Raw genomic sequence first — 57,336 nt, 5'->3', positions numbered from 1 at the left:
AACACCTGGTTATTAATCTCATGCCATTCATCACGCAGTAATGAAAGCTGAGTATCAATGGATTTAATGTTTTCATCATTATGACGCTTACTTGAAGTGATATTACTGACTTTAGATTGCAGTATAGATAGGTTGGATTTCTCTTCTTGAATGCGGGCTCTCAATTGGTAGATCGTATCTTTTGCTCCAGCATCATGATCACGCTTGATTTCTAAGAGCGCTATTTCAATTTGTTGAATTTCCTTCTGTTTATCAGAAATGGCTTTTCCGTTCTTAATGCTGCTAATCTGCGTCATGAGATCATCTATCTCTGCATTCAGTTTCTTAACCTCTGCTTCAAGTGAAATTTTATCTACATCACTTAGATCTGGTATCCCGCGTTGAACCTCGCTGATGCGGACCGGAATTCGATCCAGTTCCTTATTAATCTCAGCTCTCCTTGCTGCGATGATCTTTCTGTGATCTTCAAGTTTTCGAGCTTGCAAGATTGTTGGAAGTGCAGCTAATTCAGGATTGCTGTCAATTACGTCTTCATCTGAAATATCACCGCATATTTCAAGCAATGTTTTACGTCGATCCTGCCATTTAAGCTGATCATTAAAGAAAGAAGGACTGGTAAGGAGTTTGAATACATCTTCTTGAACGATTGAATCAACAAGCGCCTTATACTCCTTCAACTTCGACGGAACACCATCGATGAAGTAATCTGTAGTGTGGCCCGAAAACTCTGCAGTTGCAGAACCGCGCTTCTTTGTCCACTTCTCGGAATAGACCTTTTTAAGTGAGAGCTGCTTCCCATCCAGAAAAAACTGACCTTCCACTTCATGATCAAGGCCATGCAATTCTTTGCCGTCGGCTAAAGTTTTTAATGAAAAGTCCTTTTTGTTTTGGCTATCTTTATCGAATAGCAACCAAACAAAGGCATCGAATAAAGTAGTCTTTCCAGTGGCATTATCACCAAAAACTTTTACATTTCCACCTGCAGCCATTAACGAAAATTCCTTAACTCCTTTAAAATTTCTAAGCGTGAGGGTAAGTAAAGTTAAGCGCTTTGACATTTCATTTCCTCCTTTAAGTCCTGATCGAGAGTTTCATATGCTTCAACCAAATCTTCAAAAACTCGACTGCCGTCTAAAACAGGGGCATTTTTCTTCAACGTATTGAATAGACTAGTTAATATAGGATTTACAGGCTCGTACACCGTTCCATTTTTAGTTTCAAAAGACACAGTTTTATCCTCCCTTTACCGCCAAAAGGCAGTATGATAAAATGACGATAATAATATTTTTTCAAGCCGACTCCTGTTGCAGCAGGGGTCTTTTTTGTGTAGCAACATATGCACGTCGAATGGACATGTAGCGATCAACTTGACTTAAACTAAGCCAATCCTTTACTTTTACTCGCATGACCTGCCTCCTCTCTATCTAGTTTTCATGGATCAATTGGCGCTTCGTTCCGCACCGTTCAGACTAGGAAGGTAAAAGGGGGATATGGGAGAAAACCCTTCCTAGCCTCAACGACGAGAACAAAGGTTCTTGTCGTGCCATCTTATTTATGTTAAAATGACATTAATTCGATTATTCTGCGTCGTTGACGCTGATTGGGCAGTGAGCTGGGCAAAGCTTACTGCTTTTTCTTTTCTTCTGCTTTGAAATCTCCGTAAACCACTCCAACAAAAAATGTGAACATCGGGATTAACAACATTGCTGCTATGTACCCTGCCTCCATCTACGTTCCTCCTTTAAAAAAACCTTAATTTGATAGCTTCCATTGCTAACTTCTTGTTATGATCATCCAATAAATCCATATCTGATAGATTTAATTTGTTGTTTTGATTGAATAAGTGAAGAGCTAAATTAAGCATGAACTTTTCCGAACTTGACCAAGGCGCTGCGTTTCTTTTTAATGCAGTTATCTTGATTGTGCCTGCTTCTAAATCAAAATATTTTGTGGTAAAAACACTTTGTAGTTTTGCGTTATTCTTAAATAGATAAATAACAGCTCTCCAATAACGATCGTTACTCATATACGAAGGAATCACTTCCCCAATTTTGTTCACTTCCTTATAAAAATTTGATAACCCCACCAACTAACGGCATCATCTGTTGCATCATCATGACTGGATCAACTCCAGAGACAATTGCACAAGCAATGTCTGTTGCAGATGTTTCATTCATCCATCTGATAAATGTTCCTAAATCTAATGTTTTCTTATCGCTCTCTATTTTTGATATGCAGCTCCGGGACCTATGTAATTTTTCTGCTAGTTGTTCTTGTGAGAATCCGGCTTTTTCTCTGCAAATCTTCAAAATTCCACCGACTTGCATCTTTCTATCTCCCCTCCTCTTGTGTTCCAGTTTGGAACAGTGCCAGCGCGGAACAGATTTTTAACTAGATTGCTAATAAAATATATATATGAAGGAAAGCGCACCGTTTCTTTAGCCTGGCAGCTTCACGGTGCTGCTTTGCTCATGCTGTTTTCCTTGGCACCCAGCTTTCTATGTAGCGCAGGGCCGTCTGCAGCTCCTTCTTCTTGAGATCTTTATAGCTTGCAACACCGAAACGATCTTTGATTTCTCGATGCAATTCTCTGAAAAGGGTTGGACGAACTTTGGGATCATTACTGATCTCATAAACTTTTATTGCAATTTCTCTTTGCAGTCTGCGTTGTTCACCAGATGTAAGAGTGATCTGTTCATCTACTTTCTGTTCAAGAGATATTATTTTGTTTTCGATCTGATCTACTTTTTCAGAAGTTTCTAGCGTAATTTTCATTGAAGCTAGCAATTGCTCCCTTTCAGATAAAACTCTTGGTCCTTTAAGATGCTGCTCCATTTTTTCGAATTGGGTTACATATGCTGCAGTAAACAAAATTCCTTTTTCGCCAGTCATTTTATTTGCTACCATGTCACAACCTTTGCGAGTGAGAAGGTAACAGCTTCTTTGTTCTCCCTTCGAGTCTCTATAAGCACTTGGTATATAGAAATCTAACGAACGCAATTTTGCGTTGGTTAAAATGTCGACATATAAATCAATACTTCTTAATAAATCAGAGTGTCTTTTTTCAACCAATTCTGCAACGTCTCTACTATCAACCAGCAATCGACCGTTTTGATTAAGTATTGTTAGTTCATTCATTACATGGCCTCCAAACTTTTAGATTCTTGATCGCGCATCCAAGCGTCAATGGTTTCCCTATTAAAAAGGATGCGCCGCCTAACTTTTAAATGAGGGATCTGCTTTTGCCTAACCATGGTGTAAATGGTGTCAACATGGACTCCAATATAATTAGCAATTTCTTTCGCCGTCTGAGTTTTCCGTTGTACTGATTCTACTTCTGGCAACTTGATTCACCCCTTTCGGTTCAGTGTTATCTAACAAGTCAACAATCTCCATGAGTTTTTCTGTGACGTCAGCATTTGAGTAATCATAGTTAAGCATCATGGCTGATTCTAGGACTTTGAGTTTGATTTCAGCCCAGATGACTTTCTGGGTGATATCCATTTGCTTCCTCCCTTTAAGGAATACGAATAAACTGTTGCTGGCTGAGTTCTTTCAGCTCCTTGGATAAGCTCTCTAGTATTTCTGGTACATCAGCGTAAGTAACAGGATGGTTGCTTAACACCTGGATCAACTCTTGCTGGATTCTTTCCTTTTGTTTTTGTGTCATAAGTCTTCTCCTTAAGCTGAGTTTATATCTTGATCCATTTTGTCGCATTTATCTACAAAAAAATTTGCGTTTGGTGCTACATTTAAAGCTTTTGCTATTGAAACCATTTGAGATAAATTAGGTTCACTTCTACCTCTTTCGATATGTGAATAATTTGCTCGCGTTAACCCAGATTTAGCTGCTACTTCAAGTTGTGATAAGCCTAATTCAATTCTTCGGTTACGCATTTTTATTCTCATTTATATAATCACCTTCCTTTTTTGCGACATCTTGTATCAATCTTTAAGTAGATTATATGATACATAAAGTCGCAAGTCAACAATAAAATGCGACTTTTTGTAACTTATATTTTTTTGATACATTTTGTATAGTATATTGGAGGAAACAGAGTAAATGGTGGTAACTAAAATGAGTATAGGAACAAGAATTACTAAGCTTAGAAAACAAGCTAACTTAACTCAACAAGGACTCGCTGATAAATTAGGTATTACTAGAGCTGCGCTTTCGCATTATGAGAAAGATCGAAGAGATATGGATTCCTCCTTATTAATAAAATTGTCTGATTTCTTTGAGGTATCAACAGATTTTCTACTTAAAGGTGAAGATTTTCATCAGCAAGCAAAAAAGGCACTTGAAGATCCAGATACACAAATCGCAGCTAGAGATGGAGATATTAGTGACGAAGATGCAGTTGAATTATTAGAATGGTTATTAAAGAGAGAAAAAGGTCGTAAGCCAGGAGATAAACAAAATTAATCATGATTTAAATCTTCTTACGTGGGGGCGAAGTTGTTGAAGATTTTGGATAAGGAAAAGTTAACACTGAAGTTTAAAGAAAACAAACGGCTAATTATTTATTCTCTAATCGCTGGAATCGTTATCTTCATTGCAGGTTTTGGTTTTGGAGAGAATTCAGCTAGCGTGAAAGTTAACGAGCAAAAGTTAAATTACGATGAACTGAGTGATGAGATCACTTCCGGGCAAATTACATTAAAGAAAACAGAAGATAAAATTGTAGAATTAGAAAAAGAATTAATAGAAGTAACTGGTGAGGTAACTAAGAAAGAAACACTAATTAAAGAAGCATCAGATTACGAGAGTAATAGAACAGTATTACAAGATGAAGCCAATAAATTAGGAGAAGATATCACCAGTAAAAAGGCAGAGGTAAAGACTCTCGAAACACAATTAGCAAGTATCTCAGGGCAAATTAAAGAAAAAGAAGCTGCCCCTATAGATTTACCTGCTGGAACATTAATTGTAGGTCAAGATATTCCTGCTGATCGGTACAAAGTAACACCTATTGGAAGAGGAAGTAATTTTAAAGTTTACGATTCCGCTGGAAATATAGTCGACAATACTATTATTAGTTCAATTGAGGGACATGGAGTTACGGAATATTTGGTATATCTTATTGATGGTTATATTCTAGAAAATAGTTCACCATTTAAATTTACTCCAATTGAGTAAAAAAATATTAAGTCCAATTTTGGGCTTTTCTTTTACAACTAAAACAGAACATACGTTTGTTGGAGGTCTTATAATGTTTTATCAATTGACACCTTTAGAAAGTAGAATAAAAGGTTTATACGAACAGTTTGATATTAAATATCCAGAGCAAATCGATATGAACTTAATCGCAAATAAACTCGACATCTGGATCCACTACTGGGATAAAGAAAGCCGAATGAATTGCATAAACGGTTTGTATAGCATCATTTTAAGCAATAGGAAACCCAATGTGGAACAATGGGAGGATTTTTGCCATGAATTGGGCCATGTAATAAGACATCATGGCAATCAAAGCAAAATGTTTCATTCATTTAAGAACCTACAAGAAACACAAGCGAGTAATTTCATGTATCACTTTGCTGTACCCACATTCATGCTGCTAGATCTCAAACTTCATGAATCCATGCATTTAAAGGATTGTGTGAAATTTGTTAGTGAGACCTTTAATGTAACTTATGAGTTTGCTAGAGTCCGTCTAAATCACTTTAAAAATCAATGGCTACTGGCAAAGTCGGATGCTGAGCACCGAGCAATAATGGCAGCTCGATATCCAAAGGCCGGTCCGTATATGCCAGAAACAATTGACACACTTAAACAGCTTGAATTAATACTCAATAAGAAAAAAGGAGCCGCAAATAATGCCTAACCAACAGATTTACTATGAATATATTAATGGGGATTTAATGCCTTACATCTATGTTCTTACCTTTGAATCCAATGAAATTAATTGGGACAAGCCTGTTCTTGAGTACGAAGTAATTAAGCCGTTCAGATATGACGATCTATACGAGTACGATGAATCCATTTTAACAGCTCAGATTTTTATTGATGACTTCATTTTCAATGTAAATCGCATGGGATTTTTCAAGTTAAATCTAAGCCGTATTAGTAAACGTATCGAACGCGTAGGTGTAGATCCTGCTGTTATTACTCGTTTTGTTATAGGTACCTATGATTTACAAGAATTGATTACGCTGCTGCCAGAGGAAAGAAAAATGACACTGTTAATTAGGTAGGAGGAGAACGATGGCTAGTTTCCAAAAAAGAGGAGAAAATTCTTTTTTACTTGTAGTTGAGGCTGGGTATGATGCAAAGGGAAAAAGAAAAAAACGTACCAGAACTATACGAATTGAAGATACAGCTTTATTAAAAACAAAGAAGAAGCTTAATGATTATTTGCAATCAGAACTTATAAAGTTTAAAACAGAAGTTGAATCTGGGGAGTATATTTCACCAGAGAAAACCGTATTAGCTAATTTCATTGATGATTGGCAACTAAAATATGCTGAAAAAGGTGGTCTAAGTGATCAAACACTGGACGTATACCTTACCCACATAAAAAATCATATTATTCCTGCTCTAGGTCATATGCGACTAGATCAAATAAAACCTATCCATGTTGTAAATTTTTTGGCTCAATTAAAAAAAGTTGATGGCAGTGAAATGTCGGTTAACACCGCTCAATATGTTTATCGTGTTCTAAGAAATATTCTACAACGTGCTGTCGATTGGAAAATCATTAAAAGTAACCCTGCTGCTAGTGTAAGTAAACCAAGTGAACGAGGCATATTAGAAAAGGAAATCAATGTCTATGATGAAAATGAAATTGCTGTTTTATTTGATGCCGTACAAGCCGAGCTTCATCATTGGCGTATATTTACTTCATTAGCATTAGCAGCAGGTTTACGGCGAGGGGAATTACTTGGCTTAGAATGGTCCCATATTGACTTGGAAAAAGGAATCATTCAAATAAAGCAAATAATCACCAGAGGCATTGGAGGAAAAGCAAATTTAAAAGGACCTAAATCTAAAAAATCAAAAAGAGTTATATCCCTCCCCCCTTTGATGACTGAAGAGTTAAAAAAATTCTATATACATTGGAAAAAGGAAAAAATGAAGATGAGAGATCTTTGGATTGAAAGTGAACATGAATTTGTTTTTTGCAACGAAAACGGCCAGCACTTCTACCCCACTACTCCAACTACCTGGTGGAGAAGGTTCACTCATCGGGCAGGAGTTCGATTTATAAGATTACACGATCTACGACATACCTCAGCAACTCTTTTAATCAATCAAGGTGTTCACGCTAAAATCATTTCTGAAAGGTTAGGCCACTCAAATATTCGTATCACAATGGACACATATGGTCACGCTCTACAAAGTGCTGATCAGGAAGCAGCCAACAAATTAGATTCCATCTTTACACGCAAGAAAAATAGTGGATAATAAATTTCGTCAACAATTCGTCAACAACTAGGTAATACCCTAAAAATCACGCAATATAGAAAAAGCCTAGAACCGTTGTGGCTCTTGGCTTTTTTATGATGATTCCGACTGGGTTCGAACCAGCGACCTCTACCCTGTCAAGGTAGCGCTCTCCCAGCTGAGCTACGGAATCGAATATGTAAGGACAATAATTAATATAGTATTTTTATGCATAAAAGTCAATAGTTTCTGCCTATTTTAACGGTAAAAATAAGTGTCCGCCACTGAAAATAAAATTTGTAAAAAAGATACCAAAACACTTGAAACAAGAACAAGTGTTCTGTATACTATAATTAAAAGTATAAGGCGGGATGAAAAGTGAAAGGAATTTTGTTTCGTTCTATGGAAGAAAGAAAACCAGTTGAGATCATTTATATGTCTAAAAACAATACATTTTCACAAAGAACAATATTTATCAAGGAATTAAGGGGCAGCAGTATTCTTGCTTATTGCTTAACCAGAAAACAGCTCCGCATTTTCAATCTCAATAATATTATGTCTATTTTACCTGAAAAGCCGTCACGTCAGATTAGCTGAAAGACTCATATTCTTCAGCATGAGTCTTTCAGCTTTATAATATTAAAAGAATTTCCCCGTTCACCCCTCTTTTTTCCTAACTGCTCCAAAAGATTATTACCTCTAAACAAGATTATCCCTCTACTGTTCGGGTATAGTTTGTATAATTACATCGAACTAGAGAGAGAGGGAACCATATGAAAAAACCATTGTTACTTTTATTTTCGGCATCCTTATTATTTATAGCTGGCTGTGGTGGCGACGACGGTGACGAAGTTATAAACTCAGCAGAAGAACATGAAAATACTCCTTCATTGGAGGAGCAAAAAGCAGAGTCTGATCTTGGTGAAGAACCAGGAGAACAAATCACAGAAAATGTTGGTTTGGGAGATCCACGAGAGTCTTTTAATGAAGCATACGGTGAAAATGAAAATAATGAAGAAATTGCCCGCTATCAAGGTGACTTTATGATCGTCAACTTCGAAAATGAGAGAGCGATAAGCCTTGAACTGCAGTTTTCTGATTTTGACGAGGAAATGAGCGACGATGAAAAGATGACATTTATCGAAGGCAGAATTCCCATTGATGCAAAGGAAATGTCTCGCAATACAAATGATCAAAACATTAATGAAGAAATCATTGAATATCAAAGCGACTTGCTTGTTGAGCATATAAGTGAGGAATCATTTGAAGGAAATGATCCTGGCACATTTACTGTGGTACTCACCTCAGATGAACACGAAATCATTAATGCGACCATGACGATTGGCACTGATGATTAATGTGAACTCCAATATGCTTTAACTAATCAAAAAAGGAAAGCCATCACGGCCTTCCTTTTTTATTTTATGCAGGTTCTGCTTTCGTTTTATTTCCTTTTTTGAAAACTAGCTGAAGTACAATCAGAACAATAAAGATACCCAATCCAATAATATCTGAAATACCTTCAGGATAGATCAGCAAGAGACCGCCAGCAATTCCTAAAATTCTCTCCATCCAATTTAATTTACGGATCCAATAGCCAATAACTCCAGCGCCAATGGCCATCATTCCTGCTAAGGCTGTGAATACTACCCAAATTAGGTAATACCAAGTTGTATCAATCATTAAGAGTTCCGGTGAGAGAACAAACATATATGGGATAATAAATGCACCGATCGCTAGTTTGGAAGCAGTGACACCCGTTTTTATTGGATCTCCTCCAGAAACACCGGCTGCTGCAAAGGCTGCTAAGGCAACTGGCGGTGTTATATCTGCAACTATACCAAAATAAAATACAAATAAATGTGCAGCTAAATCAGGAACACCCAAAAGGATTATCGCCGGTGCAGCAATAGTCGATGTGATTACATAGTTTGCTGTTGTCGGTGAACCCATTCCAAGAATAATCGCTGCTACCATTGTCAGTATTAAAGTCGGGATTAATAATCCGCCAGCGAAATCCAGAATTCCATTTGCCATTTTAAGTCCAAGTCCTGTTTTTACAACTACACCTACAATGATACCAGCCGAGGCGGTTGCAGCTGCTACTCCCAATGCTGTACGGGCACCATCCACAAGTGCATCAATAAATCCTCTAAACGTAATGCGTGTATCTTTCCTAATGGCACTTACAGCGATTGTGATGACAATTGACCACAAAGCCGCTCGGATCACACTCATACCTGACATTAATAAAACAATAACCGCTAAGATTGGAAGAAGTAAATAAATCTTCTTGAAAACTTCCTTGCGATTAGGCATTTCTTCATCTTTTAAACCACGCAGACCCAGTCGTTTTGCTTCGAAATGAGTCATGATCCATACACCGGCAAAATAGAGCAATGCAGGTATTGCCGCCGCTTTTGCGATATCCCAGTATGTAATTCCGCCACCGATAAATTCAACCATCAAAAAGGCAGCAGCGCCCATAATAGGAGGCATAATTTGTCCGCCTGTAGAAGCTGTTGCTTCTACTGCTCCAGCAAATTCTTTTTTATAACCCAGCTTTTTCATCATCGGGATTGTAAAAGATCCAGACGTTACAACATTTGCAACAGAACTTCCGCTGATGGTTCCTTGGAGGGCACTTGAGAAAATTGCTACCTTCGCTGGACCACCAGTGCTTTTTCCTGCGATGGATACAGCTAAATCATTGAAATATTGACCAACTCCTGTTTTAACCAGAAAAGAACCAAAAAGTAAAAACAGGAATATGAAGGTGGCCGATACGCCAAGAGGTGTACCAAGAATCCCTTCAGTTGTAAAAAACATTGTCTGTACCAGTCTGTCTAAATCCAAACCGCGGTGCGCGAGGAAGCCAGGCATATAAGGCCCATATATTGCATATCCGATAAATACAATGGCAATAATCATAATTGGCAGCCCAACTGCACGTCTAGTCGCTTCTAAAACTAGTACAATGGCCAACAAACCAATATAGAAATCAGTATCTGTTAACCGTCCAGCTCTGCCTACAATTTCTTCAATATTTAACGGCCAATATGCACAAACAACTACCGCCAAAATTGATAAAATAATATCATACCAAGCTACCTTATTTTTCTTTAAGTTTTTTTTCCTAGCTGGGAAAAGCAGAAAAATAAGTGCTAATGCAAAACCAAGGTGAATCGATCGCTGCAGCTGTGCTGTCAGCATGCCAAATACTCCAGTATACAAATGGAATAATGAGAAAGCTAAGAGTCCAAAGAAGACGATCCAGCCAATCACACCGCCAAGATTTCTTGTACCGGCTTCCGGATCATATTTCTCAAGTAATTGCTGCTGTTCTTCCTGTGATAATGTTTCTACCTTATCCGCCAAGCATATTCACTCCTTTCAGTACTTGAAACAGATTTAATTTTTCTGCTCCAATGCGTATCCACGTGCCTGGTTCAACAAACTGAGACAACGGATACTCGTTATTTTTAAAAATAATCGTATGATTCGCCCGAACCTTTCCTACTCTCAGATCAAAATAGGGAAAAACTCTATTCATATTTTTAATATAATATTTCCCATTTTTTTGTTCAAATACTTCTCCATCAGCTGCATTCTCAGGCATACCAATCGCAAAATCTTCATACATAAGTTCATATTGTTTAATTTCATGATTCTCATTGATTGTATAGCTTTCAACTACTTCTGACAAATGAATGGAATGGGTGTACTTCATCTTAAATTTGCCTTGCTCCGGTAATGGAATAAAGGCCAGAACATCTCCAGTATTCTGGTATTCGAATACGAGTGCCTGCCTATAGGGAATGAATAAAATGATCATGATGGATGTAATGACGAGGAATACCAGGAGAATACTCCATATGCCTGGTTTTTTTACTTTCATAACAGCCCCACCTAATCAAAGGTTTATTTGGGCTTTCACCAAGCTGTGAAAACCTCTTCTTTAAACGGGTTTGACCGCCAGTTTGCCTGCCTGCGGGCAATCCTGACGGCCAAAAGACCTGATAACGTTATTTATTATTCTGCTTCAATACCTTGTTCGTCATAATATTTCTGTGCACCAGGGTGAATATCAATTCCAACACCATTGACTGCATTTTCAGCGCTAATTAACTTTCCTTTGTCGTGAGCTACTTTATCAAGATTCTCAAAAATAGCCTTTGTTACATCATAAACAACATCTTCAGAAAGATCATTAGATACAACAAGCATCGCTTGTACGGCTACAGTTGGAACAGCCTCAGTCAATTTATAAGTGCCTGATGGAACTTCATCCTGAATATAGAATGGATAAGCCTCAATTAATGCATCAATTTTGTCTTGTTCGATTGGAACAATGACAATATCTTCAGTTGCAGATAAACCTTCAACAGCTCCTGTAGGACTTCCAGCTGTTACGAATGCTGCATCAATTGTACCATCTTGGATACCTGCAGTTGATTCATCAAAGGATAAATCCTGCTTTTCAATATCCTCTAGTGTCATGTCATGAACTTCTAGAATTTGCTCCGCATTTAGAGCCGTACCAGAACCAGGTGCTCCAATTGAAACTTTTTTGCCTGCAAGGTCTTCAACTGATTCAATGCCTGAACCAGCAGTTGTTACGATTTGAATCGTTTCTGGATATAAAGTTCCAATAGCACTTACATTTTCAACTGCTTCTCCTTCAAACATTTGCTCGCCATTTTTTGCGTAAGAAGCAATATCTGTTTGTGAGAAAGCAATTTCAGCATTGCCATCACGAATCGTGTTCATGTTTTCAGCAGATGCACCAGATACCTCTGCATTTGTTTGAATGTCTGTAGCATCTGTAATGATCTCAGCAAATGCTCCGCCAAGCGGATAATATGTACCGCCCGTTCCACCTGTAACTAGGCTCATGAAATCTGGAGTGTCTCCGCCATCTCCGCCATTTCCTTCATCACTTCCGCCGCCGCATGCAGCAAGGAGCATTGAAAGAGCGATTAGCAATACAAAAGGAAACATAATCTTTTTCTTTTTCATATACAAACCCCCTCAATTTTAGATTATATCCTAAATAATAGTACAATTAAATTTATTGAATTGTCAAATAATACTTTATTTCAAAACAGTTAAACAAAACTGCTTTCTCTTGTAAAAAAATGAAGCTATCACAGCAAGTGACGTTCTAAGCGTTTTGGCTGTATATATGATAAAATACCGTGAAAGGCTTTACATATTATAACGGAGGGGAAAGTTATCATGGAATACCCAAAAGGAACAATCAAAGACCTTACTTTTTCCAGTAAAGAATTAAACGAGGATATGGAGCTGCTCGTTTATCTGCCCAGCTCCTACTCGCCTCTTTATAAGTATTCGGTGTTAATCGCTTCAGATGGAAAAGATTTCTTTCAATTTGGCAGAATCGGGCGAATTGCTGACGAACTCATAAGCAAATCTGAAATTGAAAATGTCATCATTGTTGGCATCCCATATAAAAGCGTTGAGGATCGGCGCAGAAAATATCATCCAGAGGGCGATCAGCACGAAGCTTATATTCGTTTCCTGGCTCATGAGCTTGTTCCATTTATTGATAAAGAGTTTTCCACTTTTCAAATGGGAGCAGGACGCGCACTTGCTGGAGATTCTCTAGCAGCAACTGTGTCACTTCTGGCGGCATTACAGTATCCAAATACGTTCGGAAAGCTGATTCTCCAATCACCTTTAGTCAATAAAACAGTTTTAGATGCAGTTGAATCCTTTGATCAGCCTCATTTGCTGGAAATTTACCATGTAATTGGCACAGAAGAAACGGAGGTGAAAACAACATCCGGAAAAGTAGAAGATTTCATTACACCTAACAGGGAATTAGAAAAAGTGATTAAAGCAAAAGGCTTTCCTTATTTTTATGAGGAATTCAATGGAAATCATACATGGAAGTATTGGCAGCCTGATCTCAAAAGAGCACTTATTCACATGTTCTCCTGATTTACGTTAGTCTGTTAGTCCTGTATTAAACCGTTTTATAACGGCTTGTTGTTTCTGGTCAGTTTCTTAATTATAATGAATTTAGAAAATTTGTTATAATAGTGAAAACACTATTTACATTCTAAGTATAATGGAGGTTACATTATGACTACTAAATTCGGAATCGTAATCTTTCCGTCAAAAAAACTGCAAGATCTTGCTAACTCATATCGTAAGCGGTATGATCCGCATTATGCATTAATTCCTCCACATTTAACATTAAAAGCCTTTTCAGCAGAAGACGAGCAAATGAAGGCTGTATCTGAGACACTGCATAATATAGCAGCGGAAACAAATCCATTTCAGCTTTCCATTAGAAAAGTCAGCTCATTTCAGCCTGTAAATAATGTTATATACTTAAAAGTAAATCCTACTGAAGAATTGAATCTTCTTCATGAAAAAGTGAATGATAACATCTTAGGGGACAAGCCTGAATATGCCTTTGTCCCACATATCACAATTGGCCAAAAGCTTTCAAATGATGAACATTCAGACGTGTTCGGCTCCTTAAAAATGGACCGGGTTGAACACGAAGAGATTGTTGACCGTTTCCATCTGTTATATCAGCTTGAAAATGGATCCTGGAGTGTTTATGAAACTTTTCGTCTCAGAAAGGAATAATAGTAATGGAAGTCAAAATCGCTCAATCTGAGGAGCAGTTTCAAGATGCTCTTTATGTACGGAAAAAAGTGTTCGTAGAAGAACAGAATGTATCTGTAGAAGAAGAAATTGATCAGTATGAAAACGAAAGTACACACTTTGTCCTTTACGACAATAATCAGCCTGTTGGTGCTGGAAGATTTCGAACCCTCGATGGCTATGGGAAAGTTGAAAGAATATGCGTGATGAAAGAAGCACGCAAAGGCGGATCAGGGAAACAAATCATGATGAGCATTGAACAATATGCTGCTGATCAAGGTGTAACCAAATTAAAGCTGAACGCCCAGACACATGCGATCCCATTTTACGAGAAATTGGGATATGAGGCAGTTTCAGAGGAATTTCTTGATGCAGGCATTCCCCACCGTACAATGGTGAAGCCCATTTAACAGAAGAGCCTTCAGTCTTTTAGATTGAAGGCTTTTATTTATTACTGTCCATTTTCACAATGTGCAGCAGATTATTTTATAATATACATTGCTTATTTTAGATTTACAAGGAGTTCACAATGAATAATAAAAAGCCCCTCACCCTTCTTAAACGAGATTTTTTACATTAAATTCCTCATTTTATCCAAGGCTTACTTCTGCATCAATATTATGTAATTCTCCTGTTCCCTCTTCCTTCCTCCTGTGCCTTTTTCGAAATCTATTTGGCGGCAGACCAGCATACTCTTTAAAGGTCTTTGAATAATAGTTTGGATCTTCAAATCCATTTGCATGAGCTACTTCACTTATTGATAGTTCTGTGTGAATTAACGTTTTTTTCGATTGCTCAAGACGATAGTGCTGCAAATAACGTTTAAATGGAATTTCATGATACTTGCTAAAAACGCTGCTTAAATAATTGGGTGTTATTCCTAATTGATCAGCTGCACTGCTTAAAGAAAAAGCCGTGTTCGTATACTGATCATTGATTAAATCAGCTGTCAGCTTTCCGTAATTTGCTTTTTCTTTTTCATTCTTTGCATGCTTCATGAGCAATTGGGTGAAAAGGATCATTTCTTGAATAATCGTATATAAAATCGGATGCTCCAAAATAATGCGAAATAATTTAAGATATTTTTCTTCAAGATCTTGTTTCAGCTGAAAATCATACTTCTTCATAAATCGGCGTATTTGCGCTAAAACACTCGTCAAGTAGATCCGTATTAAATCCTCCTCATAATAGCTGGCTTGAGCAGATAATGTATAAAGAAAGTTTTTAATACTTGAGATATCATGGTTTTCAAGGCTGGTGATCCATAGCTGTTGATCTTCTGGAGTTAATAAAGGGTCTAAATGCTTAACAACAAGGTGCTTGCTTACGTAAAATATGTGCTCAAATCCTTTATAAAATCGCTGGTTCAACGATTTCTTCATTTTTGAATAGAGTTGATTTAAGGTTACAGGCACACCATCATAGACAGCTATATTGATATAAGTCCCATTGATAAAGCTCCATTCCCTCATAATGGTTCTTGCTCTGTGTTCAAACTCTGCTATTTCCACAAAATCTGATACACATATAATTCGTTTTGATAACGGATACATTTTTAAGTTCTCAAAACCGGCAATTTCATTTAACCATTTATATAAAGAAATGTTATCTTTTCTATTGTCTGACTCAATCAAAAAAAATAACTGATTCTTTTTCGGAAAAAGGTCTTTACTGCTAGAAAATAGCTGCATGTAAAAATGATCTGAATTCTCAATTTCGCTGATACCCAGCTCATCCGAAACACGTTCCGATCTTGAAGTATTTATTATTTCTTTTAAAAGTTCTAAATCAACCGGTTTTACAAATAATTGATTCACTTGCATTTGGATTGCTTTTAATCCGTGTTTAAATAGGGGTTCAGCTGTTAAAGCATATAAATCTGCTCCCTTTTCCCTCAAATATCCTAAAAGAGAAAAATCATTGGGCTGCTGAATTAATTCCATCTCAAATATGATGATGTCTGGTATCATTTCTTCTTTCTTCTTATTTAATTGAAGCATTGATTCTAATATAATCACTTCTACCCTATTCAATAAGTAAGATTTCAAATACCACTGCAGACCTCTCGCTTCATTCTCATCCCGATCAATAATGAAGATCTTCATTATTAATCACCCACCTTATAAAATTTATAAAACACATATTATTCCAGTTATACATATTCATTTTAATAAAAAACCGGAACAACTACCAATTGTTTTTATTAAATTCTATATTTTCATAAAATTTTCATCACTAAAATAAATAATAAGAGCATTTACTTAATAAAGATTCTTTCACGATATATTTATAAATTCAAAGGAGAGATGATGAAATGATCATTAATAAAAACATACACGCTCCAAGAGGAAATCAATTAACATGTAAGGGCTGGGAGCAAGAGGCTGCTATAAGGATGCTTATGAATAATCTGGACCCTGAAGTAGCCGAGAATCCAGATGAACTGGTGGTATATGGAGGAATCGGAAAAGCTGCCCGCAACTGGGAGTGCTATGAGCAGATTATTGCATCTTTAAAGGCATTAGAAAATGATGAAACGCTGCTTGTACAATCAGGAAAGCCTGTTGGTGTTTTCCGCACACATGAAAATGCCCCCCGCGTATTAATCGCAAACTCAAATTTAGTTCCAGGATGGGCCAATTGGGAGCATTTCTATCAGTTAGAAGAGAGAAATTTGATGATGTATGGTCAAATGACTGCCGGAAGCTGGATTTATATTGGAGCACAAGGGATTTTACAAGGCACTTATTTAAGCTTTGTGGAAGCTGGAAAAAAGGTGTTTGGAACATCTGACTTAAGAGGAAAATTTATTTTAACTGGCGGTATGGGCGGCATGAGCGGAGCACAGCCCCTGGCAGGAAAAATGGCTGGTGCTGTTATTTTAGTAGTTGAAGTCGATCGCAAACGGATTGAACGAAAAATAGCAGAAGGATATTGTGATTATTTAACAGATTCTGTGGACGAGGCTCTTACATTAGTAAAAGAACATTGTGAAAGACAACAGCCTGTTTCCATTGGATTAGTTGGCAACTGTGTAGATGTGCATAGAGAATTGCTCAACCGCAAGTTCATTCCCGATATTGTGACTGACCAAACCTCGGCACATGACCCGCTCAATGGATATGTCCCTAATGGAATGAGCTTAGAAGAAGCATTCGATCTGCGCCAAAAGCATCCAAAAGTATATGAACTGAAGGCAAAACAAGCAATGGCTGAGCATGTTCAAGCGATGCTTGAGTTTCAAGAAGCAGGTGCCGAAGTCTTTGACTATGGAAATAATATCCGAGCCTATGCTAAAGAGATGGGTGTTAAAAATGCATTTGATTTTCCTGGATTCGTCCCTGCCTATATTCGTCCGTTATTTTGTGAAGGAAAAGGACCTTTTCGCTGGGCTGCATTGTCTGGTGATCCAGAGGATATTTATAAAACAGATGCATTAGCCAAAAAAATGTTTGCCGATGATGAAGGCTTAACAAACTGGATTGATATGGCTCAAAAAATGGTGAAATGGCAAGGACTTCCTGCCCGGATTTGCTGGCTTGGTTATGGCGATCGCCATCGCTTTGCCTTAAAGGTGAATGAAATGGTGGCAAATGGCGAACTCAGTGCACCAATTGTATTTGGTCGCGATCACTTGGATTCAGGTTCTGTTGCATCTCCTAACCGAGAAACAGAAGGAATGAAAGATGGATCAGATGCTGTCTCTGACTGGCCCATTCTTAATGCTCTTATTAATACGGCCGGTGGAGCAAGCTGGGTCAGTGTACACCATGGCGGCGGAGTTGGCATGGGTTATTCGCAGCATGCAGGTCAGGTTTTAGTTGCAGATGGAACCCAATTAGCTTCCGATAAAATAAACCGTGTTCTTGTATCTGATCCGGGTATTGGCGTCATTCGCCACGCCGATGCAGGTTATGATCTTGCTATTCAAACGGCCAAAGAGAAAAATATTCAAATACCAATGCTGAACAAAAAGGATGATCACAATGGCTAAACTCATTATAAATGCGAACGAGATTATTACTCTAAGAGGATCTGACAAGGGCCCGCGTACAAAGGAAGCTATGAGCGAACTTGCCATTCTTGAAAACAGCTGTGTTCTAATTGATCAAGATCATATAGCAGCAGTTGGAACTTTAGAAGAGTTACAACAAGACTATTCACACCTTTTAGAACAGGCAGAAGTAATTGATGCAGCAGGAAAGATTGTCATGCCAGGCCTTGTTGACTGCCACACTCATTTAGTGCATGGAGGCACCCGTGAAAATGAATTTAACATGAGATTAAATGGTGCATCTTATATGGAAATTATGAATGCTGGCGGCGGTATTCACTCAACAGCAAAAAGCACCCGTAATGCTAGTTTTGAAGAATTATACGATAAAGCCTATCGTCATCTGAACGAATTCCTAAAGTATGGTGTAACTACCGTTGAAGCCAAAAGCGGCTATGGCTTAGATTGGGAACATGAAAAAAAGCAGCTTGAAGTCGCAAAAAAACTTCAGGATACCCATGCTGTTGATGTGATCAGTACGTTTATGGGTGCCCATGCTGTTCCAAGAGAATTTAAAGGGCGTGAAGATGAGTTCGTAGATATTATTATTCATGAAATGCTTCCTAAAGTAGCAGAAGAAAAACTGGCCGAATTCAATGATGTTTTCTGTGAAAAAGGAGTGTTTACGCCAGAACAATCGCGCAAAATTTTAGAAGCTGGAAAGCAATATGGATTAACACCGAAGATTCATGCTGATGAAATTGAGCCTTATGAAGGTTCTGAGCTTGCTGCAGAAGTTGGTGCCATCTCGGCTGAGCATCTTCTCGTTGCATCGGATGAAGGCATTAGGAGAATGGCAGAAGCAGGTACAATTGGCGTTTTGCTTCCTGGTACCGCCTTCTTCCTCCGTGCTCCTTTCGCACGCGGGCGGCTGATGATTGATTGTGGTGTACCAATTGCCATTTCGACTGACTTTAATCCTGGCTCCTCCCCTACCATCAGTTTGCCATTTATTATGAATCTGGCTTGTATGAACATGGGTTTAACACTGGAAGAAGTACTGACAGCTTCGACGATCAATGCTGCTTATGCAATTAATAGAGGGCATCTCATCGGATCTCTGGAGCCTGGAAAAAAAGCAGATATTTTAATCTTAAATGTTTCCAACTACAAGCAGCTGCAATACTATTACGGCATGAATCATACTCATATGGTTTTAAAAAATGGTGAAATTGTTGTAAAGGATGCTGTATTGCAATGACAAATCTATATGAACATATTCAAAAGTCTTCAATCGTTTGGATGCGAGAGCAAGGCAAAGACATCAAAGTTAAGGATTGGATCATACCAGCCTGGGAGGAAGATCGGCAAGACTGGGATGCCGTTATACTTGGTGTCCCCCTCTCCCGCTCCTCGATCAGCGCTTCGGCAGCTTCTGAATTTCCTAAAGCATTCCGAAGTGCTTGGGAGCTTTTTACTACCTATTATTTTGACGAGCATGTTGATTTTCGCGGGCTTAAGGTTGCCGACATCGGGGATGCCAGAATGCACTATACAGATATTTTGCAGTGCCACAAGAACATAGAAGCTGCAATGGATAGTATTCAGCACCATTTCCCTAATTCTTTTTATACATCAATCGGTGGTGATCATTCTATTACAGCGCCTATTGTGCGTTCATTGAAACATAAGAATCCTGATAAATCCATTGGCATTGTTCAACTGGATACGCATCTGGATTTAAGAGATTTAAGCCAGGGACCAACAAATGGAACGCCTATTCGGCAGCTTGTTGAAGACAATATCGTAAAAGGTGAAAATATTTATAATATTGGTCTTCATGGTTTTTACAATGCTCCTTCTTTAATAGAAGCAGCACAGAAACATAAAATTAATATAATTTCGCTTAAACAGCTGCGCAAACAGGGAATTCCAGCACTTATACAGGTTGTCATGGAACAGCTGCAGAAAAAAGTGGATTTCGTTTACCTTACAGTTGATATGGATGTTTTAGACATTTCTTATGCACCAGGAGTGCCCGCTTCAACACCAGGCGGAATGCGTACAGATGAACTTTTTGACCTTCTTTTTGAACTGGGCAAATATCCAAGCATCACAGCAATGGATTTTGTATGCATCGACCCTCACCGAGATAATAAGGTCCTCTCCACCGTAAAGGCAACAACTTATGCCGTATTAACAGCACTCGTATCCAGGTATATACATATTAAAACAAACTAGTTATATAAATCATAAGAGCATGTGCACCAAGTGTCCATGCTTCTTTCCATTTCCAATTTAATAAAAGAATGCTAGAATTATTTAAATTATCTATTTTCTCAGAAAGGAAAAGAACATGACTCTACAGCAGCTTAAATATGTAATAGAAGTAGCAAGAAGCCGTTCGATCAACAAGGCAGCACAGCGACTCTTTATTAGCCAGCCTAGTCTTTCAAATGCATTAAAAGAGCTTGAGGAAGAATTAGGGATTACCATTTTTCACAGATCAAATAAGGGCATTTTGCCAACCCCTGAAGGATCCGAATTTTTAGGATATGCAAGGCAGGTTGTTGAACAGACAGAACTCCTTGAAAATCGATATACGAATACTCGCTCTCCGCAGCAGCATTTCTCTGTATCTGCTCAGCATTATGCTTTCGCTGTAAGTGCTTTTGTTCGACTGCTGACAGATTATGAACGGGAAGAATATGAGTTTAGCTTCCGTGAAACGAAAACATATGAAATTATTGATGATGTCAAAAATCTGCAAAGTGAAATTGGTATTTTATATTTAAATGATTTTAATAAAAAAGTCATCCAGAAGTTTTTAAGAGAAGGTAATTTGATTTTTCAGGAACTATTTGAAGCAAAGCCGCATATCTTCATCAGTTCCAAAAATCCGCTTGCGCAAAAAGAATATGTGACCTTAACTGACTTGCCTCCCTATCCATATCTCTCCTATGAACAGGGCGATTTTAACTCTTTCTATTTTTCCGAAGAAATTCTGAGCACCCTATCAAGACCAAAAAACATTCGAGTTACAGACCGGGCCACATTATTTAATCTCCTGATCGGTTTGAACGGCTATACGATTTCAACTGGAGTCATCAGCCATAAATTAAATAGCAAAGACATTGTTGCAGTTCCATTACTAGTAGATGAAGTCATCAATGTTGGCTATATTACCCGAAAAGATGTGACCAAAAGTACTTTAGCCAATATTTATATTCAGTATTTAAAAGAAACCATCGAAGAAGAACTAAAACCGTTATAGTTTAAGACTATAGCAAGAAATAGATTTATTGTGTTACTTTATAATAATTTCTCCTGCTATACTTACTTCAATACCAAAATATTGAAAGAAAGAGGGAGATCACAAATGTTGAAAACACGCGTCCAAGCTCCATTCAGAGCAGATCATGTAGGAAGTTTATTGCGTCCGGAAAAAATCCATATTGCAAGAAAGGATTATCAAAATGGAAGCATTTCAGCGCAGGAATTGCATGCAATCGAAACAGAAGAAATTAAAAAAGTCGTAGATAAACAAATCGAAGTCGGACTGCAGGCTGTTACTGATGGAGAATTTCGCCGCCGGTTTTGGCATACTGATTTTCTCGAGCATTTAAATGGAGTCGAAGGCTATGTTCCAGATAGCGGGTTTGCATTTAAAGGAGAAGAAACGGAAAGATATGATGTTCGTGTCATTGGAAAAATCTCTTTTAACGAGAATCACCCTCACCTTAAAGATTTTGTTGAATTTAAAGAAATCGTTGGGGATCGTGCTGTTGCAAAGCAAACAATTCCTAGCCCCAATCAGTTATTTAACGCTGGTATTCGCAACCTTGAAATCTATCCGGACGTTGAAGAATATGCAAATGACATCATCATTACCTACCGTGATGCCATTAAAGCCTTTTATGATGCAGGCTGCCGTTATTTGCAGCTGGATGATGTCTATATTGCAGGCTTAAATGCAGAGAATATTCCATTCAATGATAGCGGTTATTCTCGTGAAGAATTAATCAGCCTAGCATTGCGTGTTGTAAATGGAGTATTAGAGGATAAACCAGAGGACCTTATTGTAACTACTCACCTTTGCCGCGGTAATTATCGCTCGAAATGGGCTTTTGAAGGCAGTTATGCTAAAATTGCTCCAACCCTTTTTGCAAAAGAAAAAGTAAACGGATTTTTCTTAGAGTATGACGATGATCGTTCTGGCGACTTTGCTCCTTTAGACTATATTCCGAATGATGGGCCAAAAGTGGTTTTAGGTGTTTTCACTTCAAAGCATGGAACTTTAGAAGATAAAGAAAACATTAAAGCTCGAATTGAAGAGGCAACAAACTATGTGCCTCTGGAGCAGTTGTGCATTAGCCCTCAATGCGGATTTGCTTCCACACATCACGGCAATATTTTAACTGAAGAAGAACAATGGGCAAAACTAAAATATATAGTTGACATTTCTAAAGAAATTTGGGGATAAATAATAAAAAAGCGGACAACATTTATGGTTGTTCGCTTTTTTATTTTAGTTCATTCTCTGCCTGCCTTCTAATGAGCCGTGATGATACTACACTTGTATCCCTCATAAAACTTCTAAACATTTCACATAATAACTGTAAACGGAATAAGGCGGTTATCATCAATGGAATATGTACATATATTGTTTGTTCTCTTAGTTGGATTTATTGCCCTTTTCGGCATGGCCAAAATACTCGGAAAGACACAAATTACGCAAATAACCCCCTTTGATTTTATTTCTGCGATTGTTTTAGGGGAACTTGTTGGAAATGCGCTATATGACGAAAATACAAGTATATGGCAAATGCTCTATTCTGTAGTCATATGGACCGTTCTCATTTTTACAACAGAATTAATAACACAGAAATATAAAAGCACTCGAAAATTGCTTGAAGGTGAACCATCTATTGTTATTAAAAAAGGAAAAATAAATTTCGACGTATTAAAGAAAAATCATCTTGATTTAAATCAATTGCAGCATTTGCTGCGTACAAAAGATATTTTTTCTGTTAGAGAATGTGAATATGCCATTTTAGAAACAGATGGCACTGTGAGTGTTTTGAAAAAACCCGCGTTTACCGTGCCGACGATTAGCGATTTTAATATGCCTCTGCCTTCCGTGGAAATACCGATTACCTTAATCATAGACGGGGAAGTGGTATTTGATAATCTAGAGAATATGGAATGGGATTTAGAGAAGTTGAAAATGGAGATTAAAAATGCTGGTGCATCATCTGTAAAGGATATTTTGATTGCCGAATGGAAAAAAGGAGAAGGACTATATGTACAGTTGTACTAGTCTTCTCCTATACTACTTCATTAAAAAATCTGCCTTTTCCTGTTAACTCACTATATAGTCTTTCAGCTTTTTCGTGCGGAACAGGGATTTTACTTTTCTCACTATTTGAAGTCAGAAATACTTCCTGCCGGCCTACATTATCATTATCGCCAAAGGTTTCTAAATGGTTATGAATCTTTTCCACTCGCTGAAAACGGAATGGATCAGGTTTCACTTTCAAATCCCGTTCAGCATATTGCTGATATTGGGTATGATTTATTGGTAAGATATAGCCCATGACACCTGCTCCTTTGCCTTTTTTATATCAGTACCCTTGTCAGCGGATATATAAACTATAGAAAGCCCCTTTGCATCTTGCCTATAATTCCTATAGTATATTTTATGAATCTATTATTCATAGAATGAAAGAAAAGTTGGGTCATAAATGAAAACTGCGCTATTTAATGAAAGAATCATACAAATTGATCAAGTTGCCCGCGAAGAGCTCGTGTCAATCTCTAACCAAGCTAAGCAAGGTCAAATGACATGTCCAGTATGCGGAGAAAAGGTCAGATTATATTTAGGTATTTATAAACAGCCTCATTTTTATCATTACAGTAATACAGCTAAAGAATGCGAAGATCAGCTCCAAGCAGCCTCATCTATCGATGAGTCTGCTGCCTCTGTAGAGATAAATGGATTTACGCTACCTCAATCACGCTCCATTACAGCTGATCGTTCTGCTCAGACAGGGTTTAAAGAAGCCTATGAAATTAAAACAGGAAAAGAAATGCTTGATCAGCCAAAGTCTGCAGTCTACTCTAATACCTTTCTTGATCAGCTGTCGAAAAACGGGACTGCTCTTGATCCAAAGCAAGCGGAAGCCGTCTGCTTTGATGAAGGGCCTCTTCTCGTTCTGGCTGGTGCTGGAAGCGGTAAGACAAGAGTTTTAACCGCAAGAGCTGCCTACTTAATACAGGAAAAGCAGGTTAGGCCAAATCAACTGATGCTTGTCACATTTACAAGTAAAGCAGCTGCTGAAATGAAAACAAGATTGCTGACATTTCCAAGTATGAACAAAAGTTCAATTGGGCAGATGGTTACCGGCACCTTTCACAGTATCTTTTTCCGGATTTTAAGCTTTCATGAACGTGACATTTGGTCAGGCGATTCCCTGCTTGCAAAGGAATGGCAAAAAGAACAAATCTTGAAGATGGCTGGCCGGGAAATGAATCTGGATGAAAAAGATTTTTCTTATGATTTAGCTCTTCAGCAAATAAGCTACTGGAAAAATTCTCTGCAGACACCTCAATCCGCTTCTGCAGAAAACGATTGGGAAAAAACAGTGAAGGAACTTTTTAGAAAATATGAGCAGTACAAGGCAGAAAAACAGTTGTTTGATTTTGATGATATGCTGACAGGCTGTTACCGGCTTTTCACTGAAAATCCTGATTTAACCCAGCGGTACCAAGAACGGTTTCACCATATACTCATTGACGAATTTCAAGACATTAATACAGTTCAATATGAACTTATCAAAATCCTATCCGCCAAACATAAAAATGTATTTGCAGTTGGAGATGATGATCAGTCAATTTATGCGTTTAGAGGCAGCAGTCCGCATTTCCTGCTTCACTTTGAAAAAGACTATCCACAGGCAAATGTCATCTCATTAAGTCAAAATTATCGCTCCAGTCATGAGGTTGTCAGTGCAGCAAATGAAGTCATTAAGCTAAATAAAGAACGCCGTCTCAAAAAAATGAATGCCCAGTATAAAAGTCTCGTCTCTCCTATTGCGTTTTTTCCTTATGATGAGGAAGAAGAAGCAGCCATGATTTTAACTGACATAAGTGAGAAGCTTGAAGGTTCTTTTAAGCCAGAGGATATTGCCATTCTGTACCGGACACATGCGGGCAGCAGGGCGATCTTTGAAAAGCTGGCATATTCAAGCTTTCCGTTTAAAATTGATCAGGATGCAGAATCCTTTTACGATAAATTTATCATTAAAAGCATGCTTGGTTTTTTAAAATTATCGATTGATGAAGAAGACCAGGAAGCAGTAAAACTGATATTGCCAGCATTATTTATGAAAAACCAGATCCTTCAAGACATGAAAGCTAATAGCATATTAAATGATATGACTTTACTTGAATGTTTTGCTCATGTGAAAACAGGCTATTCCTTTCAGGAAGCAAAGCTAAAAAAGGCAGTTCCCGTGATTCGATCCTTAAAAGGGCTCTCACCATTGCGAGCTATTGAAATAGTAGAAAAAAAATTAGGATATAGTGATTTTATTAAAAAACGGGGCAATGAAGGCAATAAGCTTGAAAAAGGATCTGATGAGATAAAGGATTTAAAAGTTGCAGCTAAACGGTTCAAGCATATATCAGACTTCTTGGAGCATGCCGACCATATGCGGGCAATGAATAAAGAAATTAAAAAGCAAAATCGTACGCTCGAAAACGCAATTACGCTCAGCACCATTCACCGTTCCAAAGGTTTAGAATATAAAGCTGTCTATATTTTAGGAGCTGTCGATGGCTCTTTGCCTCATGATCATGCATTAGAAGCATATCGAAACGGAGATTCCCTGCCGCTCGAAGAAGAACGGCGGCTCATGTATGTCGCCATGACAAGGGCGCAAAACAGCTTAGCCATATCGGTTCCCCAAAATCGGCGAGGAAAACGAGCTAATAATTCACGTTTCTTGACTTCATTACTTAAGAGGTCCCGCTAATCAATGGTCATCATAAAAAAACAGCTAGGATGCCATTCAACTGGCCCTAGCTGTTTTGCTATGGATTATTTTTTATTCATCATTTTGCTGATTGTATTAAAATCAAGCTGCTTGCCGTCTGCCACAATTGATTTCACAATTTTGTCTTCTGTTTCTTTAGATACAGGCTTATTTGCGATTTGAGAAACTCTTCTAATCACACTTCTTACTGTATTTTCGTCTTTAAAATTTGCATTTTGCAATGAACCCGCAAGGTCAAGAACATCCTTCATATTGACGCCAGTTTTCTTTTCAATATTTTTAAAGAACTGATTATCCATTCTTAATATTCACGCTCCTTCTTAAACTACTTTATATAGTATGAAGAAAGAGCAAAAAGGTGTATGACGCTGAAAAATTATAAGGCAAATGCCTGTAACAGCATTTGCCTTACCTTTTTTATTCCATTAGAAGCTAGCACCAACAATAATTAGAAGGATAAACAACACAACGATTAGAACAAAAGTGCTGCCGTAGCCGCCGCCATAGCCGCCACCGTATCCTCCGCCGTAGCCATAGCCGCCACCGCAAAATCCGTAACCCATCAATATCACCTCACATTGTTTGTTCTCTACAACGTATGTAAAACAACTATGAAGTGTATAGGCAAGCTACTAATTAATCAGGAAGTTTTTTTATTATTGCATGGAAATTAGGCGAGTTACCCCTTGGGTTTAAAGAGCAAAGCTCCGATAAATCCAAAGACAATCGCAGCCGAAATACCAGAGCTTGTAACCTCGAACATGCCCGTTAAGACACCAACTAATCCATGCTGCTCTGCTTCCTGCATAGCTCCATGAACAAGGGAATTCCCAAAGCTTGTTATCGGAATCGTTGCACCAGCTCCAGCAAAGTCTGCCAGTGGTTCGTATAATCCCAGACCGTCAAGTACCGCTCCAAATACAACAAATAAGCTTAATGTATGGCCAGGTGTCAACTTAAATATATCAAAGCAAATTTGACCAGCGACACAAATGAGCCCTCCAACTACAAAAGCCCAAAAAAACATTGGCAGCATACTCATATCTCCTTTCTAATTCATCTCAATTGATACTGCATGTGCAATACACGGAATACTTTCATTCTGCTGAAACGTCAGTGGTGACAGTAAAGCACCCGTTGCAACAACTAATATTTTTTTATACGTGCCTTTTTTCATTTCATTCAGAAGATGGCCGTAGAGCACGGTCGCAGAACAGCCCGCACCGCTTCCTCCTGATTGAACTGGCTGACCCTCTTTATAGATAAGCAGCCCGCAATCCTGAAACTTTTCCCTGTCGAACGTAATTCCTTTTTTAGAAAGAAGGTCATATGTTGTTTCTTGCCCTATTTTTCCTAAATCACCTGTAACAATAAGGTCGTAGTAGGAAGGATCAATCTGTAAGTCTTCAAAATGAGCAGAGATGGTATCAGCTGCAGCTGGAGCCATAGCACCACCCATATTAAAAGGATCTGTTAACCCAAGATCAACGACCTTACCAATTGTGGCAGATGTAGTGACCGGCACACCTGTTTCACCTTGATTTGCTTTCAGAATCGCTACTCCAGCTCCAGTTATTGTCCATTGCGCAGTAGGAGGTTTTTGCCCGCCATACTCTGTAGGGTAACGAAATTGCTTTTCAACTGCTGCATTATGACTGGAAGCTCCTGTTAGGATATGATTTGCACCTTTATAATTAATAATAAAGGACGAAAGAGCTAACCCTTCCATTGATGTTGAGCAGGCTCCAAAGATGCCCATATAGGGAATGCTTAATGTTCTTGCCCCCAAGCTTGTGGGTGTAATTTGATTAATTAAATCCCCTGCAATCATAAATTGAATATCACTTGTCTGCAGATTTACTTTTTGGATAGCGGTTTGACTTGCTTCCTCAAGCAGAATCCGATGTGCTTTTTCATATGAATCCTGTCCCATCCAGAGATCATCATGGAGAATATCAAAATCCTCTGCTAACTTGCCATTTGCTTCAAAAGGACCGCCTGAAACCCCAGTTGCAGCAATAACTGGGCGATTCTCAAATACCCAAGATTGTTTACCCTTCAGCATCAGATCACACCCCATCGAATTAAAATAGTCTTAATTAGAGCAATCACAAATGCTGAAAATACTCCAAATAATAATACCGAGCCCGCTAATTTAAACATATTGCCGCCTACTCCCAGTACAAAGCCTTCTGTACGATGTTCTATTGAAGCTGAAATGACGGCATTACCAAACCCGGTTACAGGCACTGCACTCCCTGCTCCCGCATATTGACCGATTCGGTCATAGACCCCAAACCCTGTCAGAAGCATGGCGATAAAGACCATTGTGGCAACTGTAGGATTGCCGGAAGTTTGTTCTGTAAAATTGAAAAAGTATATATAGAATAAAGAGATCGCTTGACCAACAATGCAAAATAAGCCGCCTACCCAAAAAGCCCGCAGACAGTTTTTTAAAACCGGCCGCTTTGTTTCATGCTGCTGCTCTAGCTGCTGATAGCTCTTTTGCTCTGGTGTCTTTTGCGCCTTCTTTCCCATGAAATCAGCTCCCTTTTATTAAGTCATTTCTTTCTTCAGTTTAATAATCTTGTCAAACTTCTTTTGTGCCTTTTCTTCACTGTAGTTCTTGTCTTCCTCCATCTTGTCATGCAGCTCGACAGCTTCAAGAAAAATCTTGTAATCACTTGAGACGATAAAATCTTCATCCGGGTAATCTTCCTCAAGCATCTTATTTAATTTCTCTTCTATCTTCACCATATGAAATCGCTGCAGATGCTTGACTTTATAAGCTACAAGAATTTCCTTTTCCCCCTTAATAACGGCTACATCAAATAATTCCTCCATACTTTCAACATCTTCCTTCACTTTGTTGAGCATGCCGATGTCATCGCTCTCGTTGCTGCCGATGATAGCTGGAGTAGGGTGTATTTCTTTTATTAAAGACATTGGTGAATTTTTTGAATCATGATGGCTGCATCCGCTCATGATGAATACAAAGAAACAAACAAAGATTATTTTTTTCATAAGGGATCCCTTTCCTAAGTAATTATCATATCTATATTGTTTCGGATAAGAATATAAATTATGACAAAAAATGTTCATCCTATTATTGGCATTCTCAGCTATCTCTAGAAAATAACAGCCAAGCCTGCTTGCCATTAGGAGCCATCAAACCTTGGCAGAAAAAGCCCATGAAAAAAGCCAGCTTTTCAGCCGGCCTTTAATCATTAATATTTCTTTGTCTTTTTCCCGCATCCGCAGCCTTTTTTCTTCTTGGGCTGCTGCTGTACTGGTGCCGCTTTAACAGGTTGTGCTGTTTTTTTGAACATTTAAATGCCCCCTAAAGATAAAATTGTTCCTGCTGTTAGTTTATGTGCACATGCTTTTTCTTGTGTGAAGTAAATGCCTACCCTGCTCTTAGTCTTCCAGCCATTTTTGCACAATCACTTCAATTATGGATGCCAATCCTGCAACAGCGAGCACTAAAAGCAAGGGAAATGCAATACTGTAATAAACAAAAAATAAGGCACATATAAAAATGGCGCACCACACCCCTGTACACCAATGGCAGCTTAAAAGCTGACCAAAAAAACCTCTAATTCCCCTATTCTTTGGGACTAAATAGGTTTCTTTCTGACCAAACTCATCTTCTTCCTCGACTTCATCGAAGAATGGCGACCGGATAAACTGCGTGATTTGATCGTAGACCAATAACCGTGTAAGACGAAAGCTAGCCAGGACAATGATGAATAATTCCAACCATGTCAATTCCATCATAACTCCCCTTTCCAAACTTATAAAAAACCGCCTATTTTTCCTATAACAAGGCTTTTGCCCGTGTCCTAAAGGGCTGCCCTGCAATATGTTATTAATGTAGATCACAAGAAATATAAAGGAGGAAACAAATATGGGTTGTGGAAAGAAAGATGACTTCAAAGGCCAAAGCTGTGTATGTGAAGTAGTTCGTGCTATTAAAGATATTCAAGATAATGCTGCAGAAGATGCGTGCGAATGCCCTTCCAACTGTTTCTTAGAGCCTCTTGGAGCAATTTCACCAAGTAAACATAAAAAGAGAAAAAGTCCTGATACTCGCGTATTCGTACTAAAAACTGCTGATGGGTCACCATTCCATGCGTTCTTTACTAACAGAAGTGATTGTGCATGCGTTTCAATCTTCTTCCGTGTAGAGGATGTGTTCGATAACTGCTGTGCTGTGCTTCGAGTACTTGAGCCTGTTTCAGAATGTGAAGGTCAAGGCGGCAGATCAAAATTCGAAACAGTAGACATCGTTGATGATTGCTGCATCGATTTGAAGAAAGTATGCAAAGTTGATGACTTCCGCAGTACAGACGATTGCATTACAGTTGACCTTAGCTGCTTCTGTGCAGTTCAATGTATCACAGACGTAGATCTTAATGTTTGCGAAGACTAATTAATATGCATTAGAGCCAGCCGAATGAATCGGCTGGCTTTTTTACATCTACAGGAACGTATTTTAATTAGAAAAGCATTTGCAGAATTGTGCTGATGTTAGCCTGCAATTCATTCGTAAATGCTTTTTGAACTTTTGCCATGAAATAGTGCCAGCGATTACCTCAAGCCGATCATTTTAACTGAAATCAAATCAGCTATATACATTTTTTCTACACTGTTATCGAATGTTTTTACTTCAATTTCGAAGTCTGTCTTATTGATAAGAATTCCTTTTACTGAAACATCAGTACGTTCGAAAATACAAGCTACAGGCGGCAGCTGATGTGGAAAGTGATCTAAATAGTGCAATCTTTCCATTACATTCATTTCTTTAAAGCTTTTTACTCTCTTAAAAGAGGACCGTCTCTCTTTTGAAAACGGATTAGAATGTACTCTTTGCTGTTCTTCATACTCTTCTATTACTTCTTGTTTATTTTCAACTGGAGCCACTTTATCATCTGCCAGCTTTGTTTCCTTAAACATATTGACTTTTGCCCTTGATTCTTGATCTTCAAATTGCGGCTGCACTTCTTCCACTGCAGGCTTTGATTTCTTTGATGAGAAAACACTTTGCATATTCACTTCTGGATAGTGGATATTCGGCTGATTGATATATAGAAGCGGTTCCTTTTTATCCTTAGCAAGCATAAACTTCCCTCCTTCTTTCACTCATTCATCGTATTATATGTATGCCGAAACTAGGCGTTCTTTTCCAATTAAAAATTTCTTCAAGTAATAAAGTGTTATTTATCGGTTAAATGCAAAAAAACCTATGCAGTTATCTGCATAGGTTAAAATGCTCTTATAAAATGTGGAAACCAGAATCAACGTGAATGTTTTCTCCTGTAATCCCTCTTGCTAAATCACTGAATAAAAACAAGGCTGTATCGCCAACTTCTTCTGGAGTAGTTGTTCTGCGCAATGGTGCCTTCTCTTCAATTTCTTTTAATATAGAATTGAAATCACTTACTCCTTTTGCAGAAAGAGTACGAATAGGACCAGCTGAAATGGAGTTTACACGGATACCATCAACACCAAGATCGGATGCTAAATATTTTACACTTGCATCAAGAGATGCTTTTGCAACACCCATAACATTGTAATTTTTAATAGCACGCTCTCCGCCTAAGTATGTTAGCGTTACAATGCTGCCGCCTTCTGTCATAAGCCCTCTCGCTTCTTTTGCAACAGCCGTTAAAGAATATGAGCTGATATTATGAGCAAGCAGGAAGCCATCACGAGTTGTATTCATGTATTCACCCTGCAATTCTTCTTTATTAGCAAAAGCGATACAATGAGCAACTCCGTGAATGCTGCCAGCAGCTTCTTTGATCTGTGTAAAGCATTTTTTAATATCGTCATCACTTGTCACATCACAAGGTAAAACAAGGGAATCTGCTCCCTCTAAGGATTCTGCCAATTCACGCACACTCTTTTCCAGACGTTCGCCTGCATACGTGAAAATTAATTTTGCCCCAGCTTCATGCAGAGATTTTGCTATTCCCCATGCAATACTTCGCTTATTAGCTACACCCATAACAACATATGTTTTATCTTTTAAAGAAATTGTCAAATTAAACAGCCTCCATTACTAATACATGATATTAATACCTAGTCCTAATTTTACATGAATTGACGTAAAAAGAAAAGGGCAAAAGGATGATTCGTTTTATCATAGTATGAATTTAATAAAAAAACCCGAATGGTTAGAAATTATTCTTCTAATCATTCGGGTATCATTGAGTTGATTCATTGCGTTCGGGTTATCATTTGTTTAAATACTTATGTCTACACAAGCTCCAGTTCACGTTTTAGTTCATCTACATATTCTTTAGAGCCTGTAATAATCAGCCTGTCATTCAGATGAAGCTCTGTATCTCCATGTGGGACGATGGCATCTTTTCCTCTTAGGATTCTAACGAAGATAACATCACCCGTAAACGGAAACGTACGAAGCAGCATGCCGTCAAATTGGGGGTTCAGCAACTTGACCTCATATAATGCTGTTTCCTGGTTCGTTAGGATGTTGATTACACCAGGTGATTCAATCAGAGAACGCAATAATGTTTTGGTTGAAAGAATGGTCGAGAATACCTCAACCTCCTTATAACGCAGTAAATCTTCCATTTGCGGACTCTCAGTTCTCGCAATGACACGATTAACGCCTTTTTCCTTAAATCCTGTTGCTAACTCAGCATTAATCTTTTCATCCCCAGTCGATATAACAATAATGTCCGATTCTAAAATATCAGTATTTGCTAATGAATCCATTGTAAAATCAGGGATTTCATTGATATTAAAGACTGAATCAGCAATTTGCTTATCAGCTTTCTCTTGTCTCTTATGATACAAGCTTGTTTGATATAAACCTGATGCCAGTTCCCTTGAAACAGGCATAGTCAGCTGATTTGCTCCAACAAAGGCTACCCTTAATTTCTTTTCTTTTTGTGTATCTACCGGGAAAACCTTTTTAAACACAATAGGAGTAAATATGCTTGTGATTACCGCAACTAAAATAAGTGTGCCTGACATTTCAGCGGTGATTACACCCATGCGCTCTCCAATTGTAGCTGCTGCAATAACCAGCGAAAGCGTAGACGTTAATAAAAAACCAGATGCAATCACTGTTTTCATGTCATACCATTTGCGCAAGTATAAAATCGGAATCAATTTTGACAGCAGCAAGGCGATTAGCAGCAGCGGGATAAGCAGCAGCATTTTCTTGTCACTGAACAATGCCCAAATATCGAGATCTACCCCAACCATTACAAAGAAAATCGGAATCAGAAAACCATAACCAAATGAATCGAGCTTATGTACCAATTCTTGATTTGGAGATAATAGCGACACAAGCACTCCTGCTAAAAACGCCCCTAAGATATTCTCTGCACCAACTGTTTCAGAGAGGGCGACAAGGAAAATGATTAAAGCGAAAACTGCTCTTGTGCCAATTTGTACAGTCCCTGTTGACAAAGATTCAATAAAACTGCGATTTTTAAAGCGGCTTCCAATGAAGTATAAAACGACTCCTGCTGCGAATAAGACAAGAAGCAGCCATGTATTACCTTCCCCGCCATCATTAACGGAAACAAATACTGCTAATAAAATCATTGTCACTAAATCGGCAATAACAGCGACTAGTAAGATGATCTGGCCTATCCCTGATTTCATAATATGTGCTTCCTTCAGAGTCGGCACAACTACACCTAATGAAATCGTTGAAATGATTAAGGTCATCAAGAAGGCATTATCAATAAATCCAGCAAGTACGAATAAATACGATAGCCCTAGTGATACAACAAAAATCCCAATAAATACGATAGTGGCTACTGAAAAAGCATTTGGTTCGAGCTTGCCGCTAGGCAGCTTTTCCCGCTTTTTCTTAGTGGAAAACGCACTGAAATCTATTTCAAGTCCGCTCAGAAACATTAAAAATATGAAACCGAGTGTTGATAATGTTTCTAGCCACATATCCTCCTGTACAATATTAAATCCGCTTTTCCCGATAATGAGTCCCATTAAAATTTCTGCAACTACTACCGGAAGAACATTAAATTTTAAACGATGCAAAATAATAGGTGTTAAAAATGCAACGATAATAACAATTACTAATGATGCAACAGATGCACCGTGTTCCATCAAATCCCTCCCTTTATTCAAATAGCCTTTTAGCCATGAATTCTTTGTAAGCAAAATGTACACGCCAATCTTAACAATGATAGCGCATACAGTGCCAGCGAAAAGTTTCATAAACTTAAATAAACATGACAATGACCTTATATAATTGATTTTGTTTGTTTGAAAACCAGAGCATCTACGCATCTATTCAAATATAAGCTTATGTTACCCCTATAATGGATAAATGATCATTTAGCAAAAGAAAAAGCCGGGAAAATTACATCCCGGCTGTATCGTCCGTATATAGTAAGCTGGTTGCAGAGATAAACCTTTTCTAATGGTCATCTGCATTATGCAGCAGTCTCTTTATATCATCAGGCAACGGTGATGAAAATGAAAAGACTTGGTTCAAAAAGGGATGGTAAAAGGTTAGATGACAGCAATGCAATGCCTGTCTGTTGATCTTTGCTAAACTTCCCCCGTATAAATCATCACCAAGAAGCGGATGGCCCAGAAAAGATAAATGAACACGAATCTGATGAGTTCTTCCAGTATCTAACATAATCTGTACATGAGTAAAATGATCATACCTTCTTTTTACTTCATACCGAGTACGTGCAAAAGCACCATCACTTCGAACTTCTCTTTCAATGATACTTTCCTTCTTTCTCCCAATTGGCTCCTCAATGATGCCATAATCGTCTAAAGAGCCCTCTGCCAATGCTTCATATGTTCGTTTAATCTCATGAATCTTTTGCTGTTTGCTCAAAAGATGGTGAACATGTCTGTGCTTTGCGATAAGCACCAGACCTGAAGTGTCCCGGTCAAGCCTTGTGAGAATATGGACGGTGGATTGTAAACCAATTTCCTCATAGTAGCCAATAATGGCATTAGCCAAGCTTCCGGCAGGATGCTCACGTGAAGGGATCGTACTCATACCTGCCTTTTTGTCAACGACCATAACATAAGAGTCCTCATAAACAATAGAAATGGGCAGCCTTTCTCCAATTAACCCCTCACTAGTGGTTTCATGTGGGAATACAACTCTCACAAGGTCTTGTTCTTGTAAAACATAGCGGACATTCTCTTTTTCTTCGTTTACATAGATAGAACCACCGCTGAATTTTATATCCGTTAAAGCTGATTTGGAAATCCCTTTTTCGAAAAGAAATTGTTTCAGCATTACTCCGCTGCTATCCTTTCCAATTTTCCATTCTAATTCAAAAGATGCCACAACATCTTGCCTCTATTCATCTGTTTTTTCAATCTGCTACAAAAGAATCATGCACTCGTTTCCAGAATGGAAACGGTCTAAACCTTGCAAACCGAACTCTTTCTTCCGCCACTCTGAATTGTATTGATTTTACATCTTTATGCAGTAAGGAAAGATGATCAATGGTTATTTTAAAATCTTGTTCATTCACAGGCTTTAACATGCAAGTATGGTGTGCTGGCAAAACCAGTGGTGAACCAACCGTCCGGAAAACCTTGTTATTAATAGAAGCCATTTCCGCCAGCTGAATGGCAGGCAGCGACGGATGCAAAATCGCTCCGCCGAGCGCTTTATTATAAGCAGTACTTCCAGATGGTGTTGAAAGACACAGACCATCTCCCCTAAATCTTTCGAAATGCTGCCCGCGTATTTCTACATCCATAACAAGAGTTGCGTCATCTGCTTTAACTGTAGATTCATTTAGTGCCAGATATCTTGTTTCCTTACCGCCATTCTGATACCTTACAACCGTTTCAAGTAATGGATATTCTACTATCTCATAAGGAGTTTTTGCTATGGCAATAACGAGCTTTTCAATTTCTTCTGGAACCCAATCTGCATAAAAGCCCAGATGACCAGTATGTACACCAATAAAAGCTGTTCGGTCAAGCCTGCTGCTATATCTGTGGAAGGCATACAATAAAGTGCCATCTCCGCCAACTGAAATAACAAGATCTGGCTCTTCTTCATCATAGATTAATTCGAAATCCAATAGATAGGATTTCATTTTGTGCATAAGGGTATTGGATTCGGAATTCCCTTTAGAAGTTATGGCAAATTTCATCGTCTTAAGCACCTCTTTTACATTCATTTGAGGAACATGCTATATATTTACTACTGCTTTTTCTTATTGCGAGTAAAGAATGCCTGCGCTTCCTGTATCTCGCCTTTAATGGCTGACATCTCTTCATCTAAGCGGAAAGCAGCCTCTGCTGCTCGCTGGAGCCTCATTTTTAAATCGTCCGGGAAAAGTCCTTTATATTTATAATTCAATGAATGCTCAACCGTTGCCCAAAAGTTCATGGCTAGGGTCCTTATTTGAATTTCAGCTAAAATTTTCTTTTCGCCTTTAATTGTTTGCACTGGATAAGCAATGACGACATGGTAGGAACGGTACCCGCTTGCTTTTTTGTGCGAAATATAATCACGTTCTTCAACAATTTCAAAATCATTCCGCAGCCGCAAAAGTTCTACTACTTTTCTTATATCATCTACAAACTGGCACATCATCCTTAAGCCGGCAATATCCTGCATGTCTGATTCAAGCCGATCCAATGGGATGCCCTTTTGATTTGCTTTATCTAATATACTTGCAATGGGCTTTACCCTTCCAGTTACAAATTCAATCGGAGAATGATCAGAATTCATCTCGAATTGACTTCTCATCCCTTTAAGCTTTACTTTTAACTCATCAACGGCCTGTTTATATGGAGCCAAAAAAAGATCCCAATGCATAAATACCACCCTTTTAGAAAAGCGTAAGCGCCTTGATCAGCCCCGAAAAGCATAAGACGAGATGGCTAGAAGGTCGTTCTTTGACCTTCTGGACAGATTGGCTTATGACCTCGAGGGGCTAGGCGCTGAAGCTAGACATTAGAAAAGCGTAAGCGCCTTGATCAGCCCCGACAAGCATAAGACAGGTTGGCATAAAGGTTGTTCTTTAACCTTTAGGGCAACATGGCTTATGACCTCGAGGGGCTAGGCGCTGAAGCTAGACATTAGAAAAGCGTAAGCGCCTTGATCAGCACGATTCAGGCTTTCGACGCTTACCTCTAGACATCAAGAAAATAATGAATTCTATATTTTTTATTCTTTATTCTTGAACTATCCCCTGAAATATACATTCAACTTTTTCTACCATAATTTCACCATAATTGCTGTTGCCCGTAATATTTTCGATAAGGTAGGAAAGTTCTTCTTGGAATGCACTTAATAATAACTCCGCTTTACCGTTTGTCAATTTTACTGCAGCTTCAGTTTGATGAGCTTTCTTTAATTCACTCCACGAATGCTCTGGGAGTACTAAATATGTATAATCGTTATCCACTTCCAATATGTAAACAAAAGCCAAGTGATCAGAGTCCACTAACATTTGTTCCATTGCCTTTATGTTAGAAAGGTCAATCTCACGATCAATGGATAAAACAAGTTCGTTAACTTTTTCTTGATAATGTACAGCTGAAACAGTCAATTTATTTTTCATTATTATACCTCCATACTCCCACCTATTTTACCATACCACTCACAAAAAACTAAAGAAAACTTGCCCATTAGCGGCTAAGGTGAACCTTAAATACAAGGACAAGCTGGAGTGTTTAGGTGCTGCAGTCATTGCAGTTTTAGCTTTAGATTGCCATAATAATGATTATTAGCTTTGAAAGGAAATGAAATATGGATAAACATATTGAGATTGAATTTAAAAACCTGCTGACAAAAAGTGAGTTTGAATTGTTGAGATCATCATTGAACTTTACTGAAGGAGATTTTCAAACACAAACAAATTATTATTTTGACACAGCAAATTTTCAATTAAAACAACAGAAAAGCGCCTTAAGGATCCGAGAAAAGAATGGACAATATGAACTTACATTAAAACAGCCGCATGAAAATGATTTATTAGAAACGAATGATATATTAACTAAAGAAGCTGCTGAAATAGCAATTAATGCCAAAAACTTAAACCAACCTGAATTTTTACACCATGAACTATTCTTTATCTTGAAGGAAAATGGCATTTCCTTAGAAGATATAACCCTTTTTGGCTCATTAAAAACGCTCAGAGCTGAAAAAGAATATAAAGGCGGACTGCTAGTACTGGACAATAGTTACTATTTAAATGAAGAGGATTTTGAGTTAGAATATGAGGTAAGTGATCGAGCAAATGGCGAAGTTATTTTTAAGAAGTTACTTGCTCAATATCGCATTCCAATAAGGGAAACGGAAAATAAGGTTAAACGTTTATATAACCGAAAGACTTCTTTATAATTTTTAAAAAAACAATTCTTATATTTTACTTCTATTGAAGGAGACCGCATACAGATGAATGTCAATCAATTAAAAGTCATGCTTGAATTGCAGGCATTGCAGAATTTTAATGCCTCCGGCTCGGCTAAGGGTGAGGATTCATTATTCAATGACCTTTTAACCAACTTCTTATCAAGCGGCAGTACATCTGCACTGCAATCGCAAATACCAAATTCTCTTGGTGCAGTCGCTTCTCTGGAGCCGCTCGCAAACAAGAATTCCTTGATGAGTACTTCTTATAACCTCATGCCTCTTAGCTTGTCTAAGCTTTCTGGCACAAAGACGAATGGAAGCTACAATGATCTGATTGAAAAAGCCTCAGAATTATATAATGTACCCGTTAAGCTAATTCAATCTGTGATAAAACAAGAGTCAAATTTTAATGCTAACGCAGTTAGCCATGCTGGTGCTTCCGGTTTAATGCAGCTTATGCCCGGCACAGCTAGGGGGCTGGGTGTGACAAACATCTTTGATCCTCAGGAAAATATTTTTGCAGGCACTAAATACTTGCGGCAAATGCTCGATAAATATGATGACAATGTTGAACTTGCATTGGCAGCCTATAATGCAGGACCAGGCAATGTTGATAAATACAATGGCATCCCTCCTTTTAATGAAACAAGAAGTTATGTTAAAAAGGTTACAAACTCGTACTTTGCTTAAATAGATAACTAAACAAAAATTTTTGTAAAATAAGCCTGCTGACTTTAATTGCAGGCTTATTCTTATATTTATCCACAATTATCCTTCAACCTATAATTCCTTTGATTCTCCAGTCTATATATACACGAATTTAACATTATCCAAATATTGCATACTAGTCTAATTGATTCTTAAAATGCGGTTTGTTTGAGATATCTTGATTACATTGATAAAATATAAACAGATATCTCGATAAACATGTATACCTATTTGTAATCATATTTACATCTATACACCACTTTTAATATATTCCATGAAATATACTGCTAGACAATAATGTGGCTCATGCTGTGTCTATCATTTAGGCATCGAGCTAATTTTATAAGGGGAGTAATAAATATGACAGGAAAAATGCAGACACCATTTGACATAATCGGTGAAGATAAGCTTCATCAGCTTGTCGACGCTTTTTACACAAGAGTTGCAGAGCATCCTGATCTCGCTCCTATTTTTCCAAAAGACTTTGAAGAAACAGCCAGGAAACAAAAGCAATTTTTAACTCAGTATTTAGGCGGACCACAAATTTATACAGCAGAGCATGGGCACCCTATGCTAAGAGCCAGACATTTGCCTTTTGAAATAACGCCATTGCGTGCTCGTGCTTGGGTTTCTTGTATGCATAATGCAATGGATGAAGTAGAGCTGACCGGCCCAATAAGAGAGGATTTTTTTGCCAGGCTTAACCTGACTGCCCAGCATATGATTAATACTCCAGATAAAGATGAAATGAAAGGTGAGAGCTCTTGAACAATCATGAACGATTTGAAACAAAGATGGCGTCTCCCCATTGCCATGGCAATGAAAAGAAACCATTGGAATTGTACATGTTCCTTGATCCTTTATGTCCTGAATGCTGGGCTTTGGAGCCGATTATAAAAAAGCTGACGATTGAGTATGGACGCTATTTTTCCATTAAACATGTATTAAGCGGCAAGCTGGCTGCTTTGAATATGGGCCGCAAAAAAAATTATGAAAACATCGCAGAGCTTTGGGAAAAAACAGCGAGTCGATCTGGTATGTCCTGCGATGGGAATTTATGGTTTGAAAATCCAATCTCCTCTCCATATTTGGCCTCTATTGCAATAAAGGCGGCAGAGCTGCAAGGAAGGAAATCTGGCATTCGCTTTTTACGGAAGCTGCAAGAAGCACTGTTTTTAGAAAAACAAAATGTTTCGAGCTTTGAAGTGCTAAAAGAATGCGCAAGGGAAACTGGACTAGATGTAGTGGAATTTGTCGCTGATATGCATTCTGAAAGTGCGGCAAAAGCCTTTCAATGTGATTTAAAGATCACTGCTGAAATGGAAGTCGAAGAAATTCCAACGCTTGTCTTTTTCAATGAAAATATTGAAGAGGAAGGCATAAAGGTAACAGGTTATTACCCATATGATATTTACGAACAGATTTTAGAAGAAATGCTACCAGAGCAGCCGGTGAAGTCTCCATTACCTGATATTGAAGAATTTCTGGCTTACTTTAAACTTGTCGCTTCAAAAGAAATTGCCGTTGTTTATGATATGACTGAAACGGAAGTAAATAAAATAATGAAAAAGCTGCAGCTTAAACAAGTAGCTGAGCCTGTGCCGGCAAAATACGGGCATTTTTGGAAATATTGTGTAAAAAACTAAGTTATGTCTTATTGACATAGCTTTTTTTTGTAAATAAATCTTAAGTAAGAAAAATACTTGGTGGGGATTTACTAGACTCGCGACATCGTTAAAACGAAGAGATTAAAATGAAAAAGCCATGCTTTTTTGCACGGCTCTTCATATACATAAACGAACAAAGGGGATGGGAGAAATTTTTCACGATCAAACAAAGGGGTATATGTTTGCTTGTGATTAACTTCACAACCATAATATATCATGTGGAACACTTAACATCAACTATTTTGTGCTTCTTTTCACATTATTGTCAAAAATTCAAAACACATATCTAATTCATTTTTTCTTGGACAAATTCATAAATTAGAATAAATCATTTTTTCCGTTTAGGTTATCTCTTAATAGGAGGTGTAAAGATGAAAAAATTTCAACTTTTTTCAATCCTGGCAGTATTGATTTTCTGCTTTTTTCTAAATGTATTAGGTTTATTAAAGCTTGTTCCCCTTTTTATTACTGCACCTCTATTGTTTGCTGCATTAATTACATTCATATCTTTCTTAAATAACAGAAATCGATTTAAAGGATTCTAAAGTATCGTGATAGCTATATGATGGTTTTCTCTAGGCTTCATTGCTCACATTAATATTGAAGCTAAAAATAAAAGGCAGGCTAAGCTGAACGTAGCTTAGCTGCCTTTTTAAATTAAAGTTCTAAGATAGAAGTTCTTCCATCTCATTTAGTTTTTCTTCAAAAACTTTACATGCATCTTCAATAGCCTGCTTGCTGGTCATATCGACGCCTGCTTTTTTCAGAACCTCAATAGGATAATCAGAGCTTCCAGCTTTTAAGAATTCGACATAGCGATCGACTGCCGGCTGTCCCTCTTCTAAAATTTGCTTGCTTAGTGCTGTAGCTGCACTATACCCTGTAGCATATTGATAAACATAATAGTTGTAATAGAAATGCGGAATTCTTGACCATTCTAGACCAATTTCTTCGTCAATAATGATATCTTCTTCCCCGAAATATTTTTTATTTAATTCATAATAAGCTTCAGTCAATGATTCAGCTGTTAATGCTTCATTGTTTTGAGCCTTCTCATGAATTAAATGTTCAAATTCGGCAAACATCGTTTGACGGAAAACAGTACCTCTGAATCCTTCAAGGAAATGATTTAGGAGATATAAACGCTTCTTGTCATCATCAATTGTCTTAAGCAAGTAATCATTCAAAAGAGCTTCATTGCAAGTGGATGCAACCTCAGCAACAAAAATTGAATAATTTCCGTAAGGATATGGCTGGTTTTTCCTAGTGTAATAACTGTGTACAGAATGACCAAATTCATGAGCAAGTGTAAACAAATTATTTACATTATCTTGCCAGTTCATTAATATATATGGATTTGTTCCATAAGTTCCTGACGAATAAGCACCGCTTCTTTTCCCTTTATTCTCGTGTACATCCACCCAGCGGTTTTCAAAGCCCTCTTTGAGCACATTTAAATAATCTTCTCCTAATGGTGCAAGGCCCTTTAAGATGTGCTCCTTCGCCTCATCATATGAAACCTCCATCTTTACATCCTTTACTAAAGGTGTGTAGAGATCATACATATGCAATTCCTCTAGGCCAAGGACTTTCTTACGCAGTTTAACATAGCGATGCAGCAGGTGAAGGTTATCATTTATTGTACTGACTAAGTTATCATATACACTCTCTGGAATATTATTATTGGCAAGTGCTGCTTGTCTTGCTGATTCATATTTCCTAATTTGAGCATTAAAATTATGGTTTTTCACATTTCCGCTTAAAGTACTGGCAAAGGTATTTTTAAACTGTCCATATGTGCCATATACTGCCTTAAAGGCATCATGGCGCACTCTTTGGTCATCACTCTCTAAGAAGCGCACGTAACGGCCATGTGTGACCTCCACCTCATTGCCGTTTTCATCTTTAATAGTTGGAAATTCAAGATCGGCATTATTCAGTGCCCCAAATGTATTGCTGGATGCCCCAAGCACTTCCGACGCTTGTGCAAGCAAAGCCTCCTGCTCGGCTGATAACACGTGTGGACGCTGCAAATTAATTTCATCAAGAGCTTGTTTATAAAGCTTGAGCTCTTCTTTTTCCTCTAATAAGCCCTCTACCTTTTCTTCTTCAATTGCAAGAAGTTCTGGCACAACATAAGCCAGTGCTGCGCCTGCTTTCGAATATACATTTTTTATTCTGTCTTCCATTCCCTGATACTTTGAATTGGTTGTATCCTGATCATATTTCATATGAGCATATGTATAGAGCTTGCTTAATCTTGAAAGCAAATGATCTTGATACTGAAGTGCTTCATACAATACGTCTGCACTTTCACCAAGCTTACCTTCATACTTGGCTGCGTCAGGTATTAAAGCTTCAACTGCTTTAAATTCCTTTTCCCAAACCTCATCTGTTTCAAAAATATCTTCTAGCCTCCAAGTATCTTCAACTGCAATTTCACTTCTGGCCGGCAATTTTTGCACAGCGGCAGTTTCATTTGTCATTGTATTGTCCCCTCCAGTAAATAATGCAATAAATAGTAGTGGTAATTTTAACAATAGCACTATAGGTTACTTCTCCTTTACTGCGAAAATTCCTGCTATTTTCCGATATTTTTATCAGCGTCTCATCCTATTCTGTGCTAAATGTCTGTATTTCATTTATCAAATTGGTTTTGACTGGCTTGTTTCATTATATATTTTCCAAATCGCTTGTTTAAAGATTGATCATATTGCACTTGTTCATTCTGGCTATAAGGAAATTTAAGTTTATTAGAAACAAAATATCCTCCCTCGTCTGTTTTGGAGATTATATATAAATGTTCTAATAAGTTGAAATACTCCTCAACAGCTCGAAACTCCTCAGATTCATCTAATAGAGGGAATCTTCTCAATGAAACACTTTTACTCCGTACCCTCTTATAAAAGGAGGTTTTAGCGTCGCTTATTGTAAATGTCTTTTTCTTCAATATGACATCCATCATTAGAAACGTTTGCCATTGCACAGGTGGTGTGGAAATATAGGGTGAATGAAAAACAGGAAGGCCAATTTCTGAAGGCAGTTGTGATGGAGAGATACGATGATCATATAATTCATATAAAATTGATTTGCTGAAAGAGCTATTTCTAACTGCTGCAAAGTCTTTTTGCTTTCTGATGACAGTTTGCCATTGCTGAAAAGATATAGGTGATGAATCAATTGGAAGATGGAGTAATGTAGAAAGATCAAGGTTTTTGAGCGGTTTAATTTGCAGGTTGGCGAATGTGTTTTTCGCGGAATATGGAAGCGGGTTTTTAAGTAAAATAAAATGCATTGTGTTTGGACAAAAGGCTAATATTTCCCAGGACTTTCTTTCATATAGTGAGAGAAATAGATAATTAAATGAGGTAAGTGCCATTCTGTTGTAATCAATCCGTTTGATTTTGTTAGCTCCTATGATCCAGATTGGAATGATGCCAGCATGAAGATAGGATTGGGTTCGCTTATAAAATAAATCCTCTGAAATCGGCGAGCACTGAAACTCAATAGCAAATGATTGTTCTTTATATATAAATCCTATATCTGCCCTCTGCTGAATTTCATGATAATAATATTCCATTACTGGTGAGACACCTTTTTGATGCAGCCAATTGTATAGCTTAATTTTTCCATTCAAATGATATTGTGACTCATTTTCATAGCTTTCTGGACACCTCGAATGCATGTGATGGGCAAAGTGCGGAATGCGTTTTATGCCAGCTTTTAATATCAATGATTCCGAACATTCACGGCAAAAGTAAGGTCCCTTCTCCTTGAGAGATATAGCTTCGGCTCTAGTGTATGACCTAAAAAGTGAAACAACTTCCCCGGAGCTGTTTACTGCAGTTAACATCGTTCGTCCTCCTTTCTTTTTAGTAGGTATTCGGGAATCACACATCTAACTCCTTTATGTTTGAAAAATTTAATGATAAATATGCTTCTGTCAAAGGATATACAATTTTTATAATGCAAAAAAAAACGATTTCAATATTGAAATCGTTTTGGTTATTTGAAGTATTTACGAAGTTCTGCAAAAACGTCATTTTCAATAATCGTTTTTCCGTATTCAGTAATACGGTGGATTGTTACTTGCGTTTCATAACCATATTCAAGCATAATGCTGAGGAGATTGTCGATATCCTCTTCATCAAACAATTCGTCGTCAAAATCAAGAAATAAATAGTAGCTGCCTTCAAAAGAATATAATGTTGTTTTAATGGAATCAAGATCAGATTTTTTTGACAGAGAAATAATGTCTTCAAAGTCTTTAAAGGTAATTAGAAATTCCAAATTGCCTTCATACTGTTCGTTTTCCTCAGTTGCATCTTCAGAATTAAAATGATGATCCAGCATCTCTTCAATTCTTTCATCAACCGGGAGATCCTGCGCTTTTTCATCTGGAACTGGAAGCTCTAATTTTTGGCCATCCTTTGAGAGCTGCGCTCTTGTTACAAGTACTTCTAAGCCTTTATCCAGCGCCTGAACTTGTATCCAAAGTGGACCTTCTGCAAAGAAATCTTCTTCGCGATGAACCTCATCCATCATTTCCCAAAATAATTCTTCACTTCTTTCGCGATTATACCAAATTTCCTCGCGATCAAAGCCTCTTTCCTCTATATCAATGTAAGAAATGTAAAACTTAACTGTATTATCATTAATACGTTCAATTTCCATACAACAACTCTCCCTTCTGGCTATGGTTGAAGGGACTAAAGACCCTTAAATAGTTACTTTTTCTCCATATACCCAGTATAGAACAGGTTAATCTGTTTTAACCATTCTTTTAGAGCAAAGGCCTACGATTAAGTCCAAATTATGTGCCTTGTACTTATATTTTATGATAAAAACAGAATAAAGGGAATTAAAAAAGCATGATTCCTTAAAAACCGTTATATGCCTAATTCCTCTTTTTAAAAGTAGTTAATGTATTTTAACAGAAATATAGCGCATCTACAAGAAAAGAGAATTGTGCCTATAAAACGGGTGATCTAGTGTGTTTCTCCGTATATAAAAGCACAAATAAAAACCTTCTTTCATCAGTTGAAAGAAGGCTTAGAAATTTTAATTAACAAGTCGCTGTGCTTCACGAAGCTGATACGTACGTACCTTTCTTGGAAGGAATCGTCTAATTTCATCTTCATTATAACCAACCTGTAAACGTTTCTCATCAATAATAATTGGGCGTCTAAGCAGACCGGGATTATCTTTAATCAATTCAAATAAATTTTGAAGAGGCATTGTCTCAAGATTAACATCTAATTTTTGGAACGTTTTTGAACGAGTTGAAATAATTTCATCTGTACCGTCCTCTGTCATTCGAAGAATTTCTTTAATTTCTTCAATTGATAATGGCTCAGAAAAAATATTTCTTTCTTTATATGGAATTTCATGCTCCTCTAACCATTGTTTCGCTTTCCTGCAAGATGTGCAACTTGGTGAAGTGTATAATGTGACCATTTTACAAATTCACACTCCCTTAATTTAGACATATTATTAGATCTATTGTTAGATTTTTTTTCTTGTTTATAAAACTTGGAGCTTTGTAAATTAAAATCACTTTAAAAAAGTAATTTGTATTATCTATTATACACTAATAGAAGCCCATTGGATATAAGTTTTTATAAACACCCTAAAAGTATGAGATGATCTTTTAGGTTAAACAGTAAATTTTCTTTTACACTATATAAGACGATTGAAGCGTGAAAAAGTTTCATTTTTCATTTAAAACAATAAAACGTTCACAAACTATTCACATTTTCGCTTTTAATTAGGGTCTTTTATATTAAATAAGTACCCCTTTTTACAAGTTTTAAACTTAATTTCATTAATATTTTCTCAATTAAAGATATTAAATTGAAAAAAGGTTTTAATGTCACTGAATAGTTCTCCTGTTAGAAAGGGCTTACCGTGGAGAATAATGCTAACTTTCACTGCAAGCATGCTGCTATCCGCAGTGATTCAATCTTTACTCATAAGATGAGTATCTTTTGCTATAAGTTCAGGAAATTAAAATAAAAACCGAACGATTTAACAGATAATGAAAGGAAATCTGTTAAATCGTTCGGTTTTGCCATGAGCTGAATCATTTATTTGAATAAAACTTTATGTCCATCTGTTATTTTATAGGCGATCAAGAACGTTTTTTCCGCTCTCTTTTTCATCAAAGGTCAGGACTTCATTTACCTTCTGGTAAGACTCTCCATAAAATTGCTTATCCTTATAAGTGTGCACAAGTTCATAGGTTGTCTTCATTGCTTCGAAAATAGTATCTTCTGATTCATTATGCGGTGCCCAATAGAGGATTTCCATTGCATTGATTTCTTTCGTAGCCAGTGATCTTCTGCGATATCCAATAGACTGTGCATGTTTAAATCCTTCACGCTTATAGAAACGCAGGCGCTTCTCTGTATCAGTATCGTCATAATTAACTGGTTCAACCTCTAAAATGATCGGCTTCCCTTTATCCTTCATCTTGGCAAGCAGCTTTTTGCCAAGGCCCATCCCACGGGCATCTTTAGATACAAATAAATAATCAATAAAAACAAAATGGTCAAGTTCCACATACATTAAGACATGATGTGCTCCTTCATCTTTATAATAAATTTCTGACTGTTCATCAAGCAATGTTTCCATATGCTCTTTTGATTTCATTTCTTCAATCGGAAAATATTGATTTAATTTTTCATACCAATGCATGGATCTTCTCCTTTTTTTACCTAGTAGAAACTAGGCGAAGTATTCTTTCCAGCATGATAAGCTCCCAGCTTTCCGCTCATATATTGTATATACTGCTTGCGTTCAATCGTTATGAAGTAACGCATCAAATGAAGTATTCGTAAATAACAGTCAGTTCATGCATGTTTTTATGAAAAAAACATGCTTTTTAATCGTATGAGATAACGATATTAAATGAAAACCTGTTCAATTATGGATACATTTGAGAAGAAAGGTGGAGGTTTATCTTATAAGGTCTCTGCATGCTGCTTTATCTTCCTTTTGTATACTAATTATCTGCAGCAAAGAAATTAAAATACTGGAAGTTAGTATGATGCAAGCCTTTATCGCTTGGCCCTTCCATCATAACGTATTAGAATGGTTTGTCAAATGACACAATAGAATAAAGAAAAAGCAGCCCGATTGCCAGTTAATTAACTAACATTTGGCACTGCTTTCTTATATGTCTTCCCTTATAAATCATTATATTGAAAACTTTTTAGTCTAAAGGTGTATAATCCACATCTTCAGTATAGGAATTTCCTGCATTCCATAATAGAAATTCATCTATGCCGTTTTCATTCAGAGCTTTAATTTGCGCTTCAACCTCTTCTTTTCCGTATTCCAGATAATTTCCACTTCCTAAATAAGAAGCAGTAAAATCTTGAAGCCATGGCCTTGAGACTGGGGATGATTCAAGTTCACCAAGCTTTTTATTCTCAAGCTTTGCATATTCGCTTACCAGTTTATATGGCTCTAAATCAGGCTTTGCGATCCCAAAATAAGATGTCCAATGGCTTGGATAAATCATAGAGGATATGACATCGACATTTTCAGAAATCTTTGAGAAATTTTGCCCAATCCCTGGTGCTTCCGGCAATGTTGCTGAATAGCCAAAAATATCAACAGACACCTTCACACCATATGGTTTTAATTTATCTTTCGCATAAGCTACGAAATCAGTTACAGCACTAACCCTTTTTTGCACGTTTTCAGAGGACTCATCCGTATAATCCCCATGATTGTAGCTTAATTCATTATCTCGAGTCTCAAACCCTTCTGGAAAACGCACATAATCAAATTGGATTTCCTGAAAGCCCATCTTTGCCGCTTCAATCGCCAAATCTACATTATAATCCCAGACTTCCTTTAAAAATGGATTCACAAAAGACTCCCCGCGGCCGTTCTTCCATACTTTATCTCCATCTTTAAAAGACCATTCAGGTTTTTTATTAGCAAGCTCCGTATCCTTAAACACAACTACCCTTGCGATCGGATAAATTTGATTTTCCTGAAGAGTGTCCATCATAGTTTTAGGATTCTTAATATATGGCTTTCCAATCGAAGAATAAGGGGAATTTTCCTCTGGTATGTAAGTTAGATTACCCCAATCATCCTTAATATCAATGACCATTGCATTCAAATCACTTCCATTAATTAGATTGATTAATGAGTCAAATCTCTCCCCTCCTGCAGAATGCCCTGTAACGTATACGCCTCTAACTGCATCTGGATAAGTGAACGTATAACCTGAATCAAATGTAAACCTATTGATAACCTCTGGCAGCTCCCTTTTCAAGTCAAAGAATTTTTTTTGCGGCATCGTTCCGTTCATTTTGACAGACTCCTCATCCTCTGCAAAAGAATGCTGTGGTGATAGATTTAAGACTAATAGAAATACGATTAAACTGATAACGCTGAATATACTTTTATTGTTCATAGCTGTCCTCCTCCCCTCCTTCTCTCCGTACCCTTTCGTACAGTTTATCAATCTTTCGACAAGAAATTAATACATTTATAGACAAAATTTTTTATTAACTGGCATTTTCCTTCATAATGAGGGAAATGTTAAAAGTAATACAATTAATTGAAAATTTATAATAGTAATTACATTATTTTTAGTGTATGATAGTAAAAAGTAAGTTAGTGGATAAAAGGACTAAAGAATAACTGAATATTTTATTTATACTGTTAATTAAATGACTCTATAATTAACATACGTTGCATCGTCCTTTTATAAAAAAAACGATCCCTTATAAAGAGATCGTTTCGTGTTTAGTGCTTATATTGTGCCTGATACTGTTTTAATTCCTTTTCAGAGCAATACACATAGTGGCCAGGGGCTACTTCACGCATTTCAACCTTCTCATCTGAAGCATAGTTATGAATAGCAGGATCGTATGATTTACGCTTACGTGTACGTTCAGACTCAGGATCCGGAAGAGGAATAGCAGACAGAAGCGACTGCGTATATGGATGAATTGGATTATTGTATAGGTCCTCTGCAGAAGCAAGTTCAACAAGCTTCCCGAAATACATTACTCCAATTCGGTCACTTATATATTTAACCATGGAAAGATCATGGGCGATAAATAAGTACGTAAGTCCTTTTTCACGCTGCAGCTTTTTCATAAGGTTAACAACTTGAGCTTGGATCGAAACGTCCAATGCAGAAATCGGCTCATCAGCAATGATGAATTCAGGATCTACTGCAAGTGCACGGGCAATTCCGATACGCTGTCTTTGACCGCCGGAAAACTCATGCGGATAACGGTTGGCGTGTTCTTTATTTAAACCAACTGTTTCTAAGAGCTCATAAACCTTTTCCATACGCTCTTTCTTTGATTTTGCAAGACCGTGTATATCAATGCCTTCAGCAATAATATCAGCTACAGTCATACGAGGGTTTAAAGAAGCATAAGGATCCTGGAAAATCATTTGCATTTTACGATTGAACTTTTTCAGTTCTTTTGCAGATTTTTTTCCATGAACATTTTCGTTTTCAAACAGCACTTCACCGTCTGTTGCATCATATAGACGAATAATGGTACGGCCAGTTGTTGATTTTCCGCATCCAGATTCACCAACAAGCCCTAAAGTTTCACCTTTGTAAATATCAAATGTGATTCCATCAACAGCTTTAACCATATTGGGTCTGCCCACATTAAAGTGCTGCTTTAAGTTTTTAATTTGTAAAAGCTTCTCAGCCATTGTTATTTACCCTCCTTAACAAGTACAGGCTTCTCAAAGTTAGAGGATAATTTGCGTATACGCTTCATTACAGATTCAGGCGGATTTACTTGCGGTGCATCCGGATGAAGCAGCCATGTTTTTGCAAAATGAGTTTCAGAAATTTGGAACATTGGCGGTTCTTCTTCAAAATCAATTGCCAATGCATATTGATTACGAGCAGCAAACGCATCCCCCTTAGGCGGATTTGTTAAATCCGGAGGTGTTCCTGGGATCGCAGCCAGCTCTGCATCGTTGTCATTATCAAGACTTGGCATTGAGGCAAGCAAACCCCATGTATATGGATGACGTGGATCATAGAAAATTTCATCAACCGTTCCCATCTCTACGATTTGTCCAGCATACATGACAGCAACACGATCAGCAACATTTGCTACCACACCAAGGTCATGCGTGATAAAGATGATTGAAGTGTCCATCTTATTTTGCAGTTCTTTCATTAAATCAAGAATTTGCGCTTGAATTGTTACATCCAATGCTGTTGTTGGCTCATCGGCAATTAAAAGCTTAGGACTAGCTGCCAAAGCAATTGCAATCATTGCACGCTGTCTCATACCGCCAGAAAACTCATGAGGGTACTGAACAACACGTTTTTCCGGCATTGGAATACCAACTAGACGAAGCAATTCAGTTGCACGGTTTTTTGCTTCTGGCTTGGACATGTTTTGGTGCTTAATAAGAACTTCCATAATCTGAGTTCCAACACGCATTGTTGGGTTTAAAGAAGTCATTGGATCTTGGAAGATCATACTGATTTCTTTTCCACGGATATTTTCCATTTCTTTTTCTGACTTTGGAACAATGTCATCGCCATTAAAAAGAATTTGTCCGCCGGTAATTTGTCCAGGAGGCATAGGAATTAATTTCATAATCGTCTGGGAAGTTACACTTTTACCAGAACCAGATTCACCAACTATAGCAAGCGTCTCACCTTTATGAAGATCAAAGCTCACACCACGAACTGCTTGAACTTGTCCTCCATAAGTTTGGAATGAGACTTTTAAATCTTTGACTTCAAGTATTTTTTCCATATTCTCACTCCTATTTACGTAATCTTGGATCAAGAGCGTCGCGCAAGCCATCGCCAACTACATTAAATGCAAAGATAGTTAAACAGATAAAGATAGCAGGGAAGAATAAACGCCATGGGTAGTAACGCAATGCAGGCAATCCATCATTAGCCATTGTTCCCCAGCTCGCAAGCGGCGGTGTTAAACCAAGTCCAAGGAAGCTTAAAAATGCTTCAGTAAAGATAGCAGATGGTACAGTTAACGTCATGGTAACCAGGATTGGTCCCATGGCATTTGGAATTAAGTGTTTACCCATAATTCTTGTTGTATTTGCCCCTAGTGTCTTAGCAGCAAGCACGTACTCTTGATTTTTCAGCGAGAGAACTTGTCCACGTACAATACGTGACATGTTAATCCAGCCGGTAATCGTCATGGCCAGAATCATTGTTCCTAAACCTTGACCTAGCACAACCATCAATAGAATAACTAATAGCAGATATGGAATTCCATAAAGAATGTCGGCAAAGCGCATCATAAACTCATCTGTACGACCGCCTTTGTAGCCGGCAATTCCACCCCAGATTACACCAATACATAGGTCAATTAGAGCTGCTGCAACACCGATAAAGATCGAGATGCGGGCACCTTCCCATGTACGAGTAAAAACGTCACGGCCTAAATCATCTGTTCCAAACCAATGCTCTGAAGATGGTGCCTGGTTTTTGTTAGCCAGATCATTTTGCTTATAATCATATTCTGTCATCATTGGACCAAAGATCGCCATAAAGATGAGAATTGCTAATAAAACTAAACCGAATAATGCCAGTTTATTTTTACGGAAACGAACGAAAACATCTTTCCAAAAGGAGAGGCTCGGTTTCGATATCTTTTCAGCATCTTCCAGCTGGGTTCCAACTACTTTAAATTTATCTTTTGATATTTCCATGGTTTACTCTCCCTTCTTCCCGCCGGCAAGCTTAATGCGTGGGTCGATGATTCCGTATGCAATGTCTACAAGGAGAATAGATACGAGTAATAGAATACTATAGAATACCGTTACACCCATAATAACTGTGTAATCCCGGTTAGAGATACTTGTTACAAAGTGTGCACCTAGTCCTGGTAAACCAAAGATTCTTTCAATAACAAAGCTACCTGTTAAAATACTGGCCGTAAGCGGACCCATGTATGTAACAACAGGAAGCATAGCGTTACGAATCGCATGCTTGACCGTAATTGCACCACTACTTAAACCTTTAGATTTGGCTGTTTTAATATAATCATTTGCAAGTACCTCTAGCATACTCGAACGAGTTAAACGAGCGATAAATGCCATTGGCGTTGAAGCAAGTGCAAGTGCTGGGAGAATGGTGTACATAAATCCTTCCCATCTGGCAACAGGGAAGATCCCCCATTTGATTGCAAGAAAATATTGCAGGAATGATGCCATAATAAAGGATGGAACAGATATACCTAGTACCGCGACAATCATTGCCGTGTAATCCTGCCACTTATTGTGTTTCAGGGCAGCGATAATTCCTAACAATACACCAATTGCAACTGCTAAAAAGATTGCTTCTAATCCTAGTAGAAATGAAACCGGGAAACCTTCGCTGATTAAGTCATTAACTGTTTGACTCTTATACTTAAATGACGGGCCAAAATCCCATTTTAAGATTCTTAGTAAATATTCCCCGTATTGAACGTACCATGGCTGATCTAATCCATAGTGTGCATTTAAGTTCGCTTCAATTTCGGGAGGTAACTGCTTCTCAGATGTAAACGGGTTTCCAGGTGCCATGCGCATAAAAAAGAACGTTGCTGTAACAATAAGCCATAATGAAATAAGCATGTACAACAAACGTTTCCCTATATATTTAGCCATTGACAACACCTCCATATTAATACTTTTTATAAGAAGACCATCCTTGCAAAAACATATACATTTTTGTTATTAATTGGTCGAATTTGCGGCTTCAACTTACAGAAACGAAGGTATATGGGAAACTTGGTCCCATATACCTTTCGTCAAATTACTATTGATTATTCAAAATATGCCCATTTGAATTGAGCATCTCCAAGACCAGAAATTGCAACATCTTTTAAGTTTTCGTTTTGAACCCAGTTATTTGTGTAGAAATAGATTGGTGCTACAGGCATTGCATCCATAAAGATCGCTTCAGCATCTTTTAACAGCTGCTGACGAGCATCTGGATCTGTTTCTGTCGCAGATTGAGCAAGTAATTCTTGGAATTCAGGATCTTCCCAGCCAGTATCATTGTTACCGCCATCAGCATCACGATAAGCTTCAAGGAAGTTGATTCCGTCGTTAAAGTCACCTAACCAGCCCATACGAGCAACTTGGTAATCTAAAGCATGTACGCTGTCTAAGTATACAGCCCACTCTTGGTTGTTAAGTGTTACTTCAACACCAAGATTTTGAGTCCACATATCTTGGATTGCTTGTGCAATCTTTTGGTGGCCTTCAGATGTGTTGTAAGAAAGAGTGATTGCAGGAAGTTCAGAAGCATCACTTAGTCCTAGTTCTTCAAGACCAGCAGCTAAGAATTCTTTTGCTGCTTCCATGTCATTATCAGGGAAATAGCCTTCTTCGTTCTCTGAGAACATTGTTGGTGGTACAAGCGCCATTGCTGGAAGCTGCTCACCTTGTGTAACATTATCAATTAACTCTTGACGGTTAATTGCATGTGCAAACGCTTTACGGATATTTGCATTGTTGAATGGTTCAACAGTTGTATTAAATTTGTACAGGTAAGTTCCTGCAATTGGTTCAGTAATTAAACGGCCTTCATCTTTTAATGCAGGAAGTGCATCTAATGGAAGTGCACCAGTTGGAGCTCCTGCCCAATCAAGTTCACCGTTATCAAACATAGATAGTTCTGTATTTGGATCGTTTACCATGATCATTTCAATTGTGTCTAATTTTACAGCCTCTTTATCCCAGTAAGTATCGCTCTTTTCAAGGACAATCTTATCACTGTGAGCCCATTCAGTCATATGGAAAGGCCCGTTAGTTGTATAATCATCACCAGCATCGTTAGCCCATTCTGCGTTAGCTTCAGCTACCTTGCTGTTAAATGGTAAGTAAGTATAGAATGCAGTCAACTCTAAGAAAAACGGAGTTGGATTTGCAAGAGTTACTTCTAAAGTTTTTTCATCAATTGCTTTAACACCTACATCATCAAGTGAACCTTCGCCAGTATTAGCTGCTTCAGCACCAGCGATATAGTTTAATTGGTATGCATACTCAGATTGGTTAGCTGGGTCAATAGCCCATTTCCATGCTGCTTCAAAATCGTTAGCAGTTACAGGATCACCATTTGACCATTGAGCTTCACGAATTTTAAAAGTGTAAACTTTTTGGTCATCTGAAACTTCCCAGCTTTCAGCCATTGCTTCTTCAGGTGTACCCTCTTTGCCAATACGAGTTAATCCTTCCATTGTTTGGCGAAGTACAGTACCAGAAGTTGAATCCTTAGCTAAACCTGGGTGTAAGGAAGGTGGTTCAGTATTGATATTAACACTTAAATTTTGTTCTACATCAGATCCGCCGTCGCCGCCATCGCCGCCATCAGCGTTGTCATCGCCGCCGCTACATGCTGCAAGGAACATGCTGAGTACAAGCAAGATGCTGAAGAGAAATGAAAATCTCTTTTTGTTCACGGTAAAACCCCCTATTATTTTTCCCCAAACTGAGCTTGTACAAAAAATCTCCTAAAACACAATTGTCCTCCTGACATATATTGCTGAAATAGTCTGTCTTTTTACATTAAAGAAAAAAGTGCAAACCACTTCTATCGTCGTAATATAAGTTAACCTATGCTCAAAGATTGATTATCCTCTATATTCTGATAATTAAATCTAAATATAAAGGTTAATGCTAGTTTTGGAGTAATAAGTATGAAAACTTACATCAGAGTTTGAGTTTTGCATAAAATATGCTGATAGACAATTAAATTTTATTGAGAATGTAACATTTTTGTAAAGAAATTGTTTGGTGATTTTTATTATAAGTATTTTATTTCTTGATTGCAAGTAAGTTTTTAGTAGGAAAGTTCTACCATAGGGACTAATTTGCTGAAAAATATTAATATACTAACACTTTAAAGATTAAATTTTTTTTACGAAAAGGGTCAATTTTCGACAAATCTCTCCTTCTCCTCTATTCAATAAATTGAAATGGATTTTTTAAATGGGCAAAATATCAGTCAATGCATTTGAATTCAAATTAAGTTTCTTATATAATAATCTTACTAACTAATAAAAGAATGGCTATGATGAAGAGTAGTACATTTACTGTCTGGTTTTTAGAGATCCTGTGGCTGGTGGGAACAGGAATCCGGGTAAATAGAATGGACTTTGGAGCTTAAATTATAAAGAATCATTTTCTTTATTTTACGTCTTGTCTGCGTTATTAGGCAGCCTGCAGTTTTGCGGGTACAGAGTGACTCATTTTGAGTAATTAGGGTGGCAACGCGGACCATTCGTCCCTAAATATTAGGGACGAATGGTCTTTTTGCTGCCTTTTTTTCTCTTCTCATCCATAATCCAAGGAGGAATAAAACATGAAAACCATCTTTTCAGGTATCCAGCCAAGCGGTACCATCACGCTTGGCAACTATATTGGTGCACTCAAACAATTTATTGAGTTGCAAAATGAATACAACTGTTATTTTTGCATTGTTGACCAGCATGCTATAACAGTTCCTCAAGATCGTCTGGAACTGAGAAAAAACATCCGCAGCCTTGCTGCACTTTATATTGCTGTAGGTATTGATCCCGAAAAGGCAACTTTGTTTGTCCAATCCGAAGTGCCAGCACATGCCCAAGCGGGATGGATGATGCAGTGCGTATCATACATTGGTGAATTAGAAAGAATGACCCAATTTAAGGATAAATCAGAAGGCAAAGATGCAGTATCTGCTGGATTATTAACATATCCCCCATTAATGGCTGCTGACATTCTACTTTATAGCACTGATTTAGTTCCAGTTGGAGAAGATCAAAAGCAGCATTTGGAATTAACAAGAGATTTAGCAGAAAGATTTAATAAAAAGTATAACGATATCTTTACTATTCCTGAAGTTCGTATCCCTAAAGTTGGTGCAAGAATTATGTCCCTCCAAGAACCAACGAAGAAAATGAGCAAATCAGACCCAAATACAAAATCGTTTATTTCGATCTTAGATGAACCAAAAGTGATTGAAAAGAAAATTAAAAGCGCAGTCACAGACTCTGATGGCATTGTGAAATATGACAAAGAACTTAAACCTGGTGTATCAAATCTATTAACGATATATTCCATCTTTACTGGAAAAAAAATTAGCGATATTGAAGCGATGTATGAAGGTAAAGGGTATGGAGATTTTAAGGGTGATTTAGCACACATTGTTGTAAATGCCTTAAAACCAATCCAAGATAAATACCATGAATTAATGTCTTCAGAAGAACTGGATATCATCTTGGATAATGGAGCAGATAAGGCAAATAAAGCAGCTCAAAAGATGATTAAAAAAATGGAAAATGCGATGGGACTTGGAAGAAAACGCAGATAAATATTTCTTCTTATAACGAACACTCCTATTCCTATTATAAGATTATAAACACGAAAAAAACCTTCGAAATGAACTGCACCCCAATTGTTAGACACCATCTAACAATTGGAGGTGCAGTTTTTCTATGGCTAAATTTACTGCTGAAGATAAATTAGAGGCTGTTCAACGATATTTAAATGAAAATGAGAGT

General features: G+C 37.6%; 63 protein-coding genes, 1 tRNA gene and 1 other annotated feature (1 of these 65 only partly in view). Of the genes, 24 read left to right on the top strand and 40 right to left on the bottom strand.

The annotated features are described in order from the left end of the window. The 9 genes from F7732_RS00305 to F7732_RS00275 all read right to left on the bottom strand — a co-directional run. Nucleotides 1-1,058 carry the 5' portion of an AAA family ATPase gene (locus F7732_RS00305; RefSeq protein WP_151571737.1) on the bottom strand. 928 nt of this gene lie to the left of the window's left edge, so only the first 1,058 of its 1,986 coding nucleotides appear in the window; its start codon is at nt 1,056-1,058; its stop codon lies beyond the left edge, outside the window. Beyond that, nucleotides 1,043-1,228, bottom strand: coding sequence for a hypothetical protein (locus F7732_RS00300; protein ID WP_151571736.1), 186 nt, complete (start codon nt 1,226-1,228; stop codon nt 1,043-1,045). The genes F7732_RS00305 and F7732_RS00300 overlap by 16 nt, the downstream gene beginning before the upstream one ends. Before the next feature lie 513 nt (nt 1,229-1,741). Further along, the gene (locus tag F7732_RS00295) at nt 1,742-2,041 is read right to left on the bottom strand and encodes a DUF6075 family protein (protein ID WP_275670909.1); all 300 of its coding nucleotides are present in this window, start codon (nt 2,039-2,041) and stop codon (nt 1,742-1,744) included. A gap of 22 nt (nt 2,042-2,063) precedes the next feature. After that, nucleotides 2,064-2,327: a helix-turn-helix domain-containing protein gene (locus F7732_RS00290; RefSeq protein WP_151571735.1), complete on the bottom strand. Its 264-nt coding sequence runs from the start codon at nt 2,325-2,327 to the stop codon at nt 2,064-2,066. 142 nt (nt 2,328-2,469) lie between these two features. Beyond that, complete coding sequence (locus F7732_RS00285; RefSeq protein WP_151571734.1) at nt 2,470-3,138, bottom strand: Rha family transcriptional regulator; 669 nt, start codon at nt 3,136-3,138, stop codon at nt 2,470-2,472. Beyond that, the gene (locus tag F7732_RS23330) at nt 3,138-3,254 is read right to left on the bottom strand and encodes a helix-turn-helix domain-containing protein (protein ID WP_338024072.1); all 117 of its coding nucleotides are present in this window, start codon (nt 3,252-3,254) and stop codon (nt 3,138-3,140) included. The genes F7732_RS00285 and F7732_RS23330 overlap by 1 nt, the downstream gene beginning before the upstream one ends. A gap of 34 nt (nt 3,255-3,288) precedes the next feature. Further along, nucleotides 3,289-3,504 (bottom strand): hypothetical protein, encoded by a 216-nt coding sequence (locus F7732_RS22750; RefSeq protein WP_192912998.1) that lies wholly within the window; start codon nt 3,502-3,504, stop codon nt 3,289-3,291. 13 nt (nt 3,505-3,517) lie between these two features. After that, on the bottom strand, nt 3,518-3,670 hold the full coding sequence (locus F7732_RS22495; protein WP_161598813.1) for a hypothetical protein: 153 nt from the start codon (nt 3,668-3,670) through the stop codon (nt 3,518-3,520). Nucleotides 3,671-3,681: 11 nt separating this feature from the next. Further along, on the bottom strand, nt 3,682-3,909 hold the full coding sequence (locus tag F7732_RS00275; protein ID WP_151571732.1) for a helix-turn-helix transcriptional regulator: 228 nt from the start codon (nt 3,907-3,909) through the stop codon (nt 3,682-3,684). 169 nt (nt 3,910-4,078) lie between these two features. On the opposite strand from F7732_RS00275, the gene F7732_RS00270 reads away from it, so the two are divergent. From F7732_RS00270 to F7732_RS00250, 5 genes are all read left to right on the top strand, one after another. After that, a complete protein-coding gene (locus F7732_RS00270) occupies nt 4,079-4,426 on the top strand; it encodes a helix-turn-helix domain-containing protein (RefSeq protein ID WP_151571731.1) in 348 nt (115 codons plus the stop codon). A gap of 36 nt (nt 4,427-4,462) precedes the next feature. Continuing rightward, nucleotides 4,463-5,140 (top strand): hypothetical protein, encoded by a 678-nt coding sequence (locus F7732_RS00265; RefSeq protein WP_151571730.1) that lies wholly within the window; start codon nt 4,463-4,465, stop codon nt 5,138-5,140. A gap of 73 nt (nt 5,141-5,213) precedes the next feature. Then, nucleotides 5,214-5,828, top strand: coding sequence for an ImmA/IrrE family metallo-endopeptidase (locus F7732_RS00260; RefSeq protein WP_151571729.1), 615 nt, complete (start codon nt 5,214-5,216; stop codon nt 5,826-5,828). Then, entirely contained in the window at nt 5,821-6,198 is a 378-nt protein-coding gene (locus F7732_RS00255) for a hypothetical protein (protein ID WP_151571728.1), read from the top strand. Before F7732_RS00260 ends, F7732_RS00255 begins: the two co-directional genes overlap by 8 nt. A gap of 10 nt (nt 6,199-6,208) precedes the next feature. Further along, nucleotides 6,209-7,408, top strand: a complete 1,200-nt coding sequence (locus F7732_RS00250; RefSeq protein ID WP_151571727.1) for a tyrosine-type recombinase/integrase — start codon at nt 6,209-6,211, stop codon at nt 7,406-7,408. Nucleotides 7,409-7,507: 99 nt separating this feature from the next. Here F7732_RS00250 and F7732_RS00245 read toward each other — a convergent pair. After that, nucleotides 7,508-7,580 (bottom strand) — tRNA-Val (locus F7732_RS00245). 185 nt (nt 7,581-7,765) lie between these two features. Here F7732_RS00245 and F7732_RS00240 point away from each other — a divergent pair. After that, on the top strand, nt 7,766-7,984 hold the full coding sequence (locus tag F7732_RS00240; RefSeq protein ID WP_151571726.1) for a hypothetical protein: 219 nt from the start codon (nt 7,766-7,768) through the stop codon (nt 7,982-7,984). A gap of 176 nt (nt 7,985-8,160) precedes the next feature. After that, nucleotides 8,161-8,745, top strand: coding sequence for a hypothetical protein (locus F7732_RS00235; RefSeq protein WP_151571725.1), 585 nt, complete (start codon nt 8,161-8,163; stop codon nt 8,743-8,745). A 64-nt stretch (nt 8,746-8,809) separates the two neighbouring features. On the opposite strand, the gene F7732_RS00230 is transcribed toward F7732_RS00235, so the two are convergent. From F7732_RS00230 to F7732_RS00220, 3 genes are all read right to left on the bottom strand, one after another. Then, complete coding sequence (locus tag F7732_RS00230; protein WP_151571724.1) at nt 8,810-10,765, bottom strand: TRAP transporter permease; 1,956 nt, start codon at nt 10,763-10,765, stop codon at nt 8,810-8,812. After that, nucleotides 10,755-11,285, bottom strand: a complete 531-nt coding sequence (locus F7732_RS00225; RefSeq protein WP_151571723.1) for a DUF1850 domain-containing protein — start codon at nt 11,283-11,285, stop codon at nt 10,755-10,757. The genes F7732_RS00230 and F7732_RS00225 overlap by 11 nt, the downstream gene beginning before the upstream one ends. 134 nt (nt 11,286-11,419) lie before the next feature. Continuing rightward, nucleotides 11,420-12,406: a TAXI family TRAP transporter solute-binding subunit gene (locus F7732_RS00220; RefSeq protein WP_151571722.1), complete on the bottom strand. Its 987-nt coding sequence runs from the start codon at nt 12,404-12,406 to the stop codon at nt 11,420-11,422. A 219-nt stretch (nt 12,407-12,625) separates the two neighbouring features. On the opposite strand from F7732_RS00220, the gene F7732_RS00215 reads away from it, so the two are divergent. The 3 genes from F7732_RS00215 to F7732_RS00205 all read left to right on the top strand — a co-directional run bounded on the left by F7732_RS00215 (nt 12,626) and on the right by F7732_RS00205 (nt 14,439). Further along, nucleotides 12,626-13,351 (top strand): alpha/beta hydrolase, encoded by a 726-nt coding sequence (locus tag F7732_RS00215; RefSeq protein ID WP_192912974.1) that lies wholly within the window; start codon nt 12,626-12,628, stop codon nt 13,349-13,351. 144 nt (nt 13,352-13,495) lie between these two features. After that, a complete protein-coding gene (locus F7732_RS00210) occupies nt 13,496-14,011 on the top strand; it encodes a YjcG family protein (RefSeq protein ID WP_151571720.1) in 516 nt (171 codons plus the stop codon). Between the two features lie 5 nt (nt 14,012-14,016). Continuing rightward, nucleotides 14,017-14,439, top strand: coding sequence for a GNAT family N-acetyltransferase (locus tag F7732_RS00205; protein ID WP_151571719.1), 423 nt, complete (start codon nt 14,017-14,019; stop codon nt 14,437-14,439). A 180-nt stretch (nt 14,440-14,619) separates the two neighbouring features. Here the strand turns inward: F7732_RS00205 and F7732_RS00200 are convergent, their stop codons facing one another. Further along, a complete protein-coding gene (locus F7732_RS00200; RefSeq protein WP_151571718.1) occupies nt 14,620-16,134 on the bottom strand; it encodes an AraC family transcriptional regulator in 1,515 nt (504 codons plus the stop codon). 209 nt (nt 16,135-16,343) lie between these two features. Between F7732_RS00200 and hutU the strand changes: the two genes are divergently transcribed. From hutU to F7732_RS00170, 6 genes are all read left to right on the top strand, one after another. After that, nucleotides 16,344-18,023 (top strand): urocanate hydratase, encoded by a 1,680-nt coding sequence (gene hutU / locus F7732_RS00195; RefSeq protein ID WP_151571717.1) that lies wholly within the window; start codon nt 16,344-16,346, stop codon nt 18,021-18,023. After that, nucleotides 18,016-19,284 (top strand): imidazolonepropionase, encoded by a 1,269-nt coding sequence (gene hutI / locus F7732_RS00190; protein ID WP_151571716.1) that lies wholly within the window; start codon nt 18,016-18,018, stop codon nt 19,282-19,284. The genes hutU and hutI overlap by 8 nt, the downstream gene beginning before the upstream one ends. Then, on the top strand, nt 19,281-20,264 hold the full coding sequence (locus F7732_RS00185) for an agmatinase family protein (protein WP_151571715.1): 984 nt from the start codon (nt 19,281-19,283) through the stop codon (nt 20,262-20,264). Before hutI ends, F7732_RS00185 begins: the two co-directional genes overlap by 4 nt. A 115-nt stretch (nt 20,265-20,379) precedes the next feature. Then, the gene (locus F7732_RS00180) at nt 20,380-21,297 is read left to right on the top strand and encodes a LysR family transcriptional regulator (RefSeq protein ID WP_151571714.1); all 918 of its coding nucleotides are present in this window, start codon (nt 20,380-20,382) and stop codon (nt 21,295-21,297) included. Nucleotides 21,298-21,402: 105 nt separating this feature from the next. After that, on the top strand, nt 21,403-22,506 hold the full coding sequence (locus F7732_RS00175; protein ID WP_151571713.1) for a 5-methyltetrahydropteroyltriglutamate--homocysteine S-methyltransferase: 1,104 nt from the start codon (nt 21,403-21,405) through the stop codon (nt 22,504-22,506). Between the two features lie 162 nt (nt 22,507-22,668). Beyond that, the gene (locus tag F7732_RS00170; RefSeq protein WP_151571712.1) at nt 22,669-23,343 is read left to right on the top strand and encodes a DUF421 domain-containing protein; all 675 of its coding nucleotides are present in this window, start codon (nt 22,669-22,671) and stop codon (nt 23,341-23,343) included. A 7-nt stretch (nt 23,344-23,350) separates the two neighbouring features. Here F7732_RS00170 and F7732_RS00165 read toward each other — a convergent pair whose 3' ends face one another. Beyond that, a complete protein-coding gene (locus F7732_RS00165) occupies nt 23,351-23,620 on the bottom strand; it encodes a hypothetical protein (RefSeq protein ID WP_151571711.1) in 270 nt (89 codons plus the stop codon). Between the two features lie 147 nt (nt 23,621-23,767). Here F7732_RS00165 and F7732_RS00160 point away from each other — a divergent pair, with 147 nt between their 5' ends. Next, complete coding sequence (locus F7732_RS00160; RefSeq protein ID WP_151571710.1) at nt 23,768-26,059, top strand: UvrD-helicase domain-containing protein; 2,292 nt, start codon at nt 23,768-23,770, stop codon at nt 26,057-26,059. 65 nt (nt 26,060-26,124) lie between these two features. Here the strand turns inward: F7732_RS00160 and spoVIF are convergent, their stop codons facing one another. The 7 genes from spoVIF to F7732_RS00125 form a co-directional block, all read right to left on the bottom strand. Further along, the gene (gene spoVIF / locus F7732_RS00155; protein WP_066447447.1) at nt 26,125-26,379 is read right to left on the bottom strand and encodes a sporulation-specific transcription regulator SpoVIF; all 255 of its coding nucleotides are present in this window, start codon (nt 26,377-26,379) and stop codon (nt 26,125-26,127) included. Between the two features lie 126 nt (nt 26,380-26,505). Then, entirely contained in the window at nt 26,506-26,649 is a 144-nt protein-coding gene (locus tag F7732_RS00150) for a YjcZ family sporulation protein (protein WP_151572550.1), read from the bottom strand. A gap of 110 nt (nt 26,650-26,759) precedes the next feature. Then, nucleotides 26,760-27,116, bottom strand: coding sequence for a stage V sporulation protein AE (gene spoVAE / locus F7732_RS00145; protein WP_151571709.1), 357 nt, complete (start codon nt 27,114-27,116; stop codon nt 26,760-26,762). A 15-nt stretch (nt 27,117-27,131) separates the two neighbouring features. Then, nucleotides 27,132-28,145, bottom strand: a complete 1,014-nt coding sequence (gene spoVAD / locus F7732_RS00140; protein WP_151571708.1) for a stage V sporulation protein AD — start codon at nt 28,143-28,145, stop codon at nt 27,132-27,134. Continuing rightward, nucleotides 28,145-28,618, bottom strand: coding sequence for a stage V sporulation protein AC (gene spoVAC, locus F7732_RS00135; protein ID WP_066447454.1), 474 nt, complete (start codon nt 28,616-28,618; stop codon nt 28,145-28,147). Before spoVAC ends, spoVAD begins: the two co-directional genes overlap by 1 nt. A gap of 18 nt (nt 28,619-28,636) precedes the next feature. Next, complete coding sequence (locus F7732_RS00130) at nt 28,637-29,104, bottom strand: sporulation protein (RefSeq protein WP_151571707.1); 468 nt, start codon at nt 29,102-29,104, stop codon at nt 28,637-28,639. A 393-nt stretch (nt 29,105-29,497) separates the two neighbouring features. Continuing rightward, on the bottom strand, nt 29,498-29,854 hold the full coding sequence (locus tag F7732_RS00125; RefSeq protein ID WP_151571706.1) for a DUF1360 domain-containing protein: 357 nt from the start codon (nt 29,852-29,854) through the stop codon (nt 29,498-29,500). A gap of 133 nt (nt 29,855-29,987) precedes the next feature. Between F7732_RS00125 and F7732_RS00120 the strand changes: the two genes are divergently transcribed. Next, on the top strand, nt 29,988-30,512 hold the full coding sequence (locus F7732_RS00120; RefSeq protein WP_151571705.1) for a CotY/CotZ family spore coat protein: 525 nt from the start codon (nt 29,988-29,990) through the stop codon (nt 30,510-30,512). A gap of 158 nt (nt 30,513-30,670) precedes the next feature. Here the strand turns inward: F7732_RS00120 and F7732_RS00115 are convergent, their stop codons facing one another. The 7 genes from F7732_RS00115 to F7732_RS00085 all read right to left on the bottom strand — a co-directional run bounded on the left by F7732_RS00115 (nt 30,671) and on the right by F7732_RS00085 (nt 37,647). After that, nucleotides 30,671-31,201, bottom strand: a complete 531-nt coding sequence (locus F7732_RS00115) for a CotO family spore coat protein (protein WP_151571704.1) — start codon at nt 31,199-31,201, stop codon at nt 30,671-30,673. Nucleotides 31,202-31,355: 154 nt separating this feature from the next. Continuing rightward, complete coding sequence (gene fabI / locus F7732_RS00110) at nt 31,356-32,126, bottom strand: enoyl-ACP reductase FabI (protein ID WP_066447475.1); 771 nt, start codon at nt 32,124-32,126, stop codon at nt 31,356-31,358. A 215-nt stretch (nt 32,127-32,341) separates the two neighbouring features. Beyond that, nucleotides 32,342-34,192 carry a monovalent cation:proton antiporter family protein gene (locus tag F7732_RS00105; protein ID WP_151571703.1) on the bottom strand — a complete coding sequence of 617 codons (1,851 nt, stop codon included), beginning with the start codon at nt 34,190-34,192 and terminating at the stop codon, nt 32,342-32,344. Between the two features lie 313 nt (nt 34,193-34,505). Further along, a complete protein-coding gene (locus tag F7732_RS00100) occupies nt 34,506-35,354 on the bottom strand; it encodes an RluA family pseudouridine synthase (RefSeq protein ID WP_151572548.1) in 849 nt (282 codons plus the stop codon). A gap of 79 nt (nt 35,355-35,433) precedes the next feature. Then, entirely contained in the window at nt 35,434-36,228 is a 795-nt protein-coding gene (locus tag F7732_RS00095; RefSeq protein ID WP_151571702.1) for an NAD kinase, read from the bottom strand. A 50-nt stretch (nt 36,229-36,278) separates the two neighbouring features. Beyond that, nucleotides 36,279-36,899, bottom strand: a complete 621-nt coding sequence (gene yjbM / locus F7732_RS00090) for a GTP diphosphokinase (RefSeq protein WP_151571701.1) — start codon at nt 36,897-36,899, stop codon at nt 36,279-36,281. A 358-nt stretch (nt 36,900-37,257) separates the two neighbouring features. Next, the gene (locus tag F7732_RS00085; RefSeq protein WP_151571700.1) at nt 37,258-37,647 is read right to left on the bottom strand and encodes a UPF0738 family protein; all 390 of its coding nucleotides are present in this window, start codon (nt 37,645-37,647) and stop codon (nt 37,258-37,260) included. A 188-nt stretch (nt 37,648-37,835) separates the two neighbouring features. On the opposite strand from F7732_RS00085, the gene F7732_RS00080 reads away from it, so the two are divergent. The 5 genes from F7732_RS00080 to F7732_RS22745 all read left to right on the top strand — a co-directional run bounded on the left by F7732_RS00080 (nt 37,836) and on the right by F7732_RS22745 (nt 41,361). Then, on the top strand, nt 37,836-38,429 hold the full coding sequence (locus F7732_RS00080) for a CYTH domain-containing protein (protein ID WP_151571699.1): 594 nt from the start codon (nt 37,836-37,838) through the stop codon (nt 38,427-38,429). A 54-nt stretch (nt 38,430-38,483) separates the two neighbouring features. After that, nucleotides 38,484-39,131 (top strand): lytic transglycosylase domain-containing protein, encoded by a 648-nt coding sequence (locus tag F7732_RS00075; RefSeq protein WP_151571698.1) that lies wholly within the window; start codon nt 38,484-38,486, stop codon nt 39,129-39,131. Nucleotides 39,132-39,509: 378 nt separating this feature from the next. Next, a complete protein-coding gene (locus F7732_RS00070) occupies nt 39,510-39,917 on the top strand; it encodes a globin domain-containing protein (RefSeq protein WP_151571697.1) in 408 nt (135 codons plus the stop codon). Nucleotides 39,918-39,943: 26 nt separating this feature from the next. After that, complete coding sequence (locus F7732_RS00065; RefSeq protein WP_151572546.1) at nt 39,944-40,795, top strand: ClpXP adapter SpxH family protein; 852 nt, start codon at nt 39,944-39,946, stop codon at nt 40,793-40,795. 392 nt (nt 40,796-41,187) lie between these two features. Then, complete coding sequence (locus F7732_RS22745) at nt 41,188-41,361, top strand: hypothetical protein (RefSeq protein WP_192912973.1); 174 nt, start codon at nt 41,188-41,190, stop codon at nt 41,359-41,361. 120 nt (nt 41,362-41,481) lie between these two features. Here F7732_RS22745 and pepF read toward each other — a convergent pair whose 3' ends face one another. From pepF to F7732_RS00010, 11 genes are all read right to left on the bottom strand, one after another. Then, nucleotides 41,482-43,302, bottom strand: a complete 1,821-nt coding sequence (gene pepF / locus F7732_RS00060) for an oligoendopeptidase F (RefSeq protein ID WP_151571696.1) — start codon at nt 43,300-43,302, stop codon at nt 41,482-41,484. Between the two features lie 152 nt (nt 43,303-43,454). Then, nucleotides 43,455-44,669: a competence protein CoiA gene (locus F7732_RS00055; protein WP_161598812.1), complete on the bottom strand. Its 1,215-nt coding sequence runs from the start codon at nt 44,667-44,669 to the stop codon at nt 43,455-43,457. A 152-nt stretch (nt 44,670-44,821) separates the two neighbouring features. After that, on the bottom strand, nt 44,822-45,490 hold the full coding sequence (mecA, locus tag F7732_RS00050) for an adaptor protein MecA (protein WP_151571694.1): 669 nt from the start codon (nt 45,488-45,490) through the stop codon (nt 44,822-44,824). A gap of 387 nt (nt 45,491-45,877) precedes the next feature. Then, nucleotides 45,878-46,273 (bottom strand): transcriptional regulator SpxA, encoded by a 396-nt coding sequence (gene spxA / locus F7732_RS00045; RefSeq protein WP_066447509.1) that lies wholly within the window; start codon nt 46,271-46,273, stop codon nt 45,878-45,880. 663 nt (nt 46,274-46,936) lie between these two features. After that, nucleotides 46,937-47,512 carry a GNAT family N-acetyltransferase gene (locus F7732_RS00040; RefSeq protein ID WP_151571693.1) on the bottom strand — a complete coding sequence of 192 codons (576 nt, stop codon included), beginning with the start codon at nt 47,510-47,512 and terminating at the stop codon, nt 46,937-46,939. A gap of 517 nt (nt 47,513-48,029) precedes the next feature. Beyond that, nucleotides 48,030-49,250 carry a putative glycoside hydrolase gene (locus F7732_RS00035; RefSeq protein ID WP_151571692.1) on the bottom strand — a complete coding sequence of 407 codons (1,221 nt, stop codon included), beginning with the start codon at nt 49,248-49,250 and terminating at the stop codon, nt 48,030-48,032. A gap of 335 nt (nt 49,251-49,585) precedes the next feature. Beyond that, complete coding sequence (locus F7732_RS00030; protein WP_151571691.1) at nt 49,586-50,521, bottom strand: ABC transporter ATP-binding protein; 936 nt, start codon at nt 50,519-50,521, stop codon at nt 49,586-49,588. Between the two features lie 2 nt (nt 50,522-50,523). Beyond that, on the bottom strand, nt 50,524-51,591 hold the full coding sequence (locus F7732_RS00025; protein WP_151571690.1) for an ABC transporter ATP-binding protein: 1,068 nt from the start codon (nt 51,589-51,591) through the stop codon (nt 50,524-50,526). Between the two features lie 10 nt (nt 51,592-51,601). Beyond that, nucleotides 51,602-52,516, bottom strand: a complete 915-nt coding sequence (locus tag F7732_RS00020; protein WP_066447523.1) for an ABC transporter permease — start codon at nt 52,514-52,516, stop codon at nt 51,602-51,604. 3 nt (nt 52,517-52,519) lie between these two features. Then, nucleotides 52,520-53,455, bottom strand: coding sequence for an ABC transporter permease (locus F7732_RS00015; protein ID WP_151571689.1), 936 nt, complete (start codon nt 53,453-53,455; stop codon nt 52,520-52,522). A gap of 158 nt (nt 53,456-53,613) precedes the next feature. Beyond that, nucleotides 53,614-55,203: a peptide ABC transporter substrate-binding protein gene (locus F7732_RS00010; protein WP_151572544.1), complete on the bottom strand. Its 1,590-nt coding sequence runs from the start codon at nt 55,201-55,203 to the stop codon at nt 53,614-53,616. Between the two features lie 653 nt (nt 55,204-55,856). Continuing rightward, nucleotides 55,857-56,086 (top strand) — a binding site (T-box leader). Nucleotides 56,087-56,156: 70 nt separating this feature from the next. On the opposite strand from F7732_RS00010, the gene trpS reads away from it, so the two are divergent. After that, nucleotides 56,157-57,146, top strand: a complete 990-nt coding sequence (gene trpS / locus F7732_RS00005; RefSeq protein ID WP_151571688.1) for a tryptophan--tRNA ligase — start codon at nt 56,157-56,159, stop codon at nt 57,144-57,146. The last annotated feature ends 190 nt before the right edge of the window (nt 57,147-57,336 follow it).

Origin of the sequence: Bacillus mesophilum (genome assembly GCF_008923265.1) — a bacterium.
Classification (GTDB): domain Bacteria; phylum Bacillota; class Bacilli; order Bacillales; family Cytobacillaceae; genus Cytobacillus; species Cytobacillus mesophilum.
Note: the sequence above shows the minus strand (reverse complement) of the source record. Positions and strands in the feature narration are given on the sequence as shown.

Bases quoted from the DNA above. Each gene is read 5' to 3' on its own strand.
- F7732_RS00290 (WP_151571735.1), bottom strand. From the start codon at position 2,327: ATGCAAGTCGGTGGAATTTTGAAGATTTGCAGAGAAAAAGCCGGATTC.
- F7732_RS00285 (WP_151571734.1), bottom strand. From the start codon at position 3,138: ATGAATGAACTAACAATACTTAATCAAAACGGTCGATTGCTGGTTGAT.
- F7732_RS23330 (WP_338024072.1), bottom strand. From the start codon at position 3,254: ATGGTTAGGCAAAAGCAGATCCCTCATTTAAAAGTTAGGCGGCGCATC.
- F7732_RS22750 (WP_192912998.1), bottom strand. From the start codon at position 3,504: ATGGATATCACCCAGAAAGTCATCTGGGCTGAAATCAAACTCAAAGTC.
- F7732_RS22495 (WP_161598813.1), bottom strand. From the start codon at position 3,670: ATGACACAAAAACAAAAGGAAAGAATCCAGCAAGAGTTGATCCAGGTG.
- F7732_RS00275 (WP_151571732.1), bottom strand. From the start codon at position 3,909: ATGAGAATAAAAATGCGTAACCGAAGAATTGAATTAGGCTTATCACAA.
- F7732_RS00270 (WP_151571731.1), top strand. From the start codon at position 4,079: ATGAGTATAGGAACAAGAATTACTAAGCTTAGAAAACAAGCTAACTTA.
- F7732_RS00260 (WP_151571729.1), top strand. From the start codon at position 5,214: ATGTTTTATCAATTGACACCTTTAGAAAGTAGAATAAAAGGTTTATAC.
- F7732_RS00255 (WP_151571728.1), top strand. From the start codon at position 5,821: ATGCCTAACCAACAGATTTACTATGAATATATTAATGGGGATTTAATG.
- F7732_RS00250 (WP_151571727.1), top strand. From the start codon at position 6,209: ATGGCTAGTTTCCAAAAAAGAGGAGAAAATTCTTTTTTACTTGTAGTT.
- F7732_RS00235 (WP_151571725.1), top strand. From the start codon at position 8,161: ATGAAAAAACCATTGTTACTTTTATTTTCGGCATCCTTATTATTTATA.
- F7732_RS00225 (WP_151571723.1), bottom strand. From the start codon at position 11,285: ATGAAAGTAAAAAAACCAGGCATATGGAGTATTCTCCTGGTATTCCTC.
- F7732_RS00220 (WP_151571722.1), bottom strand. From the start codon at position 12,406: ATGAAAAAGAAAAAGATTATGTTTCCTTTTGTATTGCTAATCGCTCTT.
- F7732_RS00215 (WP_192912974.1), top strand. From the start codon at position 12,626: ATGGAATACCCAAAAGGAACAATCAAAGACCTTACTTTTTCCAGTAAA.
- F7732_RS00210 (WP_151571720.1), top strand. From the start codon at position 13,496: ATGACTACTAAATTCGGAATCGTAATCTTTCCGTCAAAAAAACTGCAA.
- F7732_RS00205 (WP_151571719.1), top strand. From the start codon at position 14,017: ATGGAAGTCAAAATCGCTCAATCTGAGGAGCAGTTTCAAGATGCTCTT.
- F7732_RS00200 (WP_151571718.1), bottom strand. From the start codon at position 16,134: ATGAAGATCTTCATTATTGATCGGGATGAGAATGAAGCGAGAGGTCTG.
- hutU (WP_151571717.1), top strand. From the start codon at position 16,344: ATGATCATTAATAAAAACATACACGCTCCAAGAGGAAATCAATTAACA.
- hutI (WP_151571716.1), top strand. From the start codon at position 18,016: ATGGCTAAACTCATTATAAATGCGAACGAGATTATTACTCTAAGAGGA.
- F7732_RS00185 (WP_151571715.1), top strand. From the start codon at position 19,281: ATGACAAATCTATATGAACATATTCAAAAGTCTTCAATCGTTTGGATG.
- F7732_RS00180 (WP_151571714.1), top strand. From the start codon at position 20,380: ATGACTCTACAGCAGCTTAAATATGTAATAGAAGTAGCAAGAAGCCGT.
- F7732_RS00175 (WP_151571713.1), top strand. From the start codon at position 21,403: ATGTTGAAAACACGCGTCCAAGCTCCATTCAGAGCAGATCATGTAGGA.
- F7732_RS00170 (WP_151571712.1), top strand. From the start codon at position 22,669: ATGGAATATGTACATATATTGTTTGTTCTCTTAGTTGGATTTATTGCC.
- F7732_RS00165 (WP_151571711.1), bottom strand. From the start codon at position 23,620: ATGGGCTATATCTTACCAATAAATCATACCCAATATCAGCAATATGCT.
- F7732_RS00160 (WP_151571710.1), top strand. From the start codon at position 23,768: ATGAAAACTGCGCTATTTAATGAAAGAATCATACAAATTGATCAAGTT.
- spoVIF (WP_066447447.1), bottom strand. From the start codon at position 26,379: ATGGATAATCAGTTCTTTAAAAATATTGAAAAGAAAACTGGCGTCAAT.
- spoVAE (WP_151571709.1), bottom strand. From the start codon at position 27,116: ATGCTGCCAATGTTTTTTTGGGCTTTTGTAGTTGGAGGGCTCATTTGT.
- spoVAD (WP_151571708.1), bottom strand. From the start codon at position 28,145: ATGCTGAAGGGTAAACAATCTTGGGTATTTGAGAATCGCCCAGTTATT.
- spoVAC (WP_066447454.1), bottom strand. From the start codon at position 28,618: ATGGGAAAGAAGGCGCAAAAGACACCAGAGCAAAAGAGCTATCAGCAG.
- F7732_RS00130 (WP_151571707.1), bottom strand. From the start codon at position 29,104: ATGAAAAAAATAATCTTTGTTTGTTTCTTTGTATTCATCATGAGCGGA.
- F7732_RS00125 (WP_151571706.1), bottom strand. From the start codon at position 29,854: ATGGAATTGACATGGTTGGAATTATTCATCATTGTCCTGGCTAGCTTT.
- F7732_RS00120 (WP_151571705.1), top strand. From the start codon at position 29,988: ATGGGTTGTGGAAAGAAAGATGACTTCAAAGGCCAAAGCTGTGTATGT.
- F7732_RS00115 (WP_151571704.1), bottom strand. From the start codon at position 31,201: ATGCTTGCTAAGGATAAAAAGGAACCGCTTCTATATATCAATCAGCCG.
- F7732_RS00105 (WP_151571703.1), bottom strand. From the start codon at position 34,192: ATGGAACACGGTGCATCTGTTGCATCATTAGTAATTGTTATTATCGTT.
- F7732_RS00100 (WP_151572548.1), bottom strand. From the start codon at position 35,354: ATGCTGAAACAATTTCTTTTCGAAAAAGGGATTTCCAAATCAGCTTTA.
- F7732_RS00095 (WP_151571702.1), bottom strand. From the start codon at position 36,228: ATGAAATTTGCCATAACTTCTAAAGGGAATTCCGAATCCAATACCCTT.
- yjbM (WP_151571701.1), bottom strand. From the start codon at position 36,899: ATGCATTGGGATCTTTTTTTGGCTCCATATAAACAGGCCGTTGATGAG.
- F7732_RS00085 (WP_151571700.1), bottom strand. From the start codon at position 37,647: ATGAAAAATAAATTGACTGTTTCAGCTGTACATTATCAAGAAAAAGTT.
- F7732_RS00080 (WP_151571699.1), top strand. From the start codon at position 37,836: ATGGATAAACATATTGAGATTGAATTTAAAAACCTGCTGACAAAAAGT.
- F7732_RS00075 (WP_151571698.1), top strand. From the start codon at position 38,484: ATGAATGTCAATCAATTAAAAGTCATGCTTGAATTGCAGGCATTGCAG.
- F7732_RS00070 (WP_151571697.1), top strand. From the start codon at position 39,510: ATGACAGGAAAAATGCAGACACCATTTGACATAATCGGTGAAGATAAG.
- F7732_RS00065 (WP_151572546.1), top strand. From the start codon at position 39,944: ATGGCGTCTCCCCATTGCCATGGCAATGAAAAGAAACCATTGGAATTG.
- F7732_RS22745 (WP_192912973.1), top strand. From the start codon at position 41,188: ATGAAAAAATTTCAACTTTTTTCAATCCTGGCAGTATTGATTTTCTGC.
- pepF (WP_151571696.1), bottom strand. From the start codon at position 43,302: ATGACAAATGAAACTGCCGCTGTGCAAAAATTGCCGGCCAGAAGTGAA.
- F7732_RS00055 (WP_161598812.1), bottom strand. From the start codon at position 44,669: ATGTTAACTGCAGTAAACAGCTCCGGGGAAGTTGTTTCACTTTTTAGG.
- mecA (WP_151571694.1), bottom strand. From the start codon at position 45,490: ATGGAAATTGAACGTATTAATGATAATACAGTTAAGTTTTACATTTCT.
- spxA (WP_066447509.1), bottom strand. From the start codon at position 46,273: ATGGTCACATTATACACTTCACCAAGTTGCACATCTTGCAGGAAAGCG.
- F7732_RS00040 (WP_151571693.1), bottom strand. From the start codon at position 47,512: ATGCATTGGTATGAAAAATTAAATCAATATTTTCCGATTGAAGAAATG.
- F7732_RS00035 (WP_151571692.1), bottom strand. From the start codon at position 49,250: ATGAACAATAAAAGTATATTCAGCGTTATCAGTTTAATCGTATTTCTA.
- F7732_RS00030 (WP_151571691.1), bottom strand. From the start codon at position 50,521: ATGGCTGAGAAGCTTTTACAAATTAAAAACTTAAAGCAGCACTTTAAT.
- F7732_RS00025 (WP_151571690.1), bottom strand. From the start codon at position 51,591: ATGGAAAAAATACTTGAAGTCAAAGATTTAAAAGTCTCATTCCAAACT.
- F7732_RS00020 (WP_066447523.1), bottom strand. From the start codon at position 52,516: ATGGAAATATCAAAAGATAAATTTAAAGTAGTTGGAACCCAGCTGGAA.
- F7732_RS00015 (WP_151571689.1), bottom strand. From the start codon at position 53,455: ATGGCTAAATATATAGGGAAACGTTTGTTGTACATGCTTATTTCATTA.
- F7732_RS00010 (WP_151572544.1), bottom strand. From the start codon at position 55,203: ATGTTCCTTGCAGCATGTAGCGGCGGCGATGACAACGCTGATGGCGGC.
- trpS (WP_151571688.1), top strand. From the start codon at position 56,157: ATGAAAACCATCTTTTCAGGTATCCAGCCAAGCGGTACCATCACGCTT.